This window comes from Roseomonas sp. KE0001 (assembly GCF_016107285.1).
Taxonomy (GTDB): Bacteria; Pseudomonadota; Alphaproteobacteria; order Acetobacterales; family Acetobacteraceae; genus Pseudoroseomonas.
This window is the reverse complement of record NZ_RCVQ01000001.1, coordinates 613942-668831: the sequence shown is the minus strand read 5'-3', so window position 1 is coordinate 668831 and position 54890 is coordinate 613942. Positions and strand designations below refer to the sequence as shown.

Below are 54890 nucleotides of genomic sequence, written 5' to 3'. Positions count from 1 at the left end.
ATCGGCGGAGGCGTCCGGGGGGCGGGAGACGGCGGCGGCGGCACATCCGGTCGCCAGCCGGGCCAGCGCCTCGGCGTCCAGCCCGCGCCGCAGGCCCGCCGTCAGGCCAGCGACCATGGCGTCGCCGGCACCCACCGTGGTGGTCAGCCTCACCTTGGGTGGCCTGGCCCAGAGGCGGAGGTTGGGCAGCACGAAGAGCGCGCCCTCGCCCCCGGCCGAGACGACGACATGGCTCACACCTCTCGCCTGCAGCTCGAGCGCGCCGGTGAGCAGCGCGTCCCGGTCCGGGAGAGGACGCCCCAGGAGCGCCGACAACTCGTCCCGGTTGGGCTTGACCAGACAGGGCCGCTCCGGCAGGGCCGCCTCGAAGGCCGGCCCGCTGCTGTCCAGCACCACCCGGGCACCGCCGGCGACCAGATGGCGCGTCACCCGCGCCAGCGCCTCCGCGGAGAGGCCGGGCGGCAGGCTGCCCGACAGCACGGCCAGGGAGGGAGGCGGCGACAGGCGGGCCAGCAGGGCGTCCAGGTCCCGTTCCGAGACCCGGGGACCGGGCGGGTTGATGTCCGTCACCTCCCCCCGTTCCGTCTCCACCACCTTCACGTTGATCCGGCAGCGGCCCGCCACCGGCTGGAAGGCGGGCGTGACGCCCCGTGGCGACAGGAAGGCCTCGAAGGCAGGGCTGTCCGCCTCCCCCAGCAGCCCCGTGGCGAGGGAGGCCTCGCCCAGCAGCGCCAGCATGACGGAGACATTGACCCCCTTCCCCGCCGGCCGCAGCTCGGCGGCGCCAGCCCTGTTGACGGTGCCCACCTCCAGGCGCGGCAGCGGTATGGTGAGATCCAGCGCCGGATTGAGAGTGATGGTGGCGATGTCAGCCGGCATGACCCAGCTCCTGCAGGCCCGGCAGGGCCCGCACCTCGGCGGCGCTGCCGCAGGCCAGCGCGGCGCGCGCCACCGCCTCGGCCTGATCCATGGTCAGGGCGCGGATCTGCGCCTTCAGGGCGGCGACATTGGGGATCGAGACCGACAGTTCGTCGACGCCGAGGCCGAGCAGGATGGGTGCCGCCATCGGGTCCGCCGCCATGTTGCCGCAGACCCCGACCCAGCGGCCACGGGCGTGCGCCGCCCGGACCGTCATGTCGATCAGCCGCAGCACGGCCGGGTCCAGCGCGTCGGAACGCTTGCCGAGGGTGGGGTGCAGGCGGTCGACCGCCAGGGTATACTGCGTCAGGTCATTGGTGCCGATGGAGAAGAAATCCGCCTCGCGCGCCAGCTGGTCGGCCATCACCGCGGCCGAAGGCACCTCGACCATGATGCCGATCTCGACCGGGGGAGCGCCAAGCCCGGCACGCTCCGCCTCGATGGCGCGGCGCGCGGCGCGCAGATCCTCGAGCCCATCGACCATGGGCAGCATGATGCGCAGATCGCCATATTGCGCCGCTCGCAGCGCCGCGCGGATCTGGCTGCGGAACAGGTCTGGCTCGGCCAGTGACAGCCGCAGGCCGCGCAGGCCCAGGAAGGGATTGGCCTCGGCCGGGTGGTGCACGAAGCGCAGCGGCTTGTCGCCGCCGGCATCCAGGGTCCGAAGCACGACCGGCAGGCCGCCGAAGCCCTCCGCCAGCCGGCGGTAGATATCGAACTGCTCCTCCTCGTCCGGCGGCTCCGACCGGTCGTCGAAGAGGAATTCGCTGCGGACCAGGCCGCTGCCCTCGGCGCCGGCCGCGACGGCCTCGGCCGCCTCCTCAGGGCGCCGCACATTGGCTGCCACCTCGATCCGGCGGCCATCCCGCGTCACCGCGGGGCGGAAGGCCGCCTGCCGGGCAGCGGCGGCCCGGTCGCGGCCGCGCGCCATGGCGGCCTCGGCCCGGGCCAGCGCCGCCGCGTCGGGATCGGGGTGCAGCCGGCCGCGGTCGCCATCCAGCACCACCGGCGTCCCATCGGCGAGATCCAGCACGCCGGCCCCCGCGGCGACGACCGCCGGAATGCCCAGCGCCCGCGCCAGGATGGCGGTGTGCGCCGTGGGCCCTCCCGCCGCCGTCACCAGCCCGACCACACGGGCGGGGTCCAGATTGGCGGTCTCGGACGGCGTCAGGTCCTCGGCCACCACCACGGCCTTCTCAGGCAGGGTCGCCACCACCTCCTGTCCGCCCACCAGATGGCGCAGCACGCGGCGCGAGACATCCTTCAGGTCGACCGCGCGCGCGGCGAGAAGCTCATCCCCGAGGCCGGCCAGCGCCGTGGCCCGCGCCTCCGTCGCGCCCTGCCAGGCGGCGGGGGCCGAGGCGCCCTTGCCGATGGCGGCCCGCGCCTCGGCCAGGATCTCCGGATCCTCGAGGAACTCCTCATGCGCGGCGAAGATGGCCGCGTGCTTGTCACCGATCCGGCTGCTCATCTCGGTCGCCATCGACTTCAGCTCGGCACGGGAGGCTTCCAGCGCCGCCTCCAGCGCCGCCTCCTCGGCCACGGCATCGCTGGCCGTCGTGGCGAAGCCCGCCGATTCCGAGCGGAAGCGGTACAGCACGCCGATGGCGATGCCAGGGCTGGCGGGCAGGCCGGCGATCGCGCCTGCCTCCAGGGGCTCTGCGGATACCTGAGGCGCCCTGTCGATATCCGGCGGCGCGGGCGCGGTGGTCTCGGCATCCCCCAGCTGATCGGCGAAGCCCCGCGTCAGCGCCTTCAGTGCTTCCTCCGCATCCGGCCCCGCCACCGAAAGCGTCAGGGCCGCGCCGGGACCGGCGCCCAGCTGCAGGATCGCGATCATGCTCTTCGCGTCGGCGCTGCGCTCGCCGTGCCGCAGCCGGATGTCCGAGCGGAATCCCTTGGCAAGCTGCGCCAGGACCTTGGCGGGGCGCGCATGCATGCCGGCCGCGGCGGGCGCCTGGACGGCGGCCGTCAGGCCCTGTCCGTCGCCCTCCGGCGCGGCGGCCACCGCCGGCAGCGGCGCCTCGGGGTCGAGGGCGGCCAGGATCTCCGCCGGATCCGTGGTCAGCGCCAGGCGGGATGCCAGTTCCGGCTCGCCCAGGACGTCCGTCAGCCGGCGCAGCACCGCGATATGCTCATCGCCCTGCGCCGCGATGGCGACGACGAGGCGCGCCACATCCTCGCCGTTCCAGCGCACGCCGCCGGGAACCTGAAGCACCGCGATGCCCGTGCTGGAGATCAGGCCGCGATCGGCCCGCTGCCCGTGGGGAATGGCGATACCATTGCCGAGGAAGGTGTCCGCTTCCTCCTCGCGCCGCATCATGCTGTCTGAATAGGCGGGTTTTATGGAACCCGTCTCGACCAGAAGTTGCGCGGCCTGTCGGATGGCGTCCTCCTTGCCGGAAGGATGGGCTGCCAGTCGAATGCGGTCGGCGGAGAGTATCACGAGCCTGCGTTCCTGTCCTTCAGCGGGACACAAAGCGACGGCCCGCCGAAGCGAGCCGTCCCATGCCGAGAGCAGGACATATCATGCCGACCCGGCGGGGCTGCCAAGCGCCCCCGAGCCGAATTCTGCGTGTGCTCAGAACGGAATATCGTCGTCCAGATCGCTGCCGCCGCCCTTGGGCGTGTCCCACCCGCCCCGCTGCGGGCGGGGCGACGCCGCACCGCCGGAACGCTCGCCGCCCGACCGGCCGCCGAAGCCGCCCGACCGCTCCCCGCCCTCGGACGGGGCACCGCCCTCGCCGCCACCGCGACCGTCCAGCAGGGTCAGCTCACCGCCGAAGTTGCGCAGCACGACCTCGGTCGAATAGCGGTCCTGGCCGCCCTGGTCCTGCCACTTCCGGGTTTCGAGCTTGCCCTCGATATAGACCTTGCTGCCTTTGCGCAGATACTTCTCGGCGACCTCGCCGATGCGCTCGTTGAAGATCGCCACCGAGTGCCATTCGGTGCGCTCCTGGCGGTTCCCCTCGCGGTCCTTATATGTGTCCGTGGTGGCGAGGCGCAGATTCACCACGCGCCCGCCGTTCTGGAAGTTCCGCACCTCCGGGTCCCTACCGAGATTGCCGATCAGGATCACCTTGTTGACGCTGCCGGCCATGCTGCCCGGTCCTTCATACGCTGCGGCCCCGCCGGCCGGCCGGACCTCCATCCTGGAGGCCAGGCCATGGCCCGGAAGCCCGGTTTCACGACTCTGCGCGCCGCCCTGGGGCGCGCCCCAGGGCAACCCACCCCGGGGCAACCTAACGGGCGAGCCTGTCCGCCGCCACCCGCCGCATCACACTTGTCTGCGGTGACGGAATGCCTCTTTCCGCCGCACCATGATGCTGGCACAACCCGAACGTGAACACAATGCGAACGCTTGTGCGCAGGAGCCTGAGTTGAAAAAGCTGTCGAACCTGCCCGCCGCCCGGCGGAACCCCGCCCAGGCCGCCGGGCAGCACGACGAGATCCGGATCCGGGGCGCACGCCAGCACAATCTGAAGGATGTCGATCTCGATATCCCCAAGCACACGCTGACGGTCATCACCGGCCTCTCCGGCTCCGGCAAATCCTCCCTCGCCTTCGATACCATCTACGCGGAGGGGCAGAGGCGCTATGTCGAGAGCCTCTCGGCCTATGCCCGCCAGTTCCTGCAACTGATGCAGAAGCCCGACGTGGATTCGATCGAGGGCCTCTCCCCCGCCATCTCGATCGAGCAAAAGACCACCAGCCACAATCCGCGCTCGACCGTCGGCACGGTCACCGAGATCCATGACTACATGCGCCTGCTCTGGGCCAGGGCGGGCATTCCCTACTCCCCGGCCACCGGCCTGCCCATCGAGGCACAGACGATCAGCCAGATGGTGGACCGCGTCCTCGCCATGCCGGAGGGAACCCGCCTCCTGCTGCTGGCTCCCGTGGTGCGCGGCAAGAAGGGCGAGTTCCGGAAGGAGCTGGCCGAGTATCAGCGGCGCGGTTTCGAGCGGGTGAAGATCAACGGCACCCTGATGCGGATCGAGGACGCGCCCTCGCTCGACAAGCGCCGGAAGCATGACATCGAGGTCGTGGTGGACCGCGTGGTCGTCGGCAATGACGGCCTGGCGCAGCGTCTGGCGGATTCCTTCGAGACGGCGCTGGGCCTGGCCGATGGCGTTGCCTATGCGGAGAATGCCGATGGCGGCGAGCGCACGGTGTTCAGCAGCCGCTACGCCTGCCCCGTCTCCGGCTTCACCCTGGAGGAGATCGAGCCGCGCCTCTTCTCCTTCAACTCGCCGCAGGGCGCCTGCCCGGTCTGTGACGGCCTCGGCACCGAGAGCTTCTTCGACCCCGCCCTCGTCGTGCCCGATGACACGCGCAGCCTGGCCGATGGCGCGGTGGCCGCCTGGGCCGGCAACAGCGCGCCCTACTACGACCAGACCCTGGACAGCCTGGCGCGGCACCTGAAGGTCAGGATGTCGGTTCCCTGGGGGGAGCTTCCGGAGCAGGCGCGGAACGCCATCCTGCAGGGCACCGGCAACGAGGCGGTGACGCTGCGCTACAAGGACGGGCTGCGCGCCTACGAGGTGAAGAAGCCCTTCGAGGGCGTCCTGCCCAACCTCGCCCGCCGCCTGCGCGAGACGGACAATCCCTGGGTCCGGGAGGATCTGTCCCGCTATCAGGCCGAGCAGCCCTGCCATGCCTGCCAGGGTGCCCGGCTGAAGCCTGAGGCGCTGTCGGTCAAGGTGGCCGGGCTGCATATCGCCCAGGCCAGCGAGTTGTCGATCCGCAAGGCCCTGCCCTGGTTCGAGGGGGTGGAGGCGACGCTGACACCGCAGCGGGCCGAGATCGCCCGCCGCATTCTCAAGGAGATCATCGAGCGCTTGCGCTTCCTGCTGGATGTCGGGTTGGACTACCTCTCCCTCGCCCGCGCCTCCGCCACCCTCTCCGGCGGCGAGAGCCAGCGCATCCGCCTCGCCAGCCAGATCGGCTCGGGCCTGACCGGCGTGCTCTATGTGCTGGACGAGCCTTCCATCGGCCTGCACCAGCGCGACAACGAGCGGCTGCTCGGCACGCTTCGCCGGCTGCGCGACCTCGGCAACACCGTGCTCGTGGTCGAGCATGACGAGGATGCCATCCGCACCGCCGACCACCTCATCGACATCGGCCCCGCCGCCGGCGCCGGCGGCGGCCGCGTCATCGCCCAGGGCACGCCGGAGGAGGTGGCCGCCAACCGCGACAGCATCACCGGCGACTACCTCTCGGGCCGCCGCACCATTGCCGTGCCGGAGAAGCGCCGCGCGCCGGACGAGAAGCGGATGCTTCGTGTCGTCGGCGCCACCGGCAACAACCTGCGCGGCCTGACCGCCGGCCTGCCGCTCGGCACCTTCACCTGCGTGACGGGTGTCTCCGGCGGCGGCAAGTCCACCTTCGTCATCGAGACGCTCTACAAGGCGGTCGCCCGCCGGCTGATGGGCGCGGGCACCGTACCGGCGCCGCACGAGCGGATCGAGGGGCTGGAGCATCTCGACAAGATCATCGACATCGACCAGTCGCCGATCGGCCGCACCCCGCGCTCCAACCCGGCCACCTATACGGGCCTCTTCGCGCCGATCCGCGACTGGTTCGCGGAACTGCCCGACAGCCGGGCGCGCGGCTACAAGCCGGGCCGCTTCAGCTTCAACGTCAAGGGCGGCCGCTGCGAGGCCTGCCAGGGCGATGGCGTGCTGAAGATCGAGATGCACTTCCTTCCGGATGTCTACGTCACCTGCGACACCTGCAAAGGCAAGCGCTACAACCGCGAGACGTTGGAGGTGAAGTTCCGCGGCAAGTCCATCGCGGACGTGCTGGAGATGACGGTGGACGAGGCGCTGGAGTTCTTCTCGGCCGTGCCCGCCATCCGCGAGAAGCTGCGCGTGCTGCGCGAGGTCGGCCTGGGCTATATCCATCTCGGCCAGCAGGCGACGACCCTCTCCGGCGGCGAGGCGCAGCGCATCAAGCTGTCCAAGGAACTCTCCCGCCGCGCCACCGGCCGCACCCTCTACATCCTCGACGAGCCTACCACGGGCCTCCATTTCGAGGATGTCCGCAAGCTGCTGGAGGTGCTCCACCAGTTGGTGGACCAGGGCAACACGGTGGTGGTGATCGAACACAATCTGGAGGTCATCAAGACCGCGGACTGGATTCTCGACCTGGGTCCGGAAGGCGGCGATGGCGGCGGCCAGATCGTTGCCGAGGGCACGCCGGAGGAGGTGGCGGCCATTGCCGCCAGCCATACCGGCCGCTTCCTCGCGCCGCTGTTGCCGGCCCGGCCCTCCAGGCGGCGCAAGCGGGCCTGACGGTAAAGGGCGGTCCCACCGGAACCGCCCTTTACCGATCAGCGCAGGCTGAAGACGATCGGTACCGTCATCGGCTGCGGCGCCGTGCCCATCTCCGGCGGGAAGGGCGGCAGCCGCACCCGCTGGATCAGCTCTGCGACCTCCTGGTCCAGATCCGCGTCGCCGCTGCTGCCGGTGATGCGCCAGGCGATCACGCTGCCATCCGGCGCCATGGTGAAGGTCAGCATCACCCGCCCCTCGATCCGCCGCAGGCGCGCCCGGTTCGGATAGCGCTTGGCGCGGTTGAGGGCGCCGACGATCCTGTCCGTATAACTCGCCGGCGGTCCGGCGGCCCGGCGCGCCGTGCTGGCCGGCGCGCCGCCCGATTGCGGAGCGGCCGTCACCGGCGCCGGCGGGGCCTCGGTGCGCTGCGGTGCCGTCGGCTGCGGCGCGACCGGCCTCTCGCGCGGCGGAGTCGGCCGGGGGACCGGCCGCGGCGGCGGCGGTGCGGGCTGGGGCGGCGGCGGGGGTTGCGGGGGTGGCGGCGGCGGAACCTCGGTCTCCAGGATCGGCGCGGTCTCCGGCTCCGGCGGCTGCACGACGTCCGGCGGCGTGGCCTCCACCACCTCCGGCTCCGCCACCGGCTCCGGCGGCGGCGGCTCGGCCACCGCCATCTCGGGCGCGACCACGCTCTCGACCGGGGGCGGCTCGACCGCCTGGGCCGTGGCCTCGGCGGCCACCATCTCGGTCGGCTCCGTGACCTCGGCCGGCGTGTCCGTGGCACTTTCCGGTATGGCCGGGGCCGCGATCATCTCCAGCGGCACGACCGCCGGAGGCGGTTCATGCTTCGGCAGGCCGAACATCAGGAAGGCCACGGCGCCGCCGTGCAGAAGGGCCGAGGCGCCCCAACCCAGCGCCCGGGGCCCGCTCAACGTCATCGTCGTCATGGCACTCTTCCGTCAGCGCGCCTGGACGACGCCGGCCCCGGCCTCCGCCTCGGCGATCAGCGAGACGCGGGTGATGCCCGACTGGGTGATGCGGCCCATCACATGGAGGACCTCGCCATAGGGCACGGAACGATCCCCCCGGACATAGACGGGCGCCTCCGGATCCTCCTCATGCAAGCCGCGCAGCCGCGTGACCAGCTCCGCCAGCGGCACCTCCTCCTGGCGGATGAAGGTCTTGCCATCGGCCGCCACCGTCAGCACCACCGGCGGCCGCTGCGCCGCGGCGCGGGGCGCGGCGGTCTTCGGCAGCTCCACAGGGACGCCGACGACCATCATCGGGGCCGCGACCATGAAGACGATGAGCAGCACGAGCATGACATCGACAAGGGGCGTCACGTTCATGTCCGCCATGGGCAGGCTGTCCCCGTCCTCGGAGCTCTGGCTGGGTCCGGCGAAGGCCATGCGGCTTACTCCGCGGCCGCGTGCGCGCGGACCGAGCCGCCCGTCGTCGCCGGCCGGCGGGACAGGTTGGCGGCGAAATCCGCGATCGCTGACTGTCCCTCATGGCGCAGGCGGTTCAGGCGCACCAGCAGGCGGTTGTAGGCCATGACCGCCGGGATCGCCGCGACCAGGCCGATCGCGGTCGCGAAAAGCGCCTCGGCGATACCCGGCGCGACGACGGCGAGGCTGGTGTCATTGCTCTGCGCAATGCCGGCGAAGCTGTTCATGATGCCCCAGACCGTGCCGAACAGGCCGATGAAGGGCGCCACGGCGCCTGTCGTGGCCAGGAAGGGCAGGCCGGGCTCGGCATTCCGCAGGGCGCCGCCGAGGGCGTGGCGCATGGCATGCTCCATGCGATGGCGGTACTCGAAGCGGCTCTCGCCCTGCTCCCGGCTATCGCGCCACTCGCGCGTCCCCGCCCGGATGACGGAGGCGGCCAGGCCTTCGCCCTGCACGGCCGGCACCGGAGCCTGCGGCGCCGCCATCTCGGCCAGCCGCCGGATCTCGCCGCGCAGCCGCCGCATCACCAGGGACTTCTCCACGATGATCGCCCAGCAGACCACCGAAGCCAGGGCCAAGCCGATCATGACCGCCTTGACGACCCAATCGGCCTGCAGGAACAGCCCCAGCAGGGACATGTCCGGGACGTGAAGCGCCGGGAGGGCCTCGGGCAAGGGGGCGGCAGCGGCGGAGGGATCGGTCGGGTTCATTGCGGCCTACTCACTTCTCGAAGGTAACGCCATCGACGCGCGAGGCGAGAGACAGTCGCGGCAGGCAGGCGGCGCGGGTCTCGGTGGTGGGGCCACAAGCCATCAGGTCGTTCAGCAGCAGGGAGCCGACGCTGTCACAGGCCTGGCCGGAAAGGTCGAAGATGCGAGCCATGGTCTTATCGGCCGGCAGCGGACCGACATCCAGCGCCAGGCGCCGGGCGATCACGCCATCCTTGCCGAAGACCAGCAGGTCCAGCCGCAGGGGGTCGATGGCCTCCGGCGCGCTGTTGCGCAGCACCAGCCAGACCCGGCATCCCTCGGACCGCGCCTCAAGCCTGTTGAGCTCGAGCCCGATGGGCGACGCCTTCGCCGGTGCCGTCTCCTGGGCGCTCAAGGTCAGCGGCATCATGGCACCGAGTGTCAGGAGGAGAGCGGACGCGATCCGGCGCAGCGACATGCGGATGATGACCCCTTCGCAGTTGCGATGGCTTATGCCGACATTGAGAGGCGCTTGCAATGCGAACGACTCTCACTTTAGCAGGCGTCACCCATCCTATTGCAACATGTCGGCCACGCTCCGCCCCGCGCAGCACATAGCAAAAAAGGCCGCCTCTCCCATGAGGAGAAGGCAGCCTGGAATGCATAGGCATCGTCGAAGGGCTGGAGGCGTCTGGTGCCGACGCCCGGGATTGAACCGGGGACCTACTGATTACGAATGCGATAGGTCAGGCCAATAATTTCAATAAATTCAGTCGGTTAGACCAACCTGTTTCCCGCTGCAAGGCGGTGATGAAATGGGTCAAATCAACGAACGAATTGCAGCACCGGGAACATATCGCAGCGACGATTCGCGTACCAGACTAGATGACTGTCTGGCCGCCCTTTCCGGTTCAGTCGGCGATCTCGCCACGACGCTAACCGGCGCCAAGCCCAGCAGCAAAACGGGCCGGCATTGGCGCTTCGGCCGGCATGGCAGCCTCGCCGTGGTGGTGCAGGGGGCGGAGCGCGGGAGCTGGTACGACCATGAGGCCGGGCGTGGCGGTGATGCCCTGGGCCTGGTCGCGCACCTGCGCCGCTGCTCGATGCGGGAGGCTTATGCCTGGGCGGTGAGCTGGCTCGGCATCAGCCCGGCGGAACGCCGGCCCCTGCCCCGCGCCGTGGCGCCGAACGGCCCCGCCGCTTCCGGCACCCTGGATCTGGCCCGCCAGCTCTGGCGGGAGAGCCAGCCGGCCGCCGATACGCTGGTGGCCGCCTATCTGGCCTCGCGTGGCCTGACGCTGCCGGCCGGGGCGCCGCTGCGCTTCCATCCGGCCTGCCCACGCGGTGCGGAGCGCCTGCCGGCCATGCTGGCCCTGATGACCGATCCGGCCACCGGCCAGCCCTGCGGCGTGCACAGGACCTTTCTGCAACCCGATGGCGGCGGCAAGGCGCCCGGCCAGGCCAAGATGATGGCCGGGCATGCCGGCCTCATCCGCCTGGTGCCCGATGCCGAGGTGGGCGCCGCGCTGGGGGTGGCCGAGGGCATCGAGACGGCGCTGCGGGTGATGCAGGGCTTCGGCTGGTCGCCAGTCTGGGCGGCCACCAGCGCGGGCGGCATCGCCCGCCTGCCGGTGCTGTCGGGCATCGAGGCGCTGACCGTCTTCGCGGATGGCGATCCGGCCGGGCAGCGGGCCGCCGCGGACTGCGCCGAGCGCTGGCAGGAGGCCGGCCGCGAGGTGACGCTGTGCCTGGCGCCGCCCGGCGAGGACTTCGACGACACGGCGCGGAGGCTCGGCTGATGGAAGGCCAGGACGCCACGCCTGCTGGCCTGTCGCGCAAGGCCATTGCGGCACGGGAGAACGGCAGGAACGGAGGCCGTCGCCGCAAGGGCGAGAGCTTGCGCGCCTACCGCAAGCGGAAGGAAGCCGAGAAGCTGGCCCGTGCCGTGGCGGGACAGAAGGCCGCACCGCCGCCGGTCGCGGCGGTCGCGGCGGCCGCCGATCCGGCGCCGCCCTCTCCCGAGCAACGGCTCGCGGCTGCGGGCGCCAGCATCACCACCCTCCCCCCGCGCCGCCGGCCGCCTCCCCTGCCCGATGCCGAGGAGATGCCGTCCGATGTCGAGCTGACGGAACACGGCGTGGCGGATGAGTTCGCCCGGCGGTTCCGCAATCGGCTGCGCTACTGCCACCACACCGGCGCCTGGTTCATGTGGGACGGCGCCCGCTGGCAGCAGAACGAGACCAAGCTCGCCTTCACCTGGGCCCGGCGCCTGGTCGCCAGCCTGAACCGCCGCACCGAGTTCAAGACGCGTGCCGTCACCGGCCGCACCGCCTTCGCCGCCGGGGTGGAGCGCTTCGCGCAGGCCGACGAGGGCATGGCCGTGGTCAGTTCGGCCTGGGATGCCGATCCCTGGCTGCTGGGCACGCCCGGTGGCACGGTGGAGCTGCGGACAGGGCGCCTGCGCCCGGCCAGGCAGGCGGAGGGCATCACCAAGGCCACGGCCGTGGCGCCGGCCCTGACGGCCGCCTGCCCGGCCTGGCTGGCCTTCCTGCATGAGGCCGCCGGCGGCGATGCCGAGCTGGTGCGCTTCCTCCAGCTCTGGGCCGGCTACTGCCTGACGGGCGACACGCGGGAGCATGCCCTGGCCTTCGTCTATGGCGGCGGCGGCAACGGCAAGAGCGTCTTCATCTCGGCCCTGTCCGGCATCCTGGGCGACTACGCCCGCACGGCGCCGATGGAGACCTTCACCGCCTCGCACAACGACCGGCACCCGACCGAGCTGGCCATGCTGCGCGGCGCCCGGCTGGTGACCGCCAGCGAGACCGAGGAAGGCCGGGCCTGGGCGGAGAGCCGCATCAAGCAGATGACGGGCGGCGACGTGCTGGCCGCGCGCTTCATGCGGCGTGACTTCTTCGAGTTCCGGCCGCAGTTCAAGCTGACCATCATCGGCAACCACAAGCCGGCGCTGAAGAACGTGGATGAGGCGGCGCGGCGGCGCTTCAACATCATCCCCTTCCTGCACCGGCCCGCCCAGCCCGACCGCGAGCTGGCGGAGAAGCTGCGGCAGGAGTGGCCCGGCATCCTGCGCTGGATGGTCGAGGGGTGCCTCGCCTGGCAGCGCGAGGGGCTGAGCAAGCCGCATGCGGTGACCGAGGCCACGGCGGAGTACTTCGAGGCGCAGGATCACTTCGGCCGCTGGCTGGCCGAGTGCTGCATCATCGAGCCCAGCCTCAGCACCCGCCCGGCCGCGCTGCTGCACTCCTTCCAGGACTGGTGCCAGGAGAACGGTGAGCCCATCGCGGACAATCGGCGTCTGCGCAGCCTGATCGAGCGAATGCCGTCCCTTCGCTACGCAAAGAACAACGGAACGCCTTGGGTGCGCGGCATCGGCCTGCGCAGCAGCAGGACCGAGCCATAAGGGGGGGGGAAGGGTGGGGAAGGGTCAAAAGCATGAAGCGCTCACGCGCGCGCATGGGCCGGGAACCAGAATACCCTTCCCCACCCTTCCCCCCCCCTCTCCTCTTTCGTCGCCAGCCGATTGAAAATCGCTCAGGGCTGGAAATCCTAGACCGCACCCCTCAGCAAATCTTCGTACCCGCGAAATTGGGAAACAAAGATACCACTATCAGATGGTTAGAGGCCGTCTGGACTGATCTTTTGCAGGGGTCGTGGCGGCGTCGACCTCGGCGCGGATGCGATCCTCGCCCGCCTCAGCCAGGCGCTTCATCTCGGAGGCCCGCTGACTCGGGATACCGATCTCGGGGAGGGTGGAAGGAACGGTGTCCGAAGTTTGGACACCGTTTGGAATGTTGGCGCCGGCTCTATTCTGCGTCGCCACCTCGCCCCACTCCTGCGCCACGCGGAGTTCCGCGCCGATCCGCGTTAGAGCGCAGACTTCCTCAACCGAACTCCCGCCCCGCCGCCGTTCTCTGCGATGAATTCGACCCCGGCCGCCTCCAGGGCGGAGCGGATGGAGGCTATCGTCCGTTGCTGAGGTGAGCCCTCGGCCAACTCCAGCCTTGCTATGGTGCGCTTAGGTATGCCGCTGGCCTCAGCCAACTCTTCCTGCGACCAGCCGATCAATCCACGTGCTGCGCGAACCTGCGCAGGCAACACGGCACCAACGATGACATTTTTGCTTGCGCCCATAGTCGCACAATGTCATCAATAGCGCCGTTCCACAAGGAATGCGGCCGAGCAAGGTGTTGGAAGCACCGTCGCCCGGCCTGACCGCAACCCGCTCGTGAACGGAGCTGGCTATGGCTACGCGCGCCCATACCCCCGACGCCATTAGTGCGTCCAGCAGAAGAAGATCCACCCTCCGGCCGATGGTGGTCGCCTACCTCCTGGAGAAGAAGCGCGAGATCCACGCCGAGATCGAGCACCTCCTCGACCGCGTGGAGATCCTGCTGGCCCAGGCCGATGCCCTGGACGGTGATCCCGACCTGGAGCCCGATGCGGACGGCGAGCCCGAGGCCGAACTGCCCGAGCGCCTGCCGCTGGTGCTGTGCGGCCGGGAGGCCGGCCGATGATCCGCCCGTCCCGCCACCACGTCGCCCTGGCCTATCTGGCCAACGGCGACCTGCCGCCCCTCTCCGCCCTCCAGCGCCTGCCCGACCCTGCGGCAGGCGGTGACCGCGGCCTCCGTGCTTTCGCCTGGGCCATGACTGTCTTGTCGATCAGCTTCGGCACCTGGGCAGGGATGATCTGATGGCCTCGATTGGAAGAAGAAGAGCCATGACGGCCATGATCGCCCCCGCCTTGCTGGCGCCAGCCCTGCCTGCGGCCTCGGCGGCCAATATGGGAAATTCCCACGATGAGGTTTCCCCCTCGAAGGGGGGGAATGTGCCCGGCCGGCACATTTTCGCCCCGGAAGGCGAGAACCCCGACGCCGAGTTGCTCGACCTCTGCCGCCGCTACATGGCGTTGGAAGAGACCTACAACCGCGATTTGGCGGGTGAACTCGCCGCCGAGGAGCGCGGCGACCGGGCCACCGAGGATGCCCTCTTCGAGGCGCGGAGCATCAGCGCTCGCGTGATGCGGGGCTTGCTCTTCGACATCATGGCCCGTCCCGCTCGAACGGCCGAAGGTGCCAAGGCGAAGGCCACTGTCGCGCTGACGAAGGTTCAGCGCTCACGCGATGGGGAACCTTGGGGACCTGAGGATGCCGTGATGGACTCGCTGGCTTGCGACATCCTGTCTCCCGGCTTCGCTCCCCCGACCGTGTCGCCCTTCGTCGCGCTGCTGGCCGAGTTGGACGTTGCTACTCGCCATTATGTTGCGGCTTTGGAACCCTGCTTCCGGCTGCTGAACGATGCAGGCACGCCCGAGCGAGCTAGGGCCGATGCCGCCACGGCCGAGTATGAAGCGGCGCTGTCGCGCATCGCGGCCCTGCCCGCGCGCGATCCTCTCGGCCTGGTGCTGAAGGCTGCCGTTGTGTTGCGGGAGATGGAGAACCTTCATCCGGCCGGGCCAGAGGGAGAGGTGGCGACCTCCCTGCGTGCTGATCTGGCTCGCAACTTCCCGCAGGTGCATCGCGTGATGGGGTGGTGACGCAGAAATAAATGGCTTCTTGCAAGGGTGTGGGCTTGCACCAAGTCCGGTGTTGGCCTACACTGCCTGCTGTGAAGGGGATGAGCTGATGAGCGTCGATAATCAGGACTTCGTAAACCGCTACACGTCAGCGCAGGTCTGCGCTGCGGCAGGCATCTCCGGCGACACGCTCAAGAACTGGGTTTCGCGCCAGCCGCAGGTGGTGTTGCTGAACCAGGGTGAGCGAGACCAGATCGCCAGCGGCGGGGGCCTGCTGTTCAGCTTCGTGCGCACCCTGCAGATCGCCCTGACCAACCAGATCGCCAGGACCGGCCTTCGTCCGCGCGAGGCCGCGCTGATTGCGGCTGCCTTCACGGACTTTGGGGAAGGACCTCTTCCGGACACTCCGGCCCGCGAGCCGGGAAAGCTGTTCGAGGAAGGTTTGACGGTGCTGGCGTGGTATCCGGGCGAGGCGGCCGGCCGCGTGATGAATGTTCGCCCGGAGCGCACCCTTCTCCATGACCTGCTCTGGTACGAGCTGCCACGTGAGACAGTCAGCGCCATCGTGGTGAACCGGATCTACCAATCCGTGCGCGCCGGGCTCGGACTGGCATGACGATGCCAATGTTCCGTGTCACCCGCATGAATGTCTACACCGCGCCGCAGATGGGCGCCGACCATGCGGTGATTGCGACGATGGGCATCGACTATGGTGCGATCCGCCTCACCCATGCCGCGCTGGTGGTCACCCGCAACGGCGAACCCCGGGTCTACATTCCGAATTACGGCCGGAACCGCATCGTTCTGGTTGACCGTGAAGCACGCGAAGCGCTGTTGCAGAGCGCGCTTGCCGCTTATCGCGCCCTGGCCGGGACCGGCCTCGCTGAACTGCCCTTCGCAAAGGCATCCTCCAAACAGGAAGCCAGCGAATGCCGTCCATCCGTGACCTGATCTCTCGCCGCGAAGCCATCCGCGCCGAGCTGCGCGACATTCTCGACAAGCACCCGGACGGCGCGCTGCCGGACGAGACGCGCGCCCGCGCCGATGCGCTGGAGGCGGAGGCGCTGCGCGTGACCGACGCCGAGCGCCGCCAGGCCATGCTCGACGATCTCGACCGCCGCGCCGCCGGCCAGCCGGTGAATGGCACCGGCGATGCGAACCTGGACCGCGAGATGCGATCCTTCTCCCTGGTCCGCGCCATCGCCAGCCAGGTGCCGAACCTGAACGTGGATGCCGGCCGCGAACGCGAGCTGTCGCAAGAGGTCGCCCGCCGCGCCGGCCGTTCCTTCATGGGCATGGCCGTGCCGATGAGCGTCTTCCACCAGCCGGTGGAGCAGCGCGTGATCACCAGCACCGCGCCGGCGGCGGGCCCTGGCAGCAATCTGATCGCGACCGACTACCGGCCGGGCGAGTACATCGACCTGCTGCGCAACGCCCTGGTCGTGCGCCAGCTCGGCGCCCGCGTGCTGTCCGGGCTGGTCGGCAATGTCGCCATTCCGCGCCTGAAGGAAGACGCGACTGCGGCCTGGGTGAATGAGAACCAGGCGATCCCGACCAGCGACATGGCCTTCGGGCAGGTGAGCCTGACGCCCAAGCATGTCGGCGCCCGTACCGAATTCAGCCGCAACATGCTGCTGCAATCCTCGCCGGATATCGAGACGCTGGTCCGCGCCGACTTTGCCGCGGTGCTGGCCGCCGAGGTGGACCGCGCGGCGATCAATGGCAGCGGCGTCGCGCCTGAGCCGCTGGGTGTGCTGAATACGCCGGGCATCGGTTCAGTGTCGCTCGGCACGAATGGCGGCGTGTTGACCTTCGATGCCGTGGCCGATCTGCAAGGCATGGTGGACGACGCCAACGTGACCGGCGCCAGCATGGCCTTCGTGACCAACACGAGGGTTCGCAGGCAGGCCGCCAAGATGAAGGACACGACCAATGTCCCGCTCGGCCTCTCCACGGTGTTCCAGGGCGGCATGCTGGCCGTCACCAACAACGTGCCCAGCGCGCTGACGAAGGGCACCGGCACGAACCTCTCGGCGTTGATCTACGGCAACTGGTCCGATTTGCTGCTAGGATATTGGTCGGAATTCGACCTTCTGGTTAATCCATTCGAAAGCGTTGCTTACTCGAAAGGAAATGTGCAGGTGCGCGGCATGGTCTCGATGGATGCGACGGTCCGCTACGCGCAGTCCTTCGCCGCCATCAGGGACATCGCCGCCTGATGAGCGCCGCCCGTTTCCCCAACGGGCTGGAGCACCGCGCAGCCGTCGAGCTGCGCGCCTCCGGCCGCCGGCTGGAAGGCTACGCGGCCTGCTTCGACGCTCCCGCCCAGATCGGCGGGTTTGTCGAGGTGATCCGGCCTGGCGCCTTCCGGGCCGCTCTCCTGACGAAAGCGGACGTGTTGGCCCTGGTCGATCACGATCCCGGCCGCCTGCTGGCCCGCACCAGCTCTGGCACGCTGCGGCTGGAAGAGGATGCCAAGGGCCTTCACTTCGAAGTTGACATGCCCACCACCCAACTCGCCTGCGACGTGCTGGCCCTGGCCGAGCGCCGCGATTTGGGCGGCATGTCCTTCGGCTTTCGCGTCAAGGACGAGGCGTGGCCGGCGCGCGACCGGCGAGAGTTGCGCGCGGTGGATTTGGTCGAGATCAGCGTCGTGACCGCATTTCCTGCCTATACGCAGACGACGGTCTCGGCCCGCGCCCGCAGCATGAACCACTCCGACACCTTGGCCCGCCTGCGCCGTGCGATGATGGAGGCGCTGTGATGGCCGGCCTTCTCTCTCGTATTCTCCGGCGCCCGGTTGAGACGCGGGCGCTGGACTACGAGAACTTTCGTCGCTTCTTCGGTATCGCGCAGACGCCGGGGGCCGGGCATGTCAGCCCGCGGCTGGCCGAGAACCTGGCGACCGTCACGGCCTGCGTTGGCGCGGTGGCCAGCGTCATGGCCAGCCTGCCGGCCTATGTCTACCGCAAGGCGCCCGGAGGCCGGACGGAGCTCCATGACCATCCGGTGGCCCGTCTGGTCCGTCGACCGAACAGCCATCAGTCCTGGCCGGATCTGCTCGAATGGCTGATGGCCCAGGCGCTGCTGCACGGCAACGCGCTGGCCGAGATCCAGTATGATGCCGCCGGGCGAGCCACGGCCCTGGTGCCCATTCCCTGGCCGCTGGTGAGCGTGGTGGTGCTGCCGAGCGGGCGCATCGCCTACGACATTGCGCCGGCGAACGGGCCGCGCCGCCGGCTGCTGGAAGGCGAGGTGTTCCACCTGCGCGACCGCAGCGATGACGGCATCGTCGGGCGCTCCCGCATCAGCCGTGCGCCGGAGGTGTTGGGCATCGCCATCTCCGCCAACGCCGCCGTCAACAAGCTATATTCGGGCGGCCTATGGGCGCGGGGTTTCATCGAGGCCCCGTCTTTCATGACCGAAACCCAGCGCAACGACGCGGAGCGGTGGGTCAGCAAGATCCGCGAAGCGATACAGCTCGGCCGCCTGCCCCTGCTGGAGGGCGGCTTCCGGTTCAACAATGCGTCCATCAGTCCGGAGGATGCCGAGTTGCTGGCCAGCCGCCGCTTCTCCGTGGAAGAGTTGTGCCGTCTGTTCCAAGTGCCGCCGCCGATTGTGCAGGACTTGAGCCACGGCACTTTCACAAATTCGCGAGAGGCCGGGCGCTGGTTCGCGCAGTTCAGCCTGGCTCCCTGGGCCCGGAAGATCGAGGCGGAATTCGAGCGCAGCGTCTTCGGGCCGGGCAGCGCGGATTGCATGCTGGAGATGGACCTGTCCGCGTTGATGCGCGCCGACGCCGAGGCGCGCTGGCAGTCGCATAAGATCGCGGTGGATGCCGGCATCCTCGACCCCGACGAGATCCGGGAGATCGAGGGGTGGAACCCGCGCGCCCAACAGAGTCCGGAGGCGTGACGTGCGAGAGAGCGCCCTTCCCACCTCCCTGCCGCCACGCTGCCTGACGACGGAACAGGCGGCGGCCTATTGCGGCATCTGCAAGGATACTTTCAAGACGCGGGTCCGGCTCGGCGAGTTGCCGCCGCCGGTTCGCTTCGGGCGGCGGGTGGTGTGGGATCGCGTGGCGCTGGACCGGCACTTTGACCGGCTCTCCGGCCTGAGCGAGGAAGCGGCCCCCGCGCCCGGCAAGGTCGCGATCCTGGAGGCCATCCGCCGTGGTTCGGCTTGAGATACGCTACGTCAAACGGCAGGTCCGCGAGCGGCGGCGCGCCGATGGTACGATCTGGCGGCGGGAGTACTGGTACTACCGCCGGCCAGGCGCTCCGGATGATGGAACCCGCCTCCCCGGCACGCCCGATTCGGCGGAGTTCATGGCGGCGCTGAAGCGCTGCAACGAGCGCACCGAGGAACGGCCCCCGGAGACCATCGACGGCACCTTCGCCAATCTGGTGAAGCGGTACAAGGAAGCGCCCGAGTTCACGGAGCTGCGGGAAAAGACCCAGCGGGACTATGCCGCCCTGCTGCGGCGCCTCGAAGGCATCCTCGGCCCCTTCCCCATCGCCGATATCGACCGCGAGGTTGTCTACGCGATCCGCGATCGGTTCCAGGAGACGCCGCATCAGGCGAACTACCTGCTGCGGGTGTTGCGCCTGGTGCTGGGCTGGGCGGCGGACCGCGAGCTGCTACCGGCGAACCCCGCCGCTCGTCCTCGCCAACTCACGGTGCGGCCACGGCATCAGGTCTGGAGCGCAGAGGCGGAGCAAGCCTTCCTGGCCCACGCCGGCCCCGAGATGCGGCTCGCCTATCTGGTGCATGCCTTCACGGCACAGCGCCAGGGCGACGTGCTGAACATGACCTGGGCGCAGTACCAGCGCGGGATCATCCGCTTGCGGCAGAGGAAGACGGGGGCGCTGGTGGAGGTCCCGGCCCATGCCACCCTCCGCGCGGCCCTGGACGCAGCGCCGAGGTGCTCGACGCATATCCTGACGGATGCCAAGGGCCTGCCCTGGGACGCCGATGCCTTCCGCAAGGAGTGGCGCCGGGTGACGCTCGCGGCCGGGCTGGACGGTTTGCAGAACCGGGACCTGCGGCGCACGGCTATGGTGCGGCTGGCGGAGGCCGGGGCGACGGCCATCGAGATCGCGGCCGTCAGCGGCCACGACATCGAAACCACCCAGGCCATCCTCGAAACCTACATCCCTCGGAACGGTCGGATGGCGGCTGCGGCGGTCAGGCGGCTGGAGCGCGCGGACACCCGCTCCAAGCCCAAAACCTGAACCGATTGGGAAACACTTTTGGAAAAAGTGGGAAACAGGCTGGGCTAATTCCGGCTAAGCCATTGGAATTATGGTGCCGACGCCCGGGATTGAACCGGGGACCTACTGATTACGAATCAGTTGCTCTACCGCTGAGCTACGTCGGCCGCGGCGGCTATCTAGCCTCTGCCGCCACCCAGGGCAACTCCATCCCGGCGTCCTGACACGCTTTTTGCCCGGCCGGACCGCCAGACCCTGGCGAGCCTGGCGAGGGTGCAGCTCTCACAGGCACGGATCAGTGCACCAGGACCGGCAACATCTCATGCTGAAGGATCGCCGCCGTGGCGAGGCTGGTATCCGGGGCCGCGCCGATCTGCGTGCCGTCCGCGGCATGGATGGCGACGGCCGGGGTGCCGTTCAGCAGGATGGGACGGATATAGGCGATATCCTCCGCGCCGAAGCGCGCCCATTCCGCGGGGGCAAGATGCCGGAGCACGTCCGCCGCGGCATAGGGCCGAATGTGTCCTTCCTTATTCATGGCAGGAATCTCCTTTCGCCGTCCCTGAAGGGGCCCGGCCTGCGTCCGGTTCGAACCGGACGCGGATTGCGTATCATGTCAGTCTGCGGGAACAACGCGCCGGCGGGGCAAGGGAAGCGACCCTATTCGTCCCGGCTCTTCACAATACCGGAGCGATCGCGCCGCCGTTAAACCTCAACCAGCGGTATCGGCGCTTTTATCGATCGCCCCGTTCACCACCGCCCTTCCCCCCTGTGCGCCGCGCGTGCCGATATGGATCGACTTCACGCGGACCTCGGGCTGCGGCCTCTGGAGGTCGATGTGCAACAGGCCATTGTCCAGCCACGCACCTTCCACCTCGATGCCCTCGGCCAGGACGAAGGCCCGCTGGAACTGCCGGGCGGCAATGCCACGATGCAGGAAGACACGGCCTTCCGCCTCGTCGCGCTGCTTGCCCCGGACCACCAGCTGGTTGTCCTCCTGCGTGATGTGCAGGTCGTCCATGCTGAAGCCGGCGACGGCCAAGGAGATCCGCAGGCGGTTGTCGCCGGTCTGCTCGATATTATAGGGCGGATAGCCATCGGCGTTCTTCGCCACGCGATCGAGCATCTGTTCCAGATGATCGAAGCCCAGAAACAGTGGCGAGCCGAACAACGACGAGCGAGACATGGCGGAAAACCCCTCAAGCTGAGCGAGCATTCGCCGGAACCCGAAGCATCCCGGCTTCTGCCGATAATTTGGGCAAAGCGGGGCCATATGCAAGGGGCAATGGTTGAACACCGGACCGGCCCCCGCTACAGCAGCCTCCCCATGCCCGAAACCGATCTCCTGCCGATCCTGCTGGTTCCCGACACCAGGCTGAGGACCAAGTGCCGCGCCGTCGGCCCCCAGGATGCCGATGCCGTGCGCGCCCTGGCGCCCCGCATGCTGGCGACGATGTATAAGGCCCCCGGCATCGGCCTCGCCGCGCCGCAGGTCGGAGATCTCCTGCGCCTCGTCGTCATTGACCTTCAACCGGATGAGAAACCGGACCCGATGGTGCTGGTCAATCCGGAGATCGTCGCCGCCAGCGAGGAACTGGCGACGCGGGAGGAGGGCTGCCTCTCGCTCCCGGGCCAGTATGCCGACGTCACCCGGCCCGCCAAGGTCAAGCTGCGCTGGCTGGATCTGGAGGGCGGCAAGCGGGAGATCACCGCGGACGGGCTGCTCGCCACCTGCATCCAGCATGAGCTGGACCATCTCGATGGCGTCCTCTTCGTCGATCACCTCTCGGCGCTGAAGCGCAACATGATGCTGCGCAAGCTGGCGAAGGAGCTGAAGGCCAGGGCGCGCGACTCATGAGGCCGCTCCGCCTGGCCTTCATGGGCAGCCCGGACTTCGCGGTGCCGGCCCTGCGCGCCCTGCATGCCGCGGGCCATGAGATCCTCGCCGTCTATACCCAGCCGCCCCGGCCGGCCGGGCGCGGCCAGCGCGAGCTGCCCTGCCCGGTCCATCGGGAGGCCCTGCGGCTTGGCCTTTCCGTGCGGCACCCCTCCCGGCTGCGGCACGCCACGGAGGAGCACGAGGCCTTCGCCGCCCTGGCGCTGGATGCCGCGGTCGTCGCCGCCTATGGGCTGATCCTGCCGAAACCCATGCTGGATGCGCCGGCGCGCGGCTGCCTCAACATCCATGCCTCGCTGCTGCCGCGCTGGCGTGGCGCGAGCCCCATCCAGTCCGCCATCCTGGCCGGCGACGCCGAGAGCGGCGTGACCATCATGCGCATGGAGGAGGGCCTCGACACGGGGCCGATGCTTCTCGAGGGCCGGCTTCCCCTCGGGCCGGACATCACCACGCCCGCCCTGCACGACGCCCTGGCGGAGATGGGCGCCCGCCTCATCCTGCAGGCCCTTGCCGGGAATCCCCCTGCCCGTCCGCAGCCCGAGGAAGGCGTCACCTACGCGCCCAAGCTCGGCAAGCAGGATGGCCGCCTGTCCTGGGAGGGCGAGGCGACCGCCCTGGAACGCCGCGTCCGCGCCCTCAATCCCTGGCCCGGCACCTTCTTCCAGCATGAGGGCCAGCCGATCCGGGTGCTGGAAGCCAGAGCCGAACCTCTGGGGAGCGCGCCCCCCCCGGGCACCGTGCTTGACGAGGCGCCGCGCATCGCCTGCGGCGAGGGTGCGCTCCGCCTGCTCCGCCTGCAGCGGCCGGGCCGTGGCGCTCTCGACGCGGAGCCGTTCCTGCGCGGTTATCCCCTCCCGCGCGGAACTGTGCTGGACTGAGCCCATGCCGCGCTATGCCTTGCTGGTCGAGTATGACGGCACACCCTTCGTGGGCTGGCAGCGGCAGGCCAGTGGCCTCTCGGTGCAGCAGGTGCTGGAGGAGGCCGCCGCCCCGCTCAATGCTGGCCGGCCCGCCGCCACCATGGCCTCGGGGCGGACCGATGCGGGCGTCCATGCCGAGGGGCAGGTGGTGCAGATCGACATCGCCCTTGAGCTGCACCCCGACCGGCTCCGGGACGCGCTGAACTTCCACAGCCGCCCGCATCCGGTCTCCGTCCTTGCCGCCGCCCTGGCGCCGCCGGACTGGTCGGCGCGGTTCTCCTGCATCGGACGGGGCTACCGCTACCGCATCCTCAACCGCCGCGCCCGGCCGGCGCTCATGGCCGGGCGCGTCTGGCACGTTCAGACGCCGCTCGATGCCGAAGCCATGCACGCGGCGGCGCAGGGGTTGCTCGGGCGGCATGATTTCTCGGCCTTCCGCGCCGCCGCCTGCCAGGCGAAGGATGCCATGCGCACGCTGGACCGGCTGGAGGTGCGGCGGCAGGGCGAGGAGATCCATGTCCTGACCGAGGCCCGCAGCTTCCTGCATCATCAGGTGCGCAACATGGTCGGCACGCTGGCCCAGGTCGGGCTGGGTCGCCGCCCCCTCTCCTGGCCCCGCGAACTGCTCGATGGGCGCGACCGCCGCAAGGCCGGGCAGAATGCCCCCGCCGAGGGGCTGACCTTCCTCTTCGCCCGCTACCCCCAGCCGCTCCGTTGGCAGGATTGACGGGCGGTCCGCTCAGGCCTCACGCCGCAACAGATCGAGCCGGTACTCCGGATACCGGTCCTGCCGCACCGGCTGGAGCACGCCGGCGGCATGCTGGATGAAGGCTTCCACCGCCGCGTCGCCCGAGAGCGGATAATCGGTGTTGCCGATCCAGTGGACCAGGAGGACATCGCCCCCCGGCATCAGATCCCGCCGGACCAGCGACGCCACCTGGGCGAGGTCGCGCTCATCCCAGTAGTACACCACCTCGGAGAGCAGGATCAGGTCGTAGCGGCCGTTCGGCCATTGCCCTGGCACCTCGCGCCGCTGGATCGACAGGCTGGGCACCAGACCGCAATGCCGCCGCGCCGCCGCCACCGCCCGCGCCGAACTGTCCACGGCGGTCAGCCTGCGGCAATGCGGCACCAGCATCCCGGTCAGTACGCCGATCGAGCAGCCGACCTCGAGCCCGTGCTCATAAGGCTCCTCGCGCAGGGCCTCGAGAGTCGTGGCATATTTCGCGGCCTCATAGTCGCTGGTGAGGAACTTCCACGGATCGGGGTCGGCGGCGTAGAGCGCCTCGAAGTACGCGGCGGAGAGGGAGGTCATCGGGCGTCCGGTCACGTCAGGTCCCCTTCCTGGAGAAGAAACAGCTCGAAATCCCGCATGCAGCGATCCAGAAGCGCGGCATCCACCTGGAATCCGCCCGCTGCGAGCGAAGCGACCTGCCCGAACTGCGAACGGTGACAGGCCAGCGCGCGCGCCTTGGCCGCAAGGTGGCGCCGGACATCCAGGCGTCGGGCCTGCGGCGCCGGGCCCGGCAGGGCGTGATCCGGCGGCAGGGTATGACCCCAGACGGAGTACTGCACGAGGCGGCAGGGCGGCGCTCCCGGCGGCCTTGCCGTCAGGGCCGCCCGGGCCATGGCCCAGGCCGCGTGGTGATCGCAATGCGGATCATGCTCCCAGGTGGTCAACAGGGCGCTGGCAGAGGTGGATCGGAGCGCATCGCGGACGGCACTGACCGCAGCGTCGAATGCCGCGCCGGCCTCCGGCACGGCGGCGTCGGGGAGGCCGAGGAACACCGCATCCGACGCCGGTACGCCGAGGCAGGCCAGCGCCTCGAGGGCTTCGGCCTGGCGGATCCGGGACAGCGCCGCCCGATCCTCCGCCCCCTCCGTGGGATGGGAGGCGCCCCCGTCACTGATGAAGATCACCCGCAGACCGCGACCGGCGGCTGCGGCTTCGGCCAGAAGGCCGCCGCATCCAAGGCTCTCGTCATCCGGATGCGGGGCCAGGACGACCACCCCGCCCTCCCCGACGATGTCCGGAAGACCTGCGAACGGCGCTGCGTCGGCCTGCTCGAGAAAGGCCGTGGCGGTGAGCTTCACGGCCATCCGGCCTGCTCCGCGGCGAAGGCCAGGGCGGCGGCGTTGTCGAGGGCCCGGTCCGGACCGGGCTGCCGGAGATAGGTGGCGAGATCGCGCGCCACCCGTTCCACCGGGCTCGGGCGCAGGAAGGCCTGCAGGCCGATGGACCGCTGAACGCGTTCGAGCACATCCAGCGCCGCTCGTTCCACCGCGTGGCGCGACAGCTGCACATAGGCCAGCACCGTCTCCTCCTCGGCCGAGCCATAGACCAGCGCGGCCTTCCTCACCCATAGCCGCGCCGTCTCCGCAGCCACCATGCATTCTCCCAGGCGGCGGCGCTGGTGCGGGTCGCCGTCGCGATCCAGACGGCGGAGATGGTGCCGCATCAGCTGCACCAGTTCCTCCACGCCGCCGCACTGGACCGCTAGGAAGCGCCACGCTCCGCCGGTGAAGTAGGGCTCCTTCTGATAGCAGCCGGGTGGGCCGATCCGGTCGGCCTCCCGCGTCATCATGCCGGTGAAGTCCACTGAGCCCGTGGCGGAGACCTGCATCCCCGACGCTGTCCAGCTGCGGACCTCGCTCCGCTCTCCCGGCCGCAGACGGGGCGCGATCAGCCGGACCCCCTCCTCCGTCGTCGCGGTGACCAGCGGACGCAGGAGCCGCCCGGCGCCGGAGGCCAGGATCTTGCGCCCCTCCAGGCGCCCTTCCGCCGTCATGCGCAAGGGCCGGGAGGGATCATCGGTCGCCCAGACACCGAAGAGGCACCCCTCGCGCACATCGGCCGATGCCCGCCGCATCTGCTCCCCGTCACCAAAACGATGGATCAGATCCAGGGCGTTGACGTGGCCTTCGAAAAGCCTTCCCATCGGCAGGCTTCCGCGCCCGATCGTCATCAGGACCTCGGCCAGCAGGCTGTTCCTCTGCGGCACCAGGCCAAGGTCGAGCCCGCCCTCCAGGGCAGGCAGCGCCGCGACCAGAAGGCCGTTCCGCTGCAGGATGTCGATGAGGGGTCGCGGATCGGCCCCGGGATGATCCAAAGCTTCTCCCAGGCCCCTGGCGCTCTGCGCCGCTTCCGCGGCACAGGTGAGCACGTCGGCGGATGGGCCGAACTGGTCCATGCTGGCCCTCTGATGCTGTCTGTCGTCAACGGCACAGCCCCCGTCTGGTTGCTCCCCGCCAAGCGACACCCGCCCGCGTGCAAACCGCGTTCAGGTCACAGGATCCGGGCCACCACGGTGATTTGACGGCCCCTCGCCGAACCGCTAGAAGCGGCCTCGCATACGCCGTGTAGCGAAAGCCCCTGCGGAGGGGTGGCCGAGTGGCCGAAGGCGGCGGTTTGCTAAACCGTTAGACGGGGATAACCCGTCTCGTGGGTTCGAATCCCATCCCCTCCGCCACTTCTCTCCCCGCACTTCATCCCCGCTGCCTGGCCTGTCGAAGGCCGCACGGTCCCGCTCGCCCCATGGCCCGGCCGCCGTGATGGCGGCCGGGCCGGGCGCGCCTCAGCCCAGCTTCTTCTTCAGCAGCTCGTTGACCAGCGCCGGGTTTCCCTTGCCCTGCATGGCCTTCATGGTCTGACCGACGAAGAATCCGAAGAGCTTGTCCTTGCCGGAGCGGTATTCCTCGACCTTTCCGGCGTTGGCCGCCATGACCTGCTCGATCACCGCCTCGATGGCCCCGGTATCGGTCACCTGCTTCAGGCCCCGCTCCTCGACCAGGACGGCCGGCGGCTTGCCGGTTTCGAACATCGCCTCCAGCACCTCCTTGGCCAGCTTGCCGGACAAGGTGCCGTCCTTGATCAGGTCGAGCAAACCGCCGAGATTCTCGGCGCTGACGGGCGAATCGCCGATACCGTGGCCGGTGCGGTTCAGCCCGGCGAAGAAATCGCCGGTGATCCAGTTGGCCGCCATCTTCGGATCGCGGCCCTTCGCCACGGCTTCGTAGAAGGCCGCCGTTTCCTTCTCCAGCGTCAGGACATGGGCGTCATAGGGCGTCAGGCCGAAGTCGCCGACATAGCGGGCGCGCCGGGCGTCCGGCAGCTCCGGCAGGGCGGCCTTCAGCCCGTCCACCCAGGCCTGCTCCAGAACCAGCGGCGGCAGGTCGGGGTCGGGGAAGTAGCGGTAGTCATGCGCGTCCTCCTTGGAGCGCATCGATCGCGTCACGCCGCGCTGCGTGTCGAAGAGGCGCGTCTCCTGCACCACCTCGCCGCCATCCTCCCAGACCTCGATCTGGCGCCGCGCCTCGGCTTCCACCGCCTGCATGACGAAGCGGATGGAGTTGACGTTCTTCACCTCGCAGCGGGTGCGGAACCCCTCGCCCGGCCGGCGGACCGAGACATTGACATCGGCGCGCAGCGAGCCCTGCTCCATATTGCCGTCGCAGGTGCCGAGGTAGCGCAGGATCTGCCGCAGCTTCGTCAGATAGGCGCCCGCCTCTTCCGGGGAGCGCATGTCGGGCTCCGAGACGATCTCCATCAGCGCCACGCCGGAGCGGTTGAGGTCGATGAAGCTCTTGCTCGGATGCTGGTCATGCAGGGACTTGCCGGCATCCTGCTCCAGATGCAGGCGCGTGATGCCGATCTGCTTGGTGCTGCCATCCCCGAGCTGGATCTCGATGACGCCCTGCCCCACCACCGGATACTGGTACTGGCTGATCTGATAGCCCTGCGGCAGATCGGCATAGAAGTAGTTCTTCCGGTCGAAGCGGGACCAGAGGTTGATCTGCGCGTTCAGCCCGAGGCCGGTGCGCACCGCCTGGGCGACGCACTCGCGGTTGATCACCGGCAGCATGCCCGGGAAGCCGGCATCGATGAAGCTCACCTGACTGTTCGGCTCGGCACCGAACTCCGTGGCCGCGCCGCTGAACAGCTTGGCCTGCGAGGTCACCTGGGCATGCACCTCCAGCCCGATGACGACCTCCCAGGCGCCGCTCGCGCCCTCCAGCGTGTAGCTCATGCGCCAGCCCTCACCGCCGGGACCGCATCGAAGCCGGCGGCACGCTCCAGCGCGGCGCCGACGGCGAAGACAGTCTCCTCATCGAAGGGCCTGCCCAGCACCTGCAGCCCCAGCGGCAGGCCTTTCGCATCCAGCCCCGCCGGGACGGAGAGGCCCGGAATGCCGGCGAGATTCGCCGTCACGGTGAAGACGTCATTCAGATACATCGCCACAGGATCGTCCTGCTTGTCGTCCCGCCCGAAGGCGGCGGAGGGGGTGGCGGGGGTCAGGATGGCGTCCACCCGCTCCCAGGCCTGGTCGAAATCGCGCTTGATCAAGGTGCGGACCTGCTGCGCCTTGACGTAATAGGCGTCGTAATAGCCGGCGCTCAGCACATAGGTTCCGATCAGGATGCGGCGCTTCACCTCGTCGCCGAAGCCGGCGGCGCGGGTGCGCTCGTAGAGATCCCTGAGATCCTCGCCATCCTCCCGCAGGCCGAAACGCACCCCGTCATAGCGGGCGAGATTCGAGGAGGCCTCGGCCGGCGCCACGATGTAATAGGTCGGCAGGGCATAGCGCGTGTGCGGCAGGCTGATGTCCACCAGCTCCGCCCCTTCGGCCTTCAGCCAATCCATGCCCTGCCGCCACAGCGCCTCGATCTCGGCCGGCATGCCGTCCAGGCGGTACTCACGCGGAATGCCGATGCGAAGGCCCTTCACGCCCCGCGCGCAGGCGGCGGCGAAGTCCGGCACTGGCATGTCGGCGCTGGTGGAATCCTTCGGATCGAAGCCCGCCATGGAGCCCAGCAGGATGGCACAGTCCTCGACCGTGCGCGCCACCGGCCCCGCCTGGTCGAGCGAGGAGGCGAAGGCCACGACGCCGAAGCGCGAGCAGCGGCCATAGGTCGGCTTGATGCCGGCAATGCCGCAAAAGGCCGCCGGCTGGCGGATCGAACCGCCGGTGTCCGTCGCCGTGGCGCCCAGCGCCAGACGCGCCGCCACCGCCGCGGCCGAGCCGCCGGAGGAGCCGCCAGGAACCAGCACGGCCTCCGGCGCGTCCCGCCGCTTCCAGGGGTTCTCGACCCCGCCGAAGGCCGAGGTGGCATTGGATGAGCCCATGGCGAACTCGTCCAGATTGGCCTTGCCCAGGAAGACAGCGCCATCCCGCAGCAGATTGCCGCTGACGGTGCTCTCATAGGGCGGGACGAAGTTGCCCAGGATCCGGCTGGCGGCCGTCGTCCGCGTGCCGGCGGTGCAGAACAGATCCTTGATGGCGAGCGGGATGCCGGTCAGCGCCCGACCCTCGCCACGGCCGAGCGCGGCATCCGCCGCCTCGGCCTGGCGCAGCGCCAGATCCGGGGTCACGGTGATGTAGGCGTTGAGACGCGGATTGAGCGCCTCGACCGCGCCGATGAAGGTCCGGGTCAGCTCGACGGCGCTGATCTCGCGCCGCGCCAGCGCGCCGCGCGCGCCGGCCAGGGTCAGATCCGTGGCAGAGGTCATGCCGCTCACTCCACCACCTTGGGCACCGCGAAGAAGGCGCCGGCACGGTCGGGGGCATTGGCCAGGATCTCCCCCTGGATGCCGCCATCCGTCACCTCGTCCCGCCGCATGCGCAGCGCCTGCGCGCCGCCGCCCGCCATGGGCTCAATGCCCTGGGTATCCACGGCACGCAGCTGCTCGATCCAGCCCAGGATCCCGTTCAGTTCGGCTTCAAGGCGCGGCAGGTCGCCGTCCTCGACCCTGATGCGGGCCAGGGACGCGACGCGCCGGACAGTGGCGGTGTCGAGCGACATAGTTTTTCTTCCGGATGGTTGCAGGTCTGATTGCGCGGCAATGGCGGCGGACCATAAACACCGCCATGCCCCTCAGCAACCTGACCGACCTTCGCGGCGGCCTTTCCCCGGGTCAGAGACTCATCGGCCTCGACCCCGGACGGCGGACCATCGGCGTGGCGCTCTCCGACGTCTCGCTGATGCTGGCGAGCCCCTATCAGGCCCTGCCGCGCGGCAAGCTGGCCGCCAATGCGGCGGCGATCGCCGGGATCGCCCGGCAGGAGGGGGCCGGCGGGCTGGTGGTCGGCCTGCCGCTGGGGCTGGACGGCAGCTTCGGCCCGGCGGCGCAGGCGGCCAAGGACTGGGCCATGGCCGTCTCGGAAGCCACCGGCCTGCCGGCCGCGCTCTGGGACGAGCGGCTTTCCTCCTCGGCGGTCAACCGGATGCTGATCGACGAGGCCGACCTGACGCGCGGCAAGCGTGCCAAGGTGGTCGATGCCCTGGCGGCCGCCTACATGCTGCAGGCCGCGCTGGACGCCAGCCGGCCCTGACCCCCCCCTTTCGGCGCGGCGCCCGGACCAGTATGGTCGCCCGCCTCTAGCCGGACTGGTCCTCGATGCTGCCCTTCCCTCACCGGCACCTCCTTGCCCTTCAGGGGTTGGAGCCGCCCTATATCGCCGATCTGCTGGATCTGGCCGAATCCTACGCCCTGCTGAACCGCAGCGGTAAGACCCAGCGGGACCTGCTGAAGGGCCGCACGCTGATCAACCTCTTCTTCGAGGACAGCACCCGCACCCGGACCAGCTTCGAGCTGGCCGGCAAGCGGCTCGGCGCCGACGTCATCAACATGTCGGTCAGCCAGAGCAGCGTGAACAAGGGCGAGACGCTGCTCGACACCGCCTCCACCCTGAACGCCATGCATTGCGACCTGCTGGTGGTCCGCCACGCCCAGTCCGGCGCCCCGGCGCTGCTGAGCCAGAAGGTGGACGCGGCGGTGATCAATGCCGGCGACGGGACGCATGAGCACCCGACCCAGGCGCTGCTGGACGCGCTGACGATCCGCCGCCGCAAGGGCCGGCTGGAGAACCTCACCGTCGCCATCTGCGGCGACGTGCTGCACAGCCGCGTGGCCCGCAGCAACATCCACCTGCTCAGCGCCATGAACTGCCGGGTCCGGGTGGTCGGCCCGCCCACCCTGATCCCCGCCGAGGCCGAGCGGCTGGGCGTGGAGGTGTTCCACGACATGAAGGCCGGCCTGCGGGACGCCGATGTGGTCATGATGCTGCGCCTGCAGAAGGAGCGCATGGCCGGCGGGCTGGTGCCCTCGGCGCGCGAGTTCTTCCGCTTCTACGGGCTCGATGCCGCCAAGCTCGCGCTGGCCCGGCCGGATGCCATCGTCATGCATCCGGGCCCGATGAACCGGGGCGTCGAGATCGACAGCGCGGTGGCCGACGACCCGGCCCGCAGCGTCATCGGCGAGCAGGTCGAGATGGGTGTCGCGGTCCGCATGGCGGTGCTGGACATCCTCTCGCGCAACATGCGGCGGAACGCCCGGCTGTGATCACCATGCCCGACACCATCTTCATCAACGCCCGCCTGATCGATCCCGCCTCCGGGCTGGACGCGCGGGGCAGCCTGCTGGTCAGCCGCGGCGTCATCGCCGACCATGGCGGGACGCTGGGCATGCCCGAGGGCGCCGAGGTCGTCGATTGCGGCGGCGCCATCCTGGCCCCCGGCCTGATCGACCTGCGCGCGGCGCTGGGCGAGCCGGGCGCCGAGTACCGCGAGACGATCGAGAGCGCGGCCGAAGCCGCGGCGGCGGGTGGCATCACGACCCTCTGCGCCCTGCCCAACACCGAGCCCGCCCTCGACGATCCGGCGCTGCTGCAGTTCATGGTGCGGCGGGGGGAGGCCACCGGCAGCCTGAGCATCCTGCCCTACGGCGCCGCCACACGGGGCTGCGCCGGCAAGGATGTCTCGGAATACGGCCTGCTGCGCGAGGCGGGCGCCGTGGCCTTCACCGATGGCACCCGCGCCATTGCCGATGCCCGCACCATGCGCCTGGCGCTCTCCTATGCCCGCGCCTTCGGCAGCTTCGTGGTGCAGCACCCGGAGGAGCCCTCCCTGGCGCGGGGCGGCGCGGCAACGGAGGGCGAGCTGGCGACGCGCCTCGGCCTGCCCGGCATCCCTCCGGCCGCCGAGAGCATCCTGGTGGCGCGTGACATCGCCCTGGCCCGCATCACCCGCGGCCATGTCCACTTCGCCCATGTCTCCACGGCCGCCACGCTCGACCTCATCCGCGCCGCCAGGGCCGAGGGGCTGGCCGTCACCTGCGACACCGCGCCGCCTTACTTCGACCTCAACGAGACGGCGATCGGCGACTTCCGCACCTATGCCAAGCTCTCCCCGCCGTTGCGGCGCGAGGAGGACCGGCGGGCCGTCGTCGCCGCCCTGGCGGACGGCACGATCGACGCCATCGCCTCGGACCACCAGCCGGCCGATGCCGACGACAAGCGCCTCCCCTTCGCCCAGGCCTCGGCCGGCGGGTCCGGGCTGGCGACGCTGCTCGGCATCACCCTCGCCCGCGTCCATGCCGGCGATCTGACGCTGCCCGCCGCCCTCGCCCTGCTCACCAGCCGCCCGGCGGCGCTGCTGGGCCTCGCCGCTGGCCGCCTCGCTCCCGGCGCCCCGGCCGACCTGGTGCTGTTCGACCCGGAGCGGGCCTGGAAGGTCGAGGCCGGCCGGCTGCCGGGCAAGGCGCAGAATTCGCCCTTCGACGGCCGCGCCCTGGAAGGCCGGGTGCTGGGAACCTGGAAGGCCGGCAAGCGGGTCTTCGGATGAGCCTCTGGCTGGCTGTCGCCATCGGCTACCTCTCCGGCTCGGTGCCCTACGGGCTGCTGCTGACCCGCGCGGCGGGCCTTGGGGATATCCGGCAGATCGGCAGCGGCAATATCGGCGCCACCAATGTGCTGCGCACCGGCAACCGGAAGGTGGCCGCCGCGACCCTGCTGCTGGACGCGCTGAAGGGGGCGCTGCCTGTCCTCCTGCTCGGCGGGCTCTGGGGGCGCGATGCCGGCCTCGCCGCCGGGCTGGCGGCGCTGGTCGGGCACCTCTTCCCCATCTGGCTCGGCTTCCGGGGCGGCAAGGGCGTCGCCACCGGCGCCGGGGTGCTGCTGGCGGCCAATTGGTGGATCGGCCTGCTCTGCGCCCTGCTCTGGCTGGCGATGGCGAAGCTCACCCGGCTCTCCTCGGCCTCCGCCCTCGCCGCCTGCTGCGCGGCGCCGTTGATCGCGCTGCTGTCGGGCGACCACCGCCTCGCTCTCGCCCTCCTGGTCGTCGCCGCGCTGATCCTCTGGCGGCACCAGGACAATATCCGCCGCCTGCTCGCCGGCACCGAGCCGCGGATCGGCGAGCGGCGGTGAGCGAGACGGCCGCCCGGCTGCGCCTGGTGCGGACGGAGGGCATCGGGCCGATGACCTACCGGCGCCTGATGCAACGCCATGGCACGGCCGACTCGGCGCTGCGGGCCCTGCCCGCCTATTCGGCCCGGCGTGCCCGCCCCTTCCTGCCGCCCGAGCCGGGCGCCATCGCGCGGGAGATCGAGGAGGTGTCCGGCATGGGGGGCCGGTTCCTGTTCCTGGACGATCCGGAATACCCCCCGCTCCTGGCTCTGCTGGAGGACGCGCCGCCCGCCATCGCCGTGATCGGGGATGCGGCCCTGCTGCGGGCCCGGCAGGTCGCCATCGTCGGGGCGCGCAATGCCTCGCTGCCCGGCCGGCGCCTCGCGGCGGAGCTGGCCGCGGATCTGACGGAGGCCGGGCTGGTCGTCACCTCGGGCCTCGCGCGGGGCATCGACGGTGCCGCGCATGAAGGAGCGCTGCGCCGCGGTCCCACCATCGCCGTCATTCCCGGCGGGCTCGACCGCGCCTATCCGCCCGACCATGCCGAGCTGCAATCGGCCATCGCCGAGCGCGGCGCGGTGGTCGCCGAGGCGCCGCTCGGCACGGCGCCCATCGCCCGGCACTTTCCCCGCCGCAACCGGATCATCGCCGGCCTGTCGCTCGGCATCGTGGTGGTGGAATGCGGATTGCGCTCCGGCACGCAGATGACCGCCCGGCTCGCCCTGGAGGCGGGGCGCGAGGTCTTCGCCGTGCCCGGCAACCCGTACGATCCCCGCGCGGCCGGATCGAACGACCTGTTGCGGCAAGGCGCGCACCTGACGGAACGGGCGGCCGATGTGCTGGAGCACCTGCCGGAGGGGCCGGCCACGGCGCGGCCACGCCGTTCGCCCAATCCGGCCCCGCGGCCGGCGGCATCCCCGGCCCCCGCTCCCGGCGGCGCCCTCGGCGATGCCGAACAAGTCCTTGAGCTTCTGGGGACTTCTCCCGTTGTGGTTGACGAGATCATCCGGCGCTGCCACCTCTCTCCCGCTGCGCTGCAGTCTCTGCTGCTCGACCTGGAGCTGGAGGGGCGCATCGAAGCATTGCCGGGCAACCGTGTGATGCGCAGCGGACCAGGGTAGAGACCACGCTCGCAGAATAAAACTGCCTGTCGCCATCAGAGAGCATACAGCACCCGCCATGACCGACGTCGTCGTCGTCGAATCGCCGGCCAAGGCGAAGACCATCAATAAGTACCTGGGCCAGGACTTCACCGTCCTCGCCAGCTTCGGTCATGTCCGGGACCTGCCGGCGAAGGATGGCAGCGTCCGCCCGGAGGACGACTTCGCCATGGACTGGACGGCGGAGGACCGGGGGGAGAAGCAGGTCGCCGCCATCGCCAGGGCGGTGAAGGGCGCGCGCAACCTCTATCTCGCCACCGACCCCGACCGCGAGGGCGAGGCCATCTCCTGGCACGTGCAGGAGATGCTGCGCCAGAAGGGCGCCCTGAAGGGCGTCCAGGTTCACCGCATCACCTTCAACGAGATCACCAAGCGCGCCGTGCAGCACGCGCTGGCGCATCCGCGGGATCTCGACACCCCGCTGATCGAGGCCTATCTGGCCCGGCGGGCGCTGGACTATCTGGTGGGCTTCACCCTCTCTCCCGTGCTCTGGCGCAAGCTGCCCGGCAGCCGCTCGGCCGGGCGCGTCCAGTCCGTCGCGCTGCGCCTGATCTGCGAGCGCGAGGCCGAGATCGAGGCCTTCCGCGCCCGCGAGTACTGGACCGTCGAGGGCCGTTTCCTGACCGCCGCCGGCGCCCCCTTCACGGCGCGGCTGACCCAGCTCGACGGCAAGCGGCTGGAGCAGTTCGACCTGCCGGACGAGGCCTCCGCCATGCGGGCCAAGGCCGCCGTCGAGGCCGGCCGCTTCAGCGTCGCCAGCATCGAGAAGAAGCGGGTCCGCCGCAATCCGCCCGCTCCCTTCACCACCTCGACCCTGCAGCAGGAGAGCTCACGCAAGCTCAGCTTCGGCGCCCAGCAGACCATGCGGCTGGCGCAGCAGCTCTATGAAGGGGTGGACATCCAGGGCGAGACGGTCGGCCTCATCACCTACATGCGGACGGATGGCGTGCAGATGGCCCGTGAGGCGATCGGCGCCATCCGCGACCACGTGAAGACGCAGTTCGGCCCGGACTACATCCCCGCCGCGCCGCGCGAATATGCCTCCAAGGCCAAGAACGCCCAGGAGGCGCACGAGGCCATCCGCCCGACGGATGTCTCCCGCACGCCGGAAAGCGTCGCCCGCCACCTGACGCCCGAGCAGCGTCGGCTCTACGAGCTGGTCTGGAAGCGGGCGGTGGCCAGCCAGATGCAATCGGCCGAGCTGGACCAGACCGCCGTCGACCTGGCCGACGCGGCCGGCCGCGCCAGGCTGCGCGCCACCGGCAGCGTGGTGGCCTTCGACGGCTTCCTCAAGCTCTACCGCGAGGATGTCGACGATGCCGCCGGCGCCGAGGATGAGGACAGCCGCATCCTGCCGCCGATGCGCGAGCAGGACCCGGCGAAGCTCACCGCCGCCCAGGCCGACCAGCACTTCACCCAGCCGCCGCCCCGCTATTCCGAGGCCTCCCTGGTCAAGAAGATGGAGGAGCTTGGCATCGGCCGGCCCTCCACCTACGCCTCCATCCTGCAGACCCTGCAGGACCGCGAGTATGTGCGGCTGGACAAGCGCCGTTTCATCCCCGAGGACCGGGGCCGGCTCGTCACCGCCTTCCTGGTGAATTTCTTCGAGCGCTATGTCGATACCGGCTTCACCGCCAGCCTCGAGGAGCAGCTGGACGACATCTCCGGCGGAAGGGCCGAGTGGCGCGCGGTGATGCGCGCCTTCTGGGAGGAGTTCAACGCCGCGGTCAGCGCCACCAAGGACCTGACCATCAGTGCCGTGATCGACGCGCTGGACGAGGAGTTGGGTCCGCACTTCTTTCCGCAGCCCGCCGAGGGCGGCGATCCCCGCGCCTGTCCGTCCTGCAGCGGCGGCCGGCTCGGCCTGCGCCTCGGGCGGAACGGCGCCTTCATCGGCTGCTCCAACTATCCCGAATGCCGCTACACCAGGCCGCTGGCCGTGCCCAATGCGGAGGGCGAGGCCGAAGGCGCGCTGGCGGGCGGCATCAAGGAGCTGGGCTCGGATCCCGTGACCGGCGCGCCGGTCACGCTGCGCCGGGGTCCCTATGGCGTCTACGCCCAGCTTGGCGAGGGCGAGACGGATGCCAAGGGCAAGGCGATCAAGCCCAAGCGCGCCAGCCTGCCGCGCGGCATGGATCCCGAAGGGGTGACCCTGGAACGGGCCCTGGCGCTGCTGGCCCTGCCCCGCCTCATCGGGCTGCATCCCGAGACCGGCGAGGAGATGAGCGCCGCCATCGGCCGCTTCGGGCCCTACGTGAAGATGGGCAGCATCTACAAGTCCCTGGACCGTGACGACGACGTGCTGACCATCGGCGTCAACCGCGCGGTCGCCCTGCTGGCCGATGCCAAGGCCAAGGTGCGCGCTCTCGGGCCGCATCCGAAGGATGGCACGCCGGTGGAGATCAAGCGCGGCCGCTTCGGCCCCTACGCCCAGCATGCCGGCATGGTGGCCAGCCTGCCGCGCGGCACGCAGATGGAGGATGTCACCCTCGATCAGGCCGTGGCGCTGCTGGCGGAGAAGGGGAAGAAGCTACCCGCCCCCGGCGCCCGCAAGACCGCGCGGAAGACGCCGGTGCGCAAGGCCGCCGCCTCGGTCGAGGCGGAAGGCCCCAGGAAGGCCGCCGCGAAGCCCGCGACGACCCGGAAGGCCACGGGTGCAAAGGCCACGAGCGCGAAGGCCACGACCACCGCGAAACCCCGCGCCGCCAAGGCCGGCGCCAAGCGGGCGGCGCCCAAGGTCAAGGCCTGAGGCGTGGAGGGCGGCCCGAGGGACAGGCGGGGCCCGGCGCCGGCCCTGCCCAGCCTGGACACCCTCCGCCGCTATCTGCGGAGCGCGCCCGGACGGGTGGGCAAGACCGAGATCTCGCGGCATTTCGGCCTGGGCACGGAGCAGCGTCCGGCCCTGCGCGCGTTGCTGCGCGAGCTCGAACGGGAAGGCGCGCTGGACCGCGCGACGGTCCAGCGGGCGGGCCATGACGGCCTGCCGGAGATGCTCGCCGTCGAGGTGAGCGGCATCGACCCCGATGGCGAGCCGCTGGCCCGGCCTCTCGACTGGGAGCCGGAGGCGGGCCGGCCGCCCCTCATCGTCATGCGCCCGGAGCGGCGGGGCCAGCCGGCGCTGATGCCCGGCGAGAGGGTGGTGGCGCGGCTGCGCCCGATCGGCGGCGGGCGCTATGAGGGCCGGACCTTCCGCCGCCTCGGCTTCGCCACCGCCCGCCGGATCCTTGGCCTGTACCGCGAGGGGCAGCTCCTGCCCACGGACCGGCGCCAGAAGGCCGGCTGGACCATCGCTCCGGAGGACGCGGCCGGCGCGGCCGAGGACGAGCTGGTGCTGGCCGAACCCCTGCCGGCGGGGCGCGCCGGGCTGCGGCCGGCCCGGGTGGTCGAGCGGCTGGGCCCGCTGCAGGCCCCGGGCGCCATCTCCCTGCTGTGCATCCATCGCCACAGCCTGCCCTGCGAATTTCCCGAGGCCGCCCTGGCCGAGGCGGCGGCGGCCGGGCCGGTGGGCCTGACCGGCCGCGAGGATTTGCGCGGGCTGGAACTGGTCACCATCGACGGCGCGGATGCCCGGGACTTCGACGACGCCGTCTGGGCCGAGGCGGAGCCGGATGGCTGGCGCGTCGTCGTCGCCATCGCCGATGTGGCGCATTACGTGCGGCCGGACAGCACCCTCGACGAGGCGGCACGGCTGCGCGGCAACAGTGTCTACTTCCCCGACCGCGTCGTGCCGATGCTGCCCGAGGCGCTGTCCAACGGCTGGTGCAGCCTGCGCCCGGGCGAGGATCGCGGCTGCCTCTTCGTGGAGATGCACTTCAACGGCGAGGGTGCGAAGCGGGCGCACCGCTTCGGCCGCGGGCTGATGCGCTCGGCGGCGCGGCTGACTTACGATGAGGTGGAGGCGCTGGAGGGGGAGGCCATCGGCCGCCTCCGACCGCGCATCGACGCGTTGCGGGGTGCCCATGCCGCGCTCCGGCTCGCCCGCGAGCGACGCGGCACCCTGGACCTGGATCTTCCGGAGCACCGCGTCCGCCTGAGCGAGGATGGGCAGGTGCTGGATGTCTCGCCGCGTCCCCGGCTGGAGGCGCACCGGCTGATCGAGGATGTCATGATCGCCGCCAATGTCTGCGCCGCCGAGGAACTGGAGCGGCTCGGCCAGTCAGGCCTCTACCGGGTGCATGACCGGCCGTCGGATTCCAGGCTCGAAGGCCTGCGGCAGCTCCTCGCCGCGCTCGCGCTGGACCTGCCCGCCACGCCGGGGCTGCGCGCGCGGGATTTCGCCGCTCTCCTGGAGGCGGCCAAGGGGGACGCCACGGAAGCGCTGGTGCACCAGGCCGTGCTGCGCAGCCAGTCCCAGGCGGCCTATGACACGACGAATATCGGGCATTTCGGCCTCTCCCTCGGCCGGTACGCGCATTTCACCAGCCCCATCCGGCGCTATGCCGACCTGCTAGTGCACCGGGCGCTGATCCGCGGGCTGCGGCTCGGGCCCGACGGGCTGCGCGAGGCGGAGGCTGTGGCGCTCCAGGACACGGCGGAGCGCATCACCGCCGCGGAGCGCCGCGCCGCGGCCGCCGAGCGTGAGGCGGTGGAGCGATACCTCGCCAGCCACATGGCGTCCCGCGTTGGAGACATGTTCGAAGCGTGGATTTCGGGGGTGACACGCTTCGGCCTCTTCGTCACGGTAAAGGGGAATGGCGCGAGCGGACTCGTGCCCCTGTCATCCCTGCCGGACGATCAATGGACTCATACGGAAGCCGCGCATCGGCTTTCCGGACGCTTCACGCGGCTCTCCTTTGCCCTGGGGCAGCCCGTGTCGCTGCGGCTCGCCGAGGCCATGCCGCTGACCGGCGGTCTGGTCTTCCATCTGGCGCAGGCCCCGCTTCCTTCGCCCGGCGCCCGCCGAAGCCGCCTGCGCAGCGGCGGTACCGGCAAGCAACGTGGCGCCCGGCCGGCCTGACCGTGACCTGGCGCTCAGTCCGGGCCTGCCTGCTCCTCGCCATGCTTCTCGCCGGCCTCGGCCTGCCCTCCGGGGCATCGGCCCAGCAGGGGCAGGGCTTCCAGCGCCAGCAGGTCCAGATCATCCTGCGCGAGGGCCTCTCCGCGATCCTCGAGCGCCACCTCGAACCCGCCGCGCCGTCGGACCTGGTGCTCTGGTCGCTCCGCGGCCTCTCGGCCGTCGATCCCGGGCTGGCTGTCCAGGTCCAGGGCGGCACCCTGGCGCTCTCCCTGCAGGGACGGCTGCTTGGCGAGCGGCCGCTCTCCGGCCTGCTCCCCGCCGCTGCGGCGCAGGCGTTGGCGGATGAGCAGGCGTCGCGGGCGGCGGAGATGCTGCTCCGCTTCTATATCGAGGCCTGGAACGCCTCGGCCACCCTGCAGCGTGCCGGCGCGAACCGCATGCTGCAGGCCGGCTTCGACGAAATCTTCAACCACCTCGATCCCTACAGCCGCTACATCGACGCGGAGGAGGCCGAGGCGGCACGCCAGCGCCGGGTCGGGCAGTCGGGCCTGGGCTTCCGCCTGGCGGCGGGGCAGCGCGGCGCCCTCGTCATCGCCGTCCTGAACCCTGGTAGCATCGCTGCGCAAGGGGGCGTGCGGGAGGGTGATGTTCTCCTGGCCATCGACGGCGTGCCCGTCTCCAGCCGCCGCATCAGCCAGGCCGCCGAGCTGCTGGAGGGGCCCTCCGGCAGCTCGGTCGAGCTGACGCTGCGCCGAGGGCGGCAGCAGCTCACGCTGGTGCTGCAGCGGGACAGCCAGGGTGGCCAGGCCCTGCGGGCCGAATGGTCGGAGGGAATCCTCTGGCTCCATCTGCGCGCCTTCTCCACCATGACCACCGAGTGGATCATCGAGGCGCTCAATTCGGCCTTTTCGGGCCCGACGCCCCCACGCGGCGTCGTGCTGGATCTGCGGGGCAACCGGGGTGGCCTGCTCGGACAGGCCATGACCGTTTCGGATGCCTTCCTGACCCAGGGCGTCATCGCCCAGTCGGCCGGCCGCCACCCCGAGGCACGCCGGGTCTGGGAAGCCGGCGGCCACGACCTGGCGCGGGGCCGGCCCGTGGTGGTGCTGGTGGACGGGCGGACCGCCTCCTCCGCCGAGATCGTCGCCGCCGCCCTCTCGGATCGGGCCCGGGCCGTCGTCGTGGGCAGCGCGACGCTGGGCAAGGGGTTGATCCAAATCGTCTATCCGCTGGCCAATGGCGCGGAGGTGCTGGTCTCCTGGTCTCGCGTCCTCGCCCCCCTGGGCTGGCCGGTGCAGGGGCTGGGGATCATCCCGGCCGTCTGCACCAGCCTGGGAGCGGACTCGCTGCGAGGCGCGTTGCAGGCCCTGTCGCAGGGCACCTCTCCCATGGCGCCCGTCCTGCAACGCCTTCGCCAGGCCCGGGCCCCGGTTCCGGCCAGCGAGGTTGCCGCCCTCCGGGCGCAATGTCCCCCGGCCGAGGGCCGCCCGTGGGATCAGGAGGCCGCGCGCTACCTGATCGATCATCCCGCGGCCTATCAGGCGGCGGCCGGCCCCTGAATCGGCTTGACTGGCTGCACAGGATGGCTAGGTTGCGGCCTCTCGCGTCGCACCCGGGTGCGCGGCTTTGTGCCCCCGGCTTGAGGTGCTTCAAGGCGCCCACGGAAGAACGTTATGGCCAAGTCGAACACCATTCTGATCAAGCTCGTCAGCACGGCTGACACCGGGTACTTCTACGTGACCAAGAAGAACACCCGCAACACCACCGGGAAGATGGAGATGCGGAAGTATGATCCGGTCGTGCGCAAGCACGTCGCCTTCCGCGAATCCAAGATCAAGTAAGCAGCCCAGCCGGGCGGCAACCGCCGGGAAGGCCGCGTCCGAGGAGGGTGCGGCCTTTTCCGCATGTGGCGCCTGGCTGCCCGGCGTCAGCCAGGCTATCTGCTCCAGTCGTCGGCCGTGGCCAGCTGCACGCGGTTGCGGCCCAGGGCCTTGGCCCGGTAGAGAGCGGCATCGGCGGCGCTGACCAGCCGCGACAGCCCCTCGCCCTGCACCGCCAGGGCCACGCCGATGCTGGCGGTGATGGGCAGCGGCAGGGCCTGGGCGGTCATCACGGGTTCATCGGAAATCGCCCCCCGCAGACGTTCGGCGACCTGCATGGCCTCGGCTTCCGTCGCGCCCGCCATGGCGATGACGAACTCCTCACCGCCGAAGCGCGCCACCACGTCGATGGCCCGGATATGCTCCTTCATCCGCGCCGCCACGGCCCGCAGGACCTCGTCTCCCGCCGCATGTCCATAGGTGTCATTGACCGACTTGAACCGGTCGACATCGATGAGCAGCAGGGCGGTATCCCCGTTGCGCAGCAGGCCTTCCAGATGCCGCGTCACATAGCGCCGGTTGCGCAGGCCGGTGAGGCTGTCCGTCACCGCCATCTCCAGCGACCGGTCCAGATCGGAGCGCAGCTGCTCCTGGTACCGCTTGCGGCGCACCTGATTGCGAGCCCTGGCCCGCAGCTCGTTCGCATCCACCGGTCGCAGGACGTGGTCGTTCGCCCCGAGGTCGAAGCCACGCAACACCTGCGCCCGCTGGTCAGAGTCGCCGATCAGCAGGATCGGCAGATCGCGCATCCCGGCCTGCGCCCGCAGGCGGGATGCCAGGCGCAGTCCCTGCCCCTCATCCAGTGAAAGGCTGAGCAGGACCAGATCGAAGCTGCCATGGTTCAGCAGAGCCCAGGTCTCCGCGCCGTCCCGGGCGACAGCCAGGGAAACCCCATCCTCCCGCATGACACCGCCGATCAGCTCGGCCTCGTTCACGTCCTCCGTCGCCAGCAGGATCGAGGCGCCGGTGATGTCTTCGGAAGGGCGCGACTGTGGCTCGAAGCCCAGATCATGGGCCGCCTCCACGCGGACCCTGAAGGCGTCCAGAACCTGCTTCATGCGCAGCAGGGCGCGCAGGCGCGCGAAGAGAGTGGTGTGGTCCACGGGCTTGGACAGGAAGTCGTCCGCTCCGGCCTCCAGCCCCCGCACCCGCTCGGCCAGGTCGACGAGCGCCGTGACCATGACGACGGGGATATGGGCCGTTGCCGGATTGGACTTCAGCTTGCGGCAGACCTCGTAGCCGTCCATCCCCGGCATCATGACATCGAGCAGGATGACGTCCGGCAGCCAGTCGAGCGCCCTGACCAGGGCTTCCGGGCCCGAGGAGGCCAGCGCGACCTCATAATACTCCGCGTTCAACCGGGCCTCGAGAAGCCGCAAGTTGGCAGCGATGTCATCCACAACCAGAACCCGGGCGGTCATCTCGAGTGCTAAGCCTCCCCACGGGCCAGGACGACATGGCCAGGTAAAGTATCATGTCGTGCCCGAGACGGAAATGGTGGGTTTTGCCGACAATAGTTTACGCTATCCGGCAATCCATCAGCCTGCACTTGCTGCCTCCGCATTCAACAGAGCCGTTATGAATTCCGATCAAGGCAGAAGCAAAGCACTTTCAATATGGAAGCACGAGATCGCTACCGGCCGCCGGACAGCGGAACCTGTGAGGCAATCCGTGCCGCTCATCTCATGAAGACAGGCGGGACATGCCACGATGCGGGGAAGGACCATGTACCCTTCCCGCATCCCCTCGTGGCTCACGGCCGAGGCCGACTCAGTCGCGCAGCAGCTCGTTGATCGAGGTCTTCTCCCGCGTGCGCGCATCCACGCGCTTGACGATGACCGCGCAATAGAGGCTGGGGCCCGGAGTGCCATCCGGCAGCGGGCGGCCGGGCAGACTTCCCGGCACCACCACGGAATAGGGCGGAACCTTGCCGATGAAGACCTCACCCGTGCCGCGGTCGATGATCTTCGTGGAGGCGCCGAGGAAGACGCCCATCGCCAGCACGCTCCCCTCCCCGACGATCACGCCCTCCGCCACCTCGGAGCGCGCGCCGACGAAGCAGTTGTCGCCGATCACCACCGGGTTGGCCTGCAGGGGCTCCAGCACGCCACCGATCCCGGCGCCGCCGGAGATGTGGCAGTTCGCACCGATCTGAGCGCAGGAGCCGATCGTCGCCCAGGTGTCGACCATGGTGTTGGCGCCGACATGGGCACCGAGATTGACGAAGGAAGGCATCAGCACCACGCCGGGCGCGATATAGGCCGAGCGCCGCACCACCGCGCCCGGCACGGCGCGGAAGCCGGCCTCGCGGAAGCGGTTCTCTCCCCAGCCGGCGAACTTCAGCGGCACCTTGTCATAGGCGCCGAAGCCGGTCGGGATGACGGCGGACTCCTCCAGCCGGAAGGACAGCAGCACCGCCTGCTTCAGCCACTGGTTGACCCTCCAGCCGCCCGCCCCGTCCGGCTCCGCCACGCGTGCCTTGCCGCTGTCCAGAAGCTCCAGCGCCGCCTCCACCGCCTCCCGGTCCGCCCCCTTCGTGGCGGGCGAGAGATCGGCGCGACGTTCCCAGAGGGCTTCGATGGTGGCGGCAAGCGACATGGCGGCTATCCTGCTCGGAAAATCTCTGCCGCCGGTATCGGAGGCGTGGCGAGCGGTGTCAACGCCGGCCGCAACGCCTCAGGGCCGGATCAGCGTCCCCGCACCGCCATTGGTGAACAGCTCGATCAGCACGGCATGCGGTACGCGCCCATCGACGATCACCGCGCCCTTCACGCCGCGCTCGATGGCGTAGATGCAGGTCTCGACCTTGGGGATCATCCCGCCGGAAATCCAGCCGGCCTCGATGCCCGCCCGGACCTCGGCCACCGTCATCTCGGGGATCAGGCGTTTCTCGGCATCCAGCACCCCGGCGACATCGGTCAGCATGAGCAGGCGCGAGGCGTTCAACGCCCCGGCGATGGCGCCGGCCGCGGTGTCGGCATTTACGTTGTAGGTCTGCCCGTCCGCGCCGACGCCCACGGGCGCGATCACCGGCACGATATCGGCGGCGATCAGCAGCTCCAGCACATGCGGATCGACATGCTCCGGCTCGCCGACGAAGCCCAGATCGAGAACCTTCTCGATCTGGCTGTCAGGGTCCCGGTAGGTCCGCTGCAGCTTGCGCGCCCGGATCAGCCCGCCATCCTTGCCGGAGATGCCCACGGCGATGGCGCCGGCGCGAGTGATGCATCCCGCGACCTGCTTGTTCACCGTGCCGGAGAGGACCATCTCCACCACATCCACCATCTGCGCATCCGTGACGCGCAGGCCCTGCACGAAGGTCGACTGCACGTTCAGCCGCTTCAGCATGGAATTGATCTGTGGGCCGCCGCCATGCACCACGACCGGATTGACGCCCATCTGTTCCAGGACCGCGATGTCGCGGCCGAAACGCAGCGCGCTCTCCTCCTCGCCCATGGCGTGGCCGCCATACTTCACGACGACGATCTGATCGTCATATCGCTTCAGGAACGGAAGCGCCCGGGCGAGAATCTCCATCTGGTCGCGCGCATTCTCAGTCATGGGCGTTCCTTCCGCCAAGCTGCAGACAGGCGCCTCTAAGACGGCAGGCGCCGCAGGGTCAAGGGCCTGCCGCCGCGCGGGACCGGGGCGGCCCGGCTACTCCGGCTCGGCCAGGGAGGAGAGTTCGGCGCGCAGCAGGTCGATGCCGGTGCCCTTCTCGCTGCTGGTGGTGATCACCAGCGGGTGGGCGGCCGTGTGCTGCTTGACAAGGGCGGCCGCCTCCTCCTGGCGCTGCTTCAGCCAGAAGGGCTTGGCGTCGTCCGCCTTGGTCAGCACGATCTGGAAGGTCACCGCCGCCTCGGAGAGAAGCTCCATGGCGGCGCGGTCGGAGGCCTTGGTCTCGATGCGCGCATCCAGCAACAGTACCACGCGGCGCAGATTGGGACGTCCGCGCAGGTAGTCGAACATCAGGCCCTGCCAGTCCTCCTTCACGCTGCGGGAGGCCTGGGCGTAGCCGTAGCCAGGCATGTCCACCAGCACGAGGCGGCCGCCCAGGTCGAAGAAGTTCAGCTGCTTGGTGCGCCCCGGCGTGTTCGAGACCCGCGCCAAGCTGTTCTGGCCGGTGAGCGCGTTGACCAGGGAGGACTTGCCGACATTGGAGCGGCCGCAGAAGGCCACCTCGGGCAGCGAGACCTCGGGGAGCTGGTCCAGCCGCTGCGCCGCGAAGAAGAAGTTGCAGGGGCGGCAGAACAGCAGCCGCCCCTGTTCGATCAGGGCGGCGCGCGCCTCGTCGTCGCGCGCCTCCAGCAGCCCGCCGGCGCTCACCCCTTGGCCTTCGCGGTCTTGCCCAGGGCCTTCTGCTGCCGCCGGGCCGCCCGCTCATGCCGCATGATGTAGTACTGCTGGCCCACGGAGAGCAGGTTGTTCCACGACCAGTAGATTACCAGGCCGGCCGGGAAGCTGGCCAGCATGAAGGTGAAGATCACCGGCATCCAGGTGAAGATCTTGGCCTGGATGGGGTCCGGCGGCGTCGGGTTCAGCTTTTGCTGCACGAACATCGTGATACCCATGATGATCGCCCAGACCGGCATATGCAGCATCGCCGGCGGATCCCACGGGATCAGCCCGAAGAGGTTGAACAGGTTGGTCGGGTCCGGCGCCGAGAGATCGTGGATCCAGCCGAAGAAGGGCGCGTGGCGCATCTCGATGGTGACGAAGAGCACCTTGTAGAGCGCGAAGAAGACCGGGATCTGGATCAGGATCGGCAGACAGCCGGACGCCGGATTGATCTTCTCCGTGCGGTAGAGCGCCATCATCTCGGCCTGGGCCTTGGCCGGATCGTCCTTATAGCGCTCGCGGATCTCCGTCATCTTCGGCGCCATGTCCTTCATGCGCGCCATAGATTTGTAGGCCTTGTTGGCGAGCGGGAAGAAGGCGAGCTTCAACGCCACCGTGAAGACCAGGATGGCCACGCCGAAGTTGCCGAACAGCTTGTACAGCCAGTCGAGCGCGTAGAAGAAGGGCTTGGTCAGGAAGTAGAACCAGCCGAAGTCGATGGCCTTGTCGAAGTCGGTGATGCCGAGTTCCCCGGCATACATGTCCAGGAGGTGCACTTCCTTGGCGCCGGCGAACAGGCGGGTGTCCATCGTCGCCGTCGCCCCGGCCGCCACGGTCTGGGCCCCCGGTGCCGCGAAATCGACCTGCCAGCGATCCTGGCCGTTCTCGGTCAGGTGGCGCCAGCTGGCCCGCAGCGTCGCAGCCGTGTCGACCGGCGCGATGGCGGAGAGCCAGTACTTGTCCGTGAAGCCGGCCCAGCCGCCCTGGGTGTCCTGCTGGAGCGCGATGCCATTGGTCGCGTCGCTGCGGGCGGTCTTGAAGGTCTGCTCGTTCAGCCGGCCGCCCAGCACGCCCACGAAGCCTTCATGCAGGATATAGTAGCCGGCGACATGCGGCGTGGACTCGCGCCGGATCCGCTGCCAGGGCAGCACGGAGACCGGCTCGGCGGCGTTGTTCACGACGCTCTGCTCGGCGCGGAACATGAAGTTGCGGTCGAGGCTCAGGACGATGCGGAAGACCTGGCCCTGGCCATTGTCCCAGCTCAGCGTCACCGGGCTGTCCGGGCCGAGCGGACCACCGCTTGCCGTCCAGTCCGTGTCGTTGCCGGGAACGCGGGTACGGCCATCCGCCGCCGACCAGCCCCACTGCGCGAAGTAGGGCTGGACCTCCTCACGCGGCGCGAAGAGCCGGACCAGCGGGGAGTTCGGCGCCGTGGTCTCGCGATAGTCGCGGAGCACCAGGTCATCCAGCTTGGCGCCGCGCAGCAGCACGCTGCCGGCCAGGCGCGGACTGTCGATCTTGAGCCGTTCGGGCGGCGGCAGATTGGCCGCGGCCGCGGCCGTGGCGTCCGCCGAGCCCGGATTGGCCGGTGCGACGGCCTGGGGCGTTCCCGAGGCGGGGGCGGAGCCGGAAGCCGGGGCCTGCTGGCTGATGGCCGCGGGCGAGGTTTCGGGCGCCGGCGTGGTCTCCCGCTTCCAGAGGTCGAAAGCCAGGAGAATGCCGATCGAAATCGCGATCGCGGCGAAGAGTCGCTTCTGGTCCATCGGATCCGTGCCGTCAGGCCTTCTTGTGCGCCACCGAGGGCGGCGAAGGGGAGGAAGGCGCCTCAGCGGGCGCCGCGGATGTCGTCTCCGGCTCCGTCACCGCCGGCACGGGGTCATATCCACCCGGATGCCACGGATGGCAACGCAGGATGCGCCGGGCGGTCAGCCAGCTGCCCCGGAGCGCGCCGTGCCGATCCAGGGCCTCGATCGCATAGGCGCTGCAATGCGGATGGAAGCGGCAATGACTGCCGATCACGCCTCGCAGGGTCAGCTGATAGGCACGGACCGCGCCCTTCAGGACCGTGGCCGCCGGGCCGGGTCCTCCCGGCCGCAGGCGGTTCATGGCTGCAGGACGCCGGCCTGACGCAAGGCTCCGCGCAGATCCGCCAGCAGCTGATCGAAGCGTCGCTTCCGGGTTCCCTCGCGCCCCACCAGGACCAGGTCCCAGCCGGCCGGCGCCCCGGCACCGAGAGTCAGGCGCGCCGCCTCACGCAGGCGACGCTTGGTCCTGTTGCGGACCACGGCATTGCCCAGCTTCTTCGTGGCTGTGAAGCCGACGCGCAGCGGGGCACCGGTGCCGGGCAGGGCCTGCAGCAACAGGGTCGGCCGCGCGGCGCGGCTGCCCTTGCCGGCGACGCGAAGGAATTCGCGCCGCCGTTTGAGCCGGGGCGGCGAGGCCGCCATGAGCGCCTCCGCGATGCAGGCCCGAAGGCTCAGGCCGAGAGCTTCTTGCGGCCCTTGGCGCGGCGGTTGGCCAGAACATTGCGGCCACCGACGGTCGCCATCCGCGAGCGGAAACCGTGCCGGCGCTTCCGGACGAGCTTGGAGGGCTGATAGGTACGCTTCACGACGCGCTACTCCGAAATAAGGTCCAACCGGGCCGCCCTACCCGGAACGCCCGGTTATGTCACGGCACAGGCCGGCCATCCCGCGAGGGCAGCCGGCGAAGGTGGGGACGTATAGTGAGGCGCATCACGCGCCGTCAACCATGGAGGCCCCGGCGGCGGCCGGTGAGGCTCCGGCACGCCACCCTCCCCCCTTGCGCAACCCCTTTCGCCGCCGCCACTTGTGCCGGCGCGCCCGGCCGGCATCCTGCCGCGCCGCATGGGACTCGGCGGCGGCCATCCGCCGCGAGGTTGGGGGAGGAGACGAGCGAAGATGCGTGACCTGGACGTGGCGATCATCGGTGCCGGTGCCGCCGGACTCTCCGTTGCCGCCATGGCCGCCGGGCTCGGCCGCAAGGTCACGGTGTTCGAGCGCGCCCCGGCCGACCACCGCCGCCCGGCCGATGCCGCCATCATGGTCAAGGCCCTGCTCGCCGCCGCGCATCGGATGCAGGGCCTCCGCCAGGGCCGCGACCTCGGCATCGTGGCCGAGGGCGTGACGGTGAACTGGCCCCGGCTTCGCCACCACCTCGCGGCCACGGCGGCGGGCTCGGCCGGCCGCTCGGCGCTGCAGGAGCTGGCGGGCCACGGGGAGGGCCACGGGGAGGGCCAGGAGGCGGGCCACGGGATCGAGGTGATCGGCGCGCGCGCCTTCTTCACGGGACCGGATCGCATCCAGGCGGGCGACAGGAGCTACCGCTTTCGCCGTGCCGTGATCGCGGCGGGCTGTGAACCCCTTCTTCCGGATCTGCCCGGCCTGGTGAACGCGCCCTGGTGCACGCCGGACGGACTGGCGGAGCTGCCCGCCCTCCCCATGCACCTGCTGGTTCTTGGCGGCACGCCCATGGGGCTGGAGGCGGCGCAGGCCTTCGCGCGGCTTGGCAGCCGCGTCAGCCTGATCGAGGCGTCGCCCAACCTCCTGGCGCAGGAGGATGCGGAGCTGCGGCTGCCGCTGCGGGAGGCGCTGCGGCGGGATGGCGTGGAGTTGCATGAGAACACGCGCGTCCTGGCCGCGGAACGGACCGGAGCCGGCATCGCGCTGCTCACCGCGGAGGGGGCGCGGATCGAGGGCAGCCACCTGCTGATCGCGCTGGGCGAGACGCCACGGCTGGCGCCCCTCGACCTGGCGGCCGGCGGCATCGCCGCCAGCGAGCGCGGCATCGCCACCGGGCGGGACCTGCGGAGCCGCAGCAACCGCCGGGTCTGGGCAGCGGGCAATGTCGCCGATCCCGAGGGGCTCGGGCCGCGCCGCTTCACACGATTGGCGGCACGCCATGCCGAGGTCATCGCCCGCTCCATGCTGTTCCGGCGGCGGGCCGTGCTGGACTATGCCCGCCTGCCCTTGCGGCTGGACACCACGCCGCAACTGGTCCGTGTCGGGCTGACGGCGCAACAGGCCCGCGAGCGCCACCGGGAGGTCGAGGTCCTGCGGCAGGACTTCTCCGGCCTTGATGCGACGCTGGCCGGGGGGACGGTGACAGGCGAGGTTCAACTGGTGCTCGGCCCGGGCAGGACGCTTCTGGGCGCCGCCGCCGTGGGGGATGGCGTGGGCGAACTCGGCGCCCTCTTCACCCTGGCGCTCGAGCGCGGCGTGCGGCTCCATGAACTGGCCACGCTCGATCTGCCCTGGCCGAGCCTCGCGGAAGCGGTCCGGCTGGCGGCCGATAAACCCTACGCCGGCCAGCGGTTTTCGCCCATTCTGCGGCAACTCGCCTCCTGGCTGGGCCGGCTCCCCTGACCATCGCCCGCGATACAATAAGGAGAATCGTATGGAAAAGACCCTCGAGGGCCGTGGCGCCCTGATCACCGGCTCCACGAGTGGGATCGGCCTCGGCATCGCCAAGGCACTCGCCAGGGCGGGCGCCAAGGTGATGCTGAACGGCTTCGGCTCGCCGGAGCAGATCGCCGAGGCGCGGCGGGAGGTGGCCAAGGCCGGCAACAGTGCGGAGCCCGCCCATTCCGCGGCCGATCTCTCGAAAGCCGAGGAGATTCGCGCCCTGTGCCAGGAGGCGGAGGCGGTCCTCGGCCAGGTCGATATCCTGGTCAACAATGCGGGCATCCAGTTCACCAGCCCGGTCGAGGATTTCCCGGACGAGAAGTGGGACGCCATTCTCGCCCTGAACCTCTCCTCGAACTTCCACGCAATCAAGGCGTTGCTGCCCGGCATGAAGGCGCGGGGCTGGGGCCGCATTGTCAACGTGGCCTCGATCCATGGCCTGGTCGCTTCGCCGGAGAAGGTCGCCTATGTCGCCGCCAAGCACGGCGTCGTCGGCCTGACACGGACCGTGGCGCTGGAGATCGCGGAAAGTGGCGTGACCTGCAACGCCGTCTGCCCGGGCTTCGTCCGCACGCCCCTGGCGGAGAAGCAGGTGACGGCGCTCGCCGAGAAGCACGGCATCACGCCCGAGGCGGCGCTGAAGGATTTCCTCCTCGTCAAGCAGCCGAGCAAGCGCTGGGTCGAGGTGGAGGAGGTGGCGCGGATGGCGCTGTTCCTCTGCGGTCCGGAAAGCAGCAGCATCAATGGCGCCGCACTGTCCATCGACGGCGGATGGTCGGCCGCATAATACTTCAGAATCAAGGTATTAAAGAACTCTATCGAGATTCGGGATGGGCTTCAGCCCTCCCGAGCCCTCCAGGACAGTGCCAAAGCCTGAATTTCACACAAGGATTGAACAAAAGCCTTTTAAGTACCTGAATATAAACAATATTCCATATTCAGTGCCGCAGCCACTTCAGCTGGGCCAGGCCATCCCGACGGATCACCACAATGGCCAGTTGGCGAAATCGCCGCGCCAGTTTGAGGGCTTTGCGCGTACTGCATCCGATGAGGCAATGCTCCTCGCGCCATCCCCGCCCGTATCCCGCGCCTCTGATCAGCGGAACACGCCGGGCAAGGGCCTCCAGGCGCATCTGAGCACGGCGGTTCCAACCCTCGGGATGGCGGCGGGCCAGCGGATTCCAGGCCGTTATGATAGCGCCCTGACGCTGGCCCTGCGCTTGGAGAAGGGCCCGCATCGAGGGGCTGCGTCGGCCGATCCGCGCGGTCGCGCCGCCGGCCTCGTAGCGCGTCTGGTGGAAACTGCGCACCAGTCGTTCTGATATCATGCGGGAAGATGCAGCAATAAACCTTTGAGATAGGCGCTTTCAGGCAGCATCGGATGCACCGGATGGTCCAGCCCCGCGCCCGTGGTGGCCAGCAGCCGCGCCGGCCGGCGGGCACGGCCGAGACCATAGGCGATGGCGTCGGTGAATTCGCCGGTCGAGACGTGGTGCGAGCAGGAGGCGATGAAGAGAAAGCCTCCGGGCTCGACAAGCCCCGCCGCCAGCCTGGCCAGGCGCGCATAGCCCCGCAGCGCCACGGCGTGATCCTTGCGCAGCTTGGCGAAGGCCGGCGGGTCGGCCACCACCAGGCCATAGCGCCGGCCCGCGCCCAGCATCTCCTCCAGCACCACCATCGCGTCCCCACGCCGGGCCGAGACGATCTCGCCGAAGCCGTGGCGGGCCGCCGTGTCCATCGCCAGGGCCAGGGCGGGTTCGCTGCGGTCGAGCAACTCGATGCTCCGCGCGCCCTGCGCCGCCGCCGCCAGCCCGAATCCTCCGGTATGGCAGAAGGCATCCAGCACGCTGCGATCCCGGGCCAGGGAGGCAACACGGGCCCGGTTGTCGCGCTGGTCGAAGAACCAGCCGGTCTTCTGACCGGACAGCAGGTCGATGGAGAAATCCAGCCGCCCCTCGCGGACGTGCGCCGTGGCCTCCTCGCCCAGCAGCAGGCCGCTGCTGTCCGGCAGGCCCTCCAGCTTGCGGGCCGGCGCGTCGTTGCGGGCCACGATGGCGCGCGGGGCGATCAGCCGGGACAGAGCCTCCACCAGCAGCGGCAAGGCCCGGTCCATGCCCGCCGTATTGGCCTGTATCGCCAGGACGTCGCCATAGCGGTCGATGACCAGGCCGGGGAGGCCATCGGCCTCGGCATGCACGAGGCGATAGTAGGGGTCCGGGTAGAGGGCGCTCCGGAGCGCGAGGCACTCCGCCAGGCGTGCGGTGAAGAAGTCGAGGTCCAGCTCGACCCCTGGGTCCTCCGAGAGGAAGCGGGCGGCTATCAGGCTGTGGGGATTGAACAGCCATGTGCCGTAGGGCCGCCCGTCATCGCCCACCAGCCGCACCGGCAGGCCGGGCGCCAGGCCGCGCGCCGCCGGCCCCATGGCGATCTCGTTGGAGAAGGCCCAGGGGTGGCCGGCCCTGACACGCCGGTCGCGTCCGGGAAGCACCCGCAACACCGGGCGGTCTTGTGGGCGGTCGAGGGGGGCGGCCTGGGGGAGATCCATGCCGCGGCTCATAGCCCGGCGGCGCCGGGGCCGCCACTCAGCGGCGGGAGGCCAGCAGGATGCTGGTCAGGATCAGCGCCAGCGCCACGGCATGCTGCCAGCCGAGCGGCTCGCCCAGCAGCAGCACCCCGGCCAGCACCGCCAGCACCGGCACCAGCAGCGTGCCCATGGCGGCGATGCCGGCCGGCAGGCGCCGCAGCGCGGCGAACCAGGTGATGTAGCAGACGGAAAGCGGCAGCACGGCCATGTAGATCACGCCGGCCCAGCCCAGGACGGACACCCGGCCCCATTCCGGCCTCTCCACCAGCCAGGATGCGCCGAGGATCGGCAGACAGCCCAGCCCGACCTGCCAGACGACCTGGGTCAGCGGCGGCAGCCGCAGCGGCCGGCGCTTGCTCATCACGGCGCCGGTCCCGAAGCAGAGCGCCGCGGCCAGGATCAGCGCCACGCCGGGCAGCTTGCCGAGCCCCAGGCCCAGCGGCTGGCCGCCGACCAGCACCACGACTCCCAGCAGGCCGAGCGGCAGCGCCAGGGTCTGCGCGGCGCCGGGCTTCTCCCCCAGCATCAGCCAGGCCAGGAGCGTCGTCCAGACCGGCAGCGTGGCCGAGACGATGGCGCCCTCTCCCGAGGAGAGCCAGGTCAGGCCGAGGGTGGAGAGGCCCATCCAGGCGCTGAAGTTGAGCAGGGCGGCCAGGGCCAGGCTGGACCATTCGCCGCGCGGCACCCGCAGCGGCAGGCGCATCAGCATCGCGGCGATGGCGAGGCCGGCCGCCGCCAGGAGCGCGGCACTGCCGCGTGCGGCCAGCGGCGGAAGGTCCTGCAGCACCGTCTTCAGGACCGGCCAGGTGAAGCCCCATCCGGTCGCGGTGACCAGGAGGAGGGCGAAGCCCGTCCGCCGATCGGAGGATGGCGCTGCGGCGAGGCTGGAGATGTCGGAAACTCCCTGACCGTCCTCCCGGCGCGGTGTCTCCGGGCGGCGACTCCGGACCATTGGCCCGGGCAGGCTTGCAGAGGTGTGCCGAGCCGGCAAGATGAGCCCCCTGCACCAGCGAGAGGTCACGATGTCAGGCACCAATCAGCGGATCGACGCCAAGCGTCTCTGGGACACCCTCATGGACATGGCGACCATCGGCGCCACGGCGAAGGGCGGCGTCCGGCGCCTGACGCTGACGGAGGTGGACAAGGCCGGCCGGCAGCGCTTCACCGAATGGTGCGAGGCGCTGGGCCTGACGGTCCGGGTGGACGCGATCGGCAACATGTTCGCCCGGCGCGAGGGGCGCGACAGCAGCCGCCTGCCCGTGCTCATGGGCAGCCATCTCGACAGCCAGCCCTCGGGCGGCAAGTTCGACGGCGCGCTCGGCGTCATCGCCGGGCTGGAGGTGATGCGCAGCCTGAAGGACCTCAACATCGTCACCGAGGCGCCGATCGAGCTGGTCAACTGGACCGATGAGGAGGGCAGCCGGTTCGGCCATTCGCTGATGGGCAGCGGCGTCTGGGCCGGCATCTATACGCTCGACAAGGTCTATGCGCTGGAGGATGTGGAAGGCGTCAAGGTCGGCGAGGCGCTGGAGGCCATCGGCTACAAGGGCGAGCATCCCGCCCGCCCCTTCCCCGCCGACGCCTATTTCGAGCTGCATATCGAGCAGGGCCCGATCCTGGAGAAGGAGGGCCGGCAGATCGGCGTCGTCACCGGCGCCCAGGCGCAGGTCTGGTACGACGCCACGATCACCGGCCAGGATTCCCATGCCGGCACCACGCCCCCCTCCGCCCGGCGCGACGCGCTGGTCGCCGCGGCGCGCGTCATCGAGAAGGTCGACGCGCTGATGCGCGCGCGCGGCGAGGACGGCCGTGGCACGGTGGGCTTCCTCCAGGTGTCGCCGAACAGCCGCAACGTGGTCCCCGGCGAGGTGCGCTTCTCGGTCGAGTTCCGCCACCCCGTGGACGCGGAGATCGACGGCCTGGCGGAGAGCTTCCCCGCCGAGGCACGCAGGCTGGTGGAGGAGAATGGCTGCGCCCTGGAGCTGACGGAGCTGTTCCGCATCCCCGCCCAGCCCTTCGATCCGTCCTGCGTCGATCTGGTGCGCCAGGGCGCGGCCAAGCTCGGCTATTCGACGCGGGAGATCGTCTCCGGTGCGGGGCATGACGCGGTCTATGTCGCCCGCAGCGTGCCGACGGCGATGATCTTCACGCCCTGCAAGGACGGGCTTTCGCACAACGAGGCGGAAAGCATCCTGCCGGAAGAGGCCGCGGCCGGTTGCCAGGTGCTGTTCGAGGCCGTGGTGGCCCGCGCTAACCGCGCGCTCTGAAGCAGGCGGGAGGGCGCGGGCCCTCCCGTCTTTATTGGCCATCATTGTGCTATGTTATATCGTAGCAAAATGAGCAATGACCGCACGCTGCGGGACCAGATGTGGTTCCGCCATCCCGGCCCGGACTGGGAGGCCTTCGACGCCCTGCCGCCCGCCATACGCCAGCGCCTGCGCGAGCATGCCTATGATGCCTGGAGCGTGAACGCG

The 54890-nt window shown here is 70.2% G+C and carries 57 protein-coding genes and 2 tRNA genes (2 of these 59 only partly in view); 30 read left to right on the top strand and 29 right to left on the bottom strand.

What is annotated here, in order from left to right; all coding sequences use genetic code 11:
* From pfkB to ssb, 3 genes are all read right to left on the bottom strand, one after another.
* Positions 1–879, bottom strand: partial view of a 1-phosphofructokinase gene (gene pfkB, locus D9598_RS03140; protein WP_198364918.1) — the 5' portion only. The gene continues 51 nt to the left of window position 1, outside the view; the window shows 879 of its 930 coding nt (coding positions 1–879); the start codon lies at positions 877–879; its stop codon lies beyond the left edge, outside the window.
* The gene (gene ptsP / locus D9598_RS03135) at positions 869–3364 is read right to left on the bottom strand and encodes a phosphoenolpyruvate--protein phosphotransferase (protein ID WP_198364917.1); all 2496 of its coding nucleotides are present in this window, start codon (positions 3362–3364) and stop codon (positions 869–871) included. Before ptsP ends, pfkB begins: the two co-directional genes overlap by 11 nt.
* A gap of 135 nt (positions 3365–3499) precedes the next feature.
* Positions 3500–4018: a single-stranded DNA-binding protein gene (ssb, locus tag D9598_RS03130; protein ID WP_198364916.1), complete on the bottom strand. Its 519-nt coding sequence runs from the start codon at positions 4016–4018 to the stop codon at positions 3500–3502.
* Positions 4019–4298: 280 nt separating this feature from the next.
* On the opposite strand from ssb, the gene uvrA reads away from it, so the two are divergent.
* Entirely contained in the window at positions 4299–7214 is a 2916-nt protein-coding gene (gene uvrA, locus D9598_RS03125; protein WP_370591921.1) for an excinuclease ABC subunit UvrA, read from the top strand.
* Between the two features lie 38 nt (positions 7215–7252).
* Here the strand turns inward: uvrA and D9598_RS03120 are convergent, their stop codons facing one another.
* Genes D9598_RS03120 through D9598_RS03105 form a run of 4 tightly spaced genes read right to left on the bottom strand, consistent with a single transcriptional unit; the run spans position 7253 to position 9745 of the window.
* On the bottom strand, positions 7253–8140 hold the full coding sequence (locus tag D9598_RS03120) for an energy transducer TonB (RefSeq protein ID WP_198364915.1): 888 nt from the start codon (positions 8138–8140) through the stop codon (positions 7253–7255).
* Positions 8141–8152: 12 nt separating this feature from the next.
* Positions 8153–8602, bottom strand: a complete 450-nt coding sequence (locus tag D9598_RS03115) for an ExbD/TolR family protein (protein ID WP_198364914.1) — start codon at positions 8600–8602, stop codon at positions 8153–8155.
* Between the two features lie 5 nt (positions 8603–8607).
* Positions 8608–9351 carry a MotA/TolQ/ExbB proton channel family protein gene (locus D9598_RS03110; RefSeq protein WP_198364913.1) on the bottom strand — a complete coding sequence of 248 codons (744 nt, stop codon included), beginning with the start codon at positions 9349–9351 and terminating at the stop codon, positions 8608–8610.
* Between the two features lie 10 nt (positions 9352–9361).
* Complete coding sequence (locus D9598_RS03105) at positions 9362–9745, bottom strand: Tat pathway signal protein (RefSeq protein ID WP_232476820.1); 384 nt, start codon at positions 9743–9745, stop codon at positions 9362–9364.
* Positions 9746–10145: 400 nt separating this feature from the next.
* On the opposite strand from D9598_RS03105, the gene D9598_RS03100 reads away from it, so the two are divergent.
* Entirely contained in the window at positions 10146–11129 is a 984-nt protein-coding gene (locus D9598_RS03100) for a toprim domain-containing protein (protein WP_198364911.1), read from the top strand.
* Complete coding sequence (locus D9598_RS03095) at positions 11129–12748, top strand: phage/plasmid primase, P4 family (protein ID WP_232476818.1); 1620 nt, start codon at positions 11129–11131, stop codon at positions 12746–12748. The genes D9598_RS03100 and D9598_RS03095 overlap by 1 nt, the downstream gene beginning before the upstream one ends.
* Before the next feature lie 207 nt (positions 12749–12955).
* Here D9598_RS03095 and D9598_RS03090 read toward each other — a convergent pair whose 3' ends face one another.
* Complete coding sequence (locus D9598_RS03090) at positions 12956–13168, bottom strand: hypothetical protein (protein ID WP_198364910.1); 213 nt, start codon at positions 13166–13168, stop codon at positions 12956–12958.
* Positions 13169–13212: 44 nt separating this feature from the next.
* Positions 13213–13479, bottom strand: a complete 267-nt coding sequence (locus tag D9598_RS03085; RefSeq protein ID WP_198364909.1) for a helix-turn-helix domain-containing protein — start codon at positions 13477–13479, stop codon at positions 13213–13215.
* Between the two features lie 179 nt (positions 13480–13658).
* On the opposite strand from D9598_RS03085, the gene D9598_RS03080 reads away from it, so the two are divergent.
* The 10 genes from D9598_RS03080 to D9598_RS03035 all read left to right on the top strand — a co-directional run bounded on the left by D9598_RS03080 (position 13659) and on the right by D9598_RS03035 (position 20096).
* On the top strand, positions 13659–13862 hold the full coding sequence (locus D9598_RS03080) for a hypothetical protein (RefSeq protein ID WP_198364908.1): 204 nt from the start codon (positions 13659–13661) through the stop codon (positions 13860–13862).
* Entirely contained in the window at positions 13859–14041 is a 183-nt protein-coding gene (locus tag D9598_RS03075; protein WP_198364907.1) for a hypothetical protein, read from the top strand. The genes D9598_RS03080 and D9598_RS03075 overlap by 4 nt, the downstream gene beginning before the upstream one ends.
* Positions 14042–14067: 26 nt before the next feature.
* Entirely contained in the window at positions 14068–14883 is an 816-nt protein-coding gene (locus tag D9598_RS03070; RefSeq protein ID WP_198364906.1) for a hypothetical protein, read from the top strand.
* A gap of 88 nt (positions 14884–14971) precedes the next feature.
* The gene (locus D9598_RS03065) at positions 14972–15478 is read left to right on the top strand and encodes a hypothetical protein (protein ID WP_198364905.1); all 507 of its coding nucleotides are present in this window, start codon (positions 14972–14974) and stop codon (positions 15476–15478) included.
* A gap of 8 nt (positions 15479–15486) precedes the next feature.
* Positions 15487–15813 (top strand): hypothetical protein, encoded by a 327-nt coding sequence (locus tag D9598_RS03060; RefSeq protein ID WP_198364904.1) that lies wholly within the window; start codon positions 15487–15489, stop codon positions 15811–15813.
* Positions 15792–17081, top strand: coding sequence for a phage major capsid protein (locus D9598_RS03055; protein WP_198364903.1), 1290 nt, complete (start codon positions 15792–15794; stop codon positions 17079–17081). Before D9598_RS03060 ends, D9598_RS03055 begins: the two co-directional genes overlap by 22 nt.
* Entirely contained in the window at positions 17081–17626 is a 546-nt protein-coding gene (locus D9598_RS03050; RefSeq protein WP_198364902.1) for an HK97 family phage prohead protease, read from the top strand. Before D9598_RS03055 ends, D9598_RS03050 begins: the two co-directional genes overlap by 1 nt.
* Positions 17626–18777, top strand: coding sequence for a phage portal protein (locus D9598_RS03045; RefSeq protein ID WP_198364901.1), 1152 nt, complete (start codon positions 17626–17628; stop codon positions 18775–18777). Before D9598_RS03050 ends, D9598_RS03045 begins: the two co-directional genes overlap by 1 nt.
* A 1-nt stretch (position 18778) precedes the next feature.
* Positions 18779–19048, top strand: a complete 270-nt coding sequence (locus tag D9598_RS03040; RefSeq protein ID WP_198364900.1) for a helix-turn-helix domain-containing protein — start codon at positions 18779–18781, stop codon at positions 19046–19048.
* A 142-nt stretch (positions 19049–19190) separates the two neighbouring features.
* Positions 19191–20096 (top strand): tyrosine-type recombinase/integrase, encoded by a 906-nt coding sequence (locus D9598_RS03035; RefSeq protein WP_198364899.1) that lies wholly within the window; start codon positions 19191–19193, stop codon positions 20094–20096.
* A gap of 71 nt (positions 20097–20167) precedes the next feature.
* Here the strand turns inward: D9598_RS03035 and D9598_RS03030 are convergent.
* The 3 genes from D9598_RS03030 to D9598_RS03020 form a co-directional block, all read right to left on the bottom strand.
* A tRNA-Thr gene (locus D9598_RS03030) sits at positions 20168–20242 on the bottom strand.
* Positions 20243–20370: 128 nt separating this feature from the next.
* Positions 20371–20613: a DUF1150 family protein gene (locus D9598_RS03025; RefSeq protein WP_198364898.1), complete on the bottom strand. Its 243-nt coding sequence runs from the start codon at positions 20611–20613 to the stop codon at positions 20371–20373.
* 174 nt (positions 20614–20787) lie between these two features.
* Positions 20788–21261 carry an Hsp20 family protein gene (locus tag D9598_RS03020; RefSeq protein WP_198365019.1) on the bottom strand — a complete coding sequence of 158 codons (474 nt, stop codon included), beginning with the start codon at positions 21259–21261 and terminating at the stop codon, positions 20788–20790.
* Between the two features lie 141 nt (positions 21262–21402).
* Between D9598_RS03020 and def the strand changes: the two genes are divergently transcribed.
* The 3 genes from def to truA are packed head-to-tail and all read left to right on the top strand — an operon-like array spanning position 21403 to position 23619.
* The gene (gene def, locus D9598_RS03015; RefSeq protein WP_198364897.1) at positions 21403–21933 is read left to right on the top strand and encodes a peptide deformylase; all 531 of its coding nucleotides are present in this window, start codon (positions 21403–21405) and stop codon (positions 21931–21933) included.
* Positions 21930–22850 (top strand): methionyl-tRNA formyltransferase, encoded by a 921-nt coding sequence (gene fmt / locus D9598_RS03010; protein WP_198364896.1) that lies wholly within the window; start codon positions 21930–21932, stop codon positions 22848–22850. The genes def and fmt overlap by 4 nt, the downstream gene beginning before the upstream one ends.
* 4 nt (positions 22851–22854) lie before the next feature.
* Positions 22855–23619, top strand: a complete 765-nt coding sequence (truA, locus tag D9598_RS03005; RefSeq protein WP_198364895.1) for a tRNA pseudouridine(38-40) synthase TruA — start codon at positions 22855–22857, stop codon at positions 23617–23619.
* A 12-nt stretch (positions 23620–23631) separates the two neighbouring features.
* Here truA and D9598_RS03000 read toward each other — a convergent pair whose 3' ends face one another.
* Genes D9598_RS03000 through D9598_RS02990 form a run of 3 tightly spaced genes read right to left on the bottom strand, consistent with a single transcriptional unit; the run spans position 23632 to position 26002 of the window.
* Complete coding sequence (locus D9598_RS03000) at positions 23632–24222, bottom strand: SAM-dependent methyltransferase (protein WP_370591920.1); 591 nt, start codon at positions 24220–24222, stop codon at positions 23632–23634.
* Entirely contained in the window at positions 24219–24992 is a 774-nt protein-coding gene (locus D9598_RS02995) for a PIG-L deacetylase family protein (RefSeq protein ID WP_198364894.1), read from the bottom strand. The genes D9598_RS03000 and D9598_RS02995 overlap by 4 nt, the downstream gene beginning before the upstream one ends.
* Positions 24983–26002, bottom strand: coding sequence for an acyl-CoA dehydrogenase family protein (locus tag D9598_RS02990; protein WP_198364893.1), 1020 nt, complete (start codon positions 26000–26002; stop codon positions 24983–24985). The genes D9598_RS02995 and D9598_RS02990 overlap by 10 nt, the downstream gene beginning before the upstream one ends.
* A gap of 267 nt (positions 26003–26269) precedes the next feature.
* Between D9598_RS02990 and D9598_RS02985 the strand changes: the two genes are divergently transcribed.
* Positions 26270–26362 (top strand) — tRNA-Ser (locus D9598_RS02985).
* Between the two features lie 105 nt (positions 26363–26467).
* Here D9598_RS02985 and gatB read toward each other — a convergent pair.
* From gatB to gatC, 3 genes are read right to left on the bottom strand one after another with little or no spacing between them, the layout of a single operon-like run.
* Entirely contained in the window at positions 26468–27919 is a 1452-nt protein-coding gene (gatB, locus tag D9598_RS02980) for an Asp-tRNA(Asn)/Glu-tRNA(Gln) amidotransferase subunit GatB (protein ID WP_198364892.1), read from the bottom strand.
* The gene (gene gatA / locus D9598_RS02975) at positions 27916–29400 is read right to left on the bottom strand and encodes an Asp-tRNA(Asn)/Glu-tRNA(Gln) amidotransferase subunit GatA (RefSeq protein ID WP_198364891.1); all 1485 of its coding nucleotides are present in this window, start codon (positions 29398–29400) and stop codon (positions 27916–27918) included. The genes gatB and gatA overlap by 4 nt, the downstream gene beginning before the upstream one ends.
* A 5-nt stretch (positions 29401–29405) precedes the next feature.
* The gene (gatC, locus tag D9598_RS02970) at positions 29406–29693 is read right to left on the bottom strand and encodes an Asp-tRNA(Asn)/Glu-tRNA(Gln) amidotransferase subunit GatC (RefSeq protein WP_198364890.1); all 288 of its coding nucleotides are present in this window, start codon (positions 29691–29693) and stop codon (positions 29406–29408) included.
* A gap of 65 nt (positions 29694–29758) precedes the next feature.
* On the opposite strand from gatC, the gene ruvX reads away from it, so the two are divergent.
* From ruvX to rpmG, 9 genes are all read left to right on the top strand, one after another.
* Positions 29759–30223, top strand: coding sequence for a Holliday junction resolvase RuvX (ruvX, locus tag D9598_RS02965; protein ID WP_198364889.1), 465 nt, complete (start codon positions 29759–29761; stop codon positions 30221–30223).
* 65 nt (positions 30224–30288) lie between these two features.
* Positions 30289–31233 (top strand): aspartate carbamoyltransferase catalytic subunit, encoded by a 945-nt coding sequence (locus D9598_RS02960; protein WP_198364888.1) that lies wholly within the window; start codon positions 30289–30291, stop codon positions 31231–31233.
* 5 nt (positions 31234–31238) lie between these two features.
* Positions 31239–32513 (top strand): dihydroorotase family protein, encoded by a 1275-nt coding sequence (locus D9598_RS02955; protein ID WP_198364887.1) that lies wholly within the window; start codon positions 31239–31241, stop codon positions 32511–32513.
* Positions 32510–33094: a glycerol-3-phosphate 1-O-acyltransferase PlsY gene (gene plsY / locus D9598_RS02950; RefSeq protein WP_198364886.1), complete on the top strand. Its 585-nt coding sequence runs from the start codon at positions 32510–32512 to the stop codon at positions 33092–33094. The genes D9598_RS02955 and plsY overlap by 4 nt, the downstream gene beginning before the upstream one ends.
* Positions 33091–34194 carry a DNA-processing protein DprA gene (gene dprA, locus D9598_RS02945; protein WP_370591919.1) on the top strand — a complete coding sequence of 368 codons (1104 nt, stop codon included), beginning with the start codon at positions 33091–33093 and terminating at the stop codon, positions 34192–34194. The genes plsY and dprA overlap by 4 nt, the downstream gene beginning before the upstream one ends.
* Before the next feature lie 58 nt (positions 34195–34252).
* On the top strand, positions 34253–36982 hold the full coding sequence (gene topA, locus D9598_RS02940; RefSeq protein WP_198364885.1) for a type I DNA topoisomerase: 2730 nt from the start codon (positions 34253–34255) through the stop codon (positions 36980–36982).
* A 3-nt stretch (positions 36983–36985) separates the two neighbouring features.
* Positions 36986–39190: a VacB/RNase II family 3'-5' exoribonuclease gene (locus D9598_RS02935; protein WP_198364884.1), complete on the top strand. Its 2205-nt coding sequence runs from the start codon at positions 36986–36988 to the stop codon at positions 39188–39190.
* Between the two features lie 2 nt (positions 39191–39192).
* Entirely contained in the window at positions 39193–40749 is a 1557-nt protein-coding gene (locus D9598_RS02930; RefSeq protein ID WP_198364883.1) for a S41 family peptidase, read from the top strand.
* Positions 40750–40863: 114 nt separating this feature from the next.
* The gene (rpmG, locus tag D9598_RS02925) at positions 40864–41031 is read left to right on the top strand and encodes a 50S ribosomal protein L33 (RefSeq protein WP_198364882.1); all 168 of its coding nucleotides are present in this window, start codon (positions 40864–40866) and stop codon (positions 41029–41031) included.
* A gap of 95 nt (positions 41032–41126) precedes the next feature.
* Here the strand turns inward: rpmG and D9598_RS02920 are convergent, their stop codons facing one another.
* From D9598_RS02920 to rpmH, 8 genes are all read right to left on the bottom strand, one after another.
* Entirely contained in the window at positions 41127–42491 is a 1365-nt protein-coding gene (locus D9598_RS02920; protein WP_198364881.1) for a PleD family two-component system response regulator, read from the bottom strand.
* Positions 42492–42840: 349 nt separating this feature from the next.
* Positions 42841–43668, bottom strand: a complete 828-nt coding sequence (gene dapD / locus D9598_RS02915) for a 2,3,4,5-tetrahydropyridine-2,6-dicarboxylate N-succinyltransferase (protein WP_232476816.1) — start codon at positions 43666–43668, stop codon at positions 42841–42843.
* A gap of 78 nt (positions 43669–43746) precedes the next feature.
* Positions 43747–44631, bottom strand: coding sequence for an acetylglutamate kinase (argB, locus tag D9598_RS02910; RefSeq protein WP_198364880.1), 885 nt, complete (start codon positions 44629–44631; stop codon positions 43747–43749).
* Positions 44632–44727: 96 nt separating this feature from the next.
* Positions 44728–45396 (bottom strand): ribosome biogenesis GTP-binding protein YihA/YsxC, encoded by a 669-nt coding sequence (gene yihA, locus D9598_RS02905; protein WP_198364879.1) that lies wholly within the window; start codon positions 45394–45396, stop codon positions 44728–44730.
* The gene (gene yidC, locus D9598_RS02900) at positions 45393–47171 is read right to left on the bottom strand and encodes a membrane protein insertase YidC (RefSeq protein WP_198364878.1); all 1779 of its coding nucleotides are present in this window, start codon (positions 47169–47171) and stop codon (positions 45393–45395) included. Before yidC ends, yihA begins: the two co-directional genes overlap by 4 nt.
* A gap of 13 nt (positions 47172–47184) precedes the next feature.
* Complete coding sequence (yidD, locus tag D9598_RS02895; RefSeq protein WP_198364877.1) at positions 47185–47514, bottom strand: membrane protein insertion efficiency factor YidD; 330 nt, start codon at positions 47512–47514, stop codon at positions 47185–47187.
* Entirely contained in the window at positions 47511–47855 is a 345-nt protein-coding gene (gene rnpA / locus D9598_RS02890) for a ribonuclease P protein component (protein WP_198364876.1), read from the bottom strand. Before rnpA ends, yidD begins: the two co-directional genes overlap by 4 nt.
* A gap of 29 nt (positions 47856–47884) precedes the next feature.
* Entirely contained in the window at positions 47885–48019 is a 135-nt protein-coding gene (gene rpmH / locus D9598_RS02885) for a 50S ribosomal protein L34 (protein ID WP_198364875.1), read from the bottom strand.
* A 310-nt stretch (positions 48020–48329) separates the two neighbouring features.
* Between rpmH and D9598_RS02880 the strand changes: the two genes are divergently transcribed.
* Together D9598_RS02880 and D9598_RS02875 are read left to right on the top strand one after the other, a co-directional pair.
* Entirely contained in the window at positions 48330–49793 is a 1464-nt protein-coding gene (locus tag D9598_RS02880) for an NAD(P)/FAD-dependent oxidoreductase (protein ID WP_198364874.1), read from the top strand.
* Between the two features lie 31 nt (positions 49794–49824).
* A complete protein-coding gene (locus D9598_RS02875) occupies positions 49825–50619 on the top strand; it encodes a 3-hydroxybutyrate dehydrogenase (RefSeq protein WP_198364873.1) in 795 nt (264 codons plus the stop codon).
* A 151-nt stretch (positions 50620–50770) separates the two neighbouring features.
* Here D9598_RS02875 and D9598_RS02870 read toward each other — a convergent pair whose 3' ends face one another.
* From D9598_RS02870 to D9598_RS02860, 3 genes are read right to left on the bottom strand one after another with little or no spacing between them, the layout of a single operon-like run.
* The gene (locus tag D9598_RS02870; protein ID WP_232476814.1) at positions 50771–51160 is read right to left on the bottom strand and encodes a DUF3293 domain-containing protein; all 390 of its coding nucleotides are present in this window, start codon (positions 51158–51160) and stop codon (positions 50771–50773) included.
* Entirely contained in the window at positions 51157–52377 is a 1221-nt protein-coding gene (locus D9598_RS02865; RefSeq protein WP_198364871.1) for a class I SAM-dependent rRNA methyltransferase, read from the bottom strand. Before D9598_RS02865 ends, D9598_RS02870 begins: the two co-directional genes overlap by 4 nt.
* A 37-nt stretch (positions 52378–52414) precedes the next feature.
* Positions 52415–53368, bottom strand: a complete 954-nt coding sequence (locus tag D9598_RS02860; protein WP_198364870.1) for a DMT family transporter — start codon at positions 53366–53368, stop codon at positions 52415–52417.
* A gap of 70 nt (positions 53369–53438) precedes the next feature.
* On the opposite strand from D9598_RS02860, the gene D9598_RS02855 reads away from it, so the two are divergent.
* On the top strand, positions 53439–54683 hold the full coding sequence (locus tag D9598_RS02855; RefSeq protein ID WP_198364869.1) for a Zn-dependent hydrolase: 1245 nt from the start codon (positions 53439–53441) through the stop codon (positions 54681–54683).
* 69 nt (positions 54684–54752) lie between these two features.
* A protein-coding gene (locus D9598_RS02850; protein ID WP_232476812.1) for a DUF6525 family protein crosses the window boundary here: on the top strand, positions 54753–54890 show its beginning. It continues 249 nt past the right edge of the window; the window shows 138 of its 387 coding nt (coding positions 1–138); the start codon lies at positions 54753–54755; its stop codon lies off the right edge, out of view.

What these genes read in the sequence shown, in the direction of transcription:
- D9598_RS02995 (WP_198364894.1), bottom strand. Translation starts at nt 24,992, where the DNA reads ATGGCCGTGAAGCTCACCGCCACGGCCTTTCTCGAGCAGGCCGACGCA.
- D9598_RS03045 (WP_198364901.1), top strand. Translation starts at nt 17,626, where the DNA reads ATGGCCGGCCTTCTCTCTCGTATTCTCCGGCGCCCGGTTGAGACGCGG.
- D9598_RS03095 (WP_232476818.1), top strand. Translation starts at nt 11,129, where the DNA reads ATGGAAGGCCAGGACGCCACGCCTGCTGGCCTGTCGCGCAAGGCCATT.
- D9598_RS03020 (WP_198365019.1), bottom strand. Translation starts at nt 21,261, where the DNA reads ATGTCTCGCTCGTCGTTGTTCGGCTCGCCACTGTTTCTGGGCTTCGAT.
- D9598_RS02960 (WP_198364888.1), top strand. Translation starts at nt 30,289, where the DNA reads ATGCTGCCCTTCCCTCACCGGCACCTCCTTGCCCTTCAGGGGTTGGAG.
- gatA (WP_198364891.1), bottom strand. Translation starts at nt 29,400, where the DNA reads ATGACCTCTGCCACGGATCTGACCCTGGCCGGCGCGCGCGGCGCGCTG.
- D9598_RS02870 (WP_232476814.1), bottom strand. Translation starts at nt 51,160, where the DNA reads ATGATATCAGAACGACTGGTGCGCAGTTTCCACCAGACGCGCTACGAG.
- D9598_RS02855 (WP_198364869.1), top strand. Translation starts at nt 53,439, where the DNA reads ATGTCAGGCACCAATCAGCGGATCGACGCCAAGCGTCTCTGGGACACC.
- D9598_RS02920 (WP_198364881.1), bottom strand. Translation starts at nt 42,491, where the DNA reads ATGACCGCCCGGGTTCTGGTTGTGGATGACATCGCTGCCAACTTGCGG.
- fmt (WP_198364896.1), top strand. Translation starts at nt 21,930, where the DNA reads ATGAGGCCGCTCCGCCTGGCCTTCATGGGCAGCCCGGACTTCGCGGTG.
- D9598_RS02955 (WP_198364887.1), top strand. Translation starts at nt 31,239, where the DNA reads ATGCCCGACACCATCTTCATCAACGCCCGCCTGATCGATCCCGCCTCC.
- D9598_RS03060 (WP_198364904.1), top strand. Translation starts at nt 15,487, where the DNA reads ATGTTCCGTGTCACCCGCATGAATGTCTACACCGCGCCGCAGATGGGC.
- D9598_RS03085 (WP_198364909.1), bottom strand. Translation starts at nt 13,479, where the DNA reads ATGGGCGCAAGCAAAAATGTCATCGTTGGTGCCGTGTTGCCTGCGCAG.
- yidD (WP_198364877.1), bottom strand. Translation starts at nt 47,514, where the DNA reads ATGAACCGCCTGCGGCCGGGAGGACCCGGCCCGGCGGCCACGGTCCTG.
- ruvX (WP_198364889.1), top strand. Translation starts at nt 29,759, where the DNA reads ATGCCCCTCAGCAACCTGACCGACCTTCGCGGCGGCCTTTCCCCGGGT.
- D9598_RS03065 (WP_198364905.1), top strand. Translation starts at nt 14,972, where the DNA reads ATGAGCGTCGATAATCAGGACTTCGTAAACCGCTACACGTCAGCGCAG.
- D9598_RS03075 (WP_198364907.1), top strand. Translation starts at nt 13,859, where the DNA reads ATGATCCGCCCGTCCCGCCACCACGTCGCCCTGGCCTATCTGGCCAAC.
- ssb (WP_198364916.1), bottom strand. Translation starts at nt 4,018, where the DNA reads ATGGCCGGCAGCGTCAACAAGGTGATCCTGATCGGCAATCTCGGTAGG.
- gatC (WP_198364890.1), bottom strand. Translation starts at nt 29,693, where the DNA reads ATGTCGCTCGACACCGCCACTGTCCGGCGCGTCGCGTCCCTGGCCCGC.
- def (WP_198364897.1), top strand. Translation starts at nt 21,403, where the DNA reads ATGCCCGAAACCGATCTCCTGCCGATCCTGCTGGTTCCCGACACCAGG.
- D9598_RS02860 (WP_198364870.1), bottom strand. Translation starts at nt 53,368, where the DNA reads ATGGTCCGGAGTCGCCGCCCGGAGACACCGCGCCGGGAGGACGGTCAG.
- D9598_RS03080 (WP_198364908.1), top strand. Translation starts at nt 13,659, where the DNA reads ATGGTGGTCGCCTACCTCCTGGAGAAGAAGCGCGAGATCCACGCCGAG.
- dapD (WP_232476816.1), bottom strand. Translation starts at nt 43,668, where the DNA reads ATGTCGCTTGCCGCCACCATCGAAGCCCTCTGGGAACGTCGCGCCGAT.
- D9598_RS03110 (WP_198364913.1), bottom strand. Translation starts at nt 9,351, where the DNA reads ATGAACCCGACCGATCCCTCCGCCGCTGCCGCCCCCTTGCCCGAGGCC.
- D9598_RS03100 (WP_198364911.1), top strand. Translation starts at nt 10,146, where the DNA reads ATGGGTCAAATCAACGAACGAATTGCAGCACCGGGAACATATCGCAGC.
- D9598_RS03050 (WP_198364902.1), top strand. Translation starts at nt 17,081, where the DNA reads ATGAGCGCCGCCCGTTTCCCCAACGGGCTGGAGCACCGCGCAGCCGTC.
- D9598_RS02880 (WP_198364874.1), top strand. Translation starts at nt 48,330, where the DNA reads ATGCGTGACCTGGACGTGGCGATCATCGGTGCCGGTGCCGCCGGACTC.
- rnpA (WP_198364876.1), bottom strand. Translation starts at nt 47,855, where the DNA reads ATGGCGGCCTCGCCGCCCCGGCTCAAACGGCGGCGCGAATTCCTTCGC.
- D9598_RS02875 (WP_198364873.1), top strand. Translation starts at nt 49,825, where the DNA reads ATGGAAAAGACCCTCGAGGGCCGTGGCGCCCTGATCACCGGCTCCACG.
- yidC (WP_198364878.1), bottom strand. Translation starts at nt 47,171, where the DNA reads ATGGACCAGAAGCGACTCTTCGCCGCGATCGCGATTTCGATCGGCATT.
- D9598_RS03055 (WP_198364903.1), top strand. Translation starts at nt 15,792, where the DNA reads ATGCCGTCCATCCGTGACCTGATCTCTCGCCGCGAAGCCATCCGCGCC.
- D9598_RS03070 (WP_198364906.1), top strand. Translation starts at nt 14,068, where the DNA reads ATGACGGCCATGATCGCCCCCGCCTTGCTGGCGCCAGCCCTGCCTGCG.
- topA (WP_198364885.1), top strand. Translation starts at nt 34,253, where the DNA reads ATGACCGACGTCGTCGTCGTCGAATCGCCGGCCAAGGCGAAGACCATC.
- D9598_RS03025 (WP_198364898.1), bottom strand. Translation starts at nt 20,613, where the DNA reads ATGAATAAGGAAGGACACATTCGGCCCTATGCCGCGGCGGACGTGCTC.
- D9598_RS02865 (WP_198364871.1), bottom strand. Translation starts at nt 52,377, where the DNA reads ATGGATCTCCCCCAGGCCGCCCCCCTCGACCGCCCACAAGACCGCCCG.
- truA (WP_198364895.1), top strand. Translation starts at nt 22,855, where the DNA reads ATGCCGCGCTATGCCTTGCTGGTCGAGTATGACGGCACACCCTTCGTG.
- argB (WP_198364880.1), bottom strand. Translation starts at nt 44,631, where the DNA reads ATGACTGAGAATGCGCGCGACCAGATGGAGATTCTCGCCCGGGCGCTT.
- gatB (WP_198364892.1), bottom strand. Translation starts at nt 27,919, where the DNA reads ATGAGCTACACGCTGGAGGGCGCGAGCGGCGCCTGGGAGGTCGTCATC.
- D9598_RS03035 (WP_198364899.1), top strand. Translation starts at nt 19,191, where the DNA reads ATGGCGGCGCTGAAGCGCTGCAACGAGCGCACCGAGGAACGGCCCCCG.
- rpmG (WP_198364882.1), top strand. Translation starts at nt 40,864, where the DNA reads ATGGCCAAGTCGAACACCATTCTGATCAAGCTCGTCAGCACGGCTGAC.
- D9598_RS03115 (WP_198364914.1), bottom strand. Translation starts at nt 8,602, where the DNA reads ATGGCCTTCGCCGGACCCAGCCAGAGCTCCGAGGACGGGGACAGCCTG.
- D9598_RS03120 (WP_198364915.1), bottom strand. Translation starts at nt 8,140, where the DNA reads ATGACGACGATGACGTTGAGCGGGCCCCGGGCGCTGGGTTGGGGCGCC.
- plsY (WP_198364886.1), top strand. Translation starts at nt 32,510, where the DNA reads ATGAGCCTCTGGCTGGCTGTCGCCATCGGCTACCTCTCCGGCTCGGTG.